Origin of the sequence: Vreelandella profundi (assembly GCF_019722725.1) — a bacterium.
GTDB lineage: Bacteria > Pseudomonadota > Gammaproteobacteria > Pseudomonadales > Halomonadaceae > Vreelandella > Vreelandella profundi.
In genome coordinates, this window is the sequence record NZ_CP077941.1 from 343456 (window position 1) to 400169 (window position 56714).

The window sequence follows — 56714 nt, forward strand, 5'->3', positions numbered from 1 at the left end:
AGGCAACGATCCGTAGCTGGTCTGAGAGGATGATCAGCCACATCGGGACTGAGACACGGCCCGAACTCCTACGGGAGGCAGCAGTGGGGAATATTGGACAATGGGGGCAACCCTGATCCAGCCATGCCGCGTGTGTGAAGAAGGCCTTAGGGTTGTAAAGCACTTTCAGCGAGGAAGAACGCCTAGTGGTTAATACCCATTAGGAAAGACATCACTCGCAGAAGAAGCACCGGCTAACTCCGTGCCAGCAGCCGCGGTAATACGGAGGGTGCAAGCGTTAATCGGAATTACTGGGCGTAAAGCGCGCGTAGGTGGCTTTATAAGCCGGTTGTGAAAGCCCCGGGCTCAACCTGGGAACGGCATCCGGAACTGTGAGGCTAGAGTACAGGAGAGGAAGGTAGAATTCCCGGTGTAGCGGTGAAATGCGTAGAGATCGGGAGGAATACCAGTGGCGAAGGCGGCCTTCTGGACTGATACTGACACTGAGGTGCGAAAGCGTGGGTAGCAAACAGGATTAGATACCCTGGTAGTCCACGCCGTAAACGATGTCGACCAGCCGTTGGGTGCCTAGAGCACTTTGTGGCGAAGTTAACGCGATAAGTCGACCGCCTGGGGAGTACGGCCGCAAGGTTAAAACTCAAATGAATTGACGGGGGCCCGCACAAGCGGTGGAGCATGTGGTTTAATTCGATGCAACGCGAAGAACCTTACCTACCCTTGACATCTATAGAAGATTGCAGAGATGCGATTGTGCCTTCGGGAACTATAAGACAGGTGCTGCATGGCTGTCGTCAGCTCGTGTTGTGAAATGTTGGGTTAAGTCCCGTAACGAGCGCAACCCTTGTCCTTATTTGCCAGCGAGTAATGTCGGGAACTCTAAGGAGACTGCCGGTGACAAACCGGAGGAAGGTGGGGACGACGTCAAGTCATCATGGCCCTTACGGGTAGGGCTACACACGTGCTACAATGGCCGGTACAAAGGGCTGCGAGCTCGCGAGAGTCAGCGAATCCCTTAAAGCCGGTCTCAGTCCGGATCGGAGTCTGCAACTCGACTCCGTGAAGTCGGAATCGCTAGTAATCGTGAATCAGAATGTCACGGTGAATACGTTCCCGGGCCTTGTACACACCGCCCGTCACACCATGGGAGTGGACTGCACCAGAAGTGGTTAGCCTAACGCAAGAGGGCGATCACCACGGTGTGGTTCATGACTGGGGTGAAGTCGTAACAAGGTAGCCGTAGGGGAACCTGCGGCTGGATCACCTCCTTAAACGATGCGTCACAGTCAGTAAGCGTCCACAATGAATTACCTGATCAGATCATAGAGCAAACGGTTTAAGCACGATCCCCTCTTGGGTCTGTAGCTCAGTTGGTTAGAGCGCACTCTCCGCTTTTAGTAAAAAGTAGTGTGAGGTTGGCTAGTTAGCCATGCCTTCGAGGTGATAGTAAACCGGGTCTGTAGCTCAGTTGGTTAGAGCGCACCCCTGATAAGGGTGAGGTCGGCAGTTCAAGTCTGCCCAGACCCACCAAATTTTATCCAATACGGCGTCATTTTATGACTCGCATGAAATGCCATGCTTCACCATAAAATGCCTTGTCTTGAATAAAATTACCCGGAAAGTTGGTTGCTAGATGGGGCCATAGCTCAGCTGGGAGAGCGCCTGCCTTGCACGCAGGAGGTCAGCGGTTCGATCCCGCTTGGCTCCACCATTATTTAGTATCTTAAGTTTTAACCTTAATACCGTTTGTAAATGTTTCGTGACCACTGATAAGTCGCTGTGCTGTTGTTTGTCGCACGTCGCTTTATCACTGTTTATTGAACAGTCGCTCTTTAACAATGTATATCATGCTGACAAGAACACACCGCAAGGTGGGTTCTTATATTGTGATACGTTTTATACGTATCCGGCAAATGAACGTTATCATTGCGAGATACCAGACTCCTTCGGGTTATAGGGTCAAGCAATGAAGCGCACACGGTGGATGCCTAGGCAGTCAGAGGCGATGAAAGACGTGGTAGCCTGCGATAAGGTTCGGTGAGGTGGCAACAACCTGTGACCCGGACATTTCTGAATGGGGAAACCCACTGACCATAAGGTCAGTATCTTACACTGAATACATAGGTGTAAGAGGCGAACCAGGGGAACTGAAACATCTAAGTACCCTGAGGAAAAGAAATCAACCGAGATTCCCCTAGTAGCGGCGAGCGAACGGGGACCAGCCCTTAAGCATGTGACTGATTAGACGAACAGATTGGGAAGTCTGGCCGTAGCAGGTGATAGCCCTGTAGTCGAAAATCTGATCATGTGAAATCGAGTAGGTCGGGGCACGAGAAACCTTGACTGAAGACGGGGGGACCATCCTCCAAGGCTAAATACTCCTGACTGACCGATAGTGAACCAGTACCGTGAGGGAAAGGCGAAAAGAACCCCGGATAGGGGAGTGAAATAGATCCTGAAACCGTGTGCGTACAAGCAGTAGGAGCAGACTTGTTCTGTGACTGCGTACCTTTTGTATAATGGGTCAGCGACTTATATTCAGTGGCGAGGTTAACCGTATAGGGGAGCCGTAGGGAAACCGAGTCTTAACTGGGCGACACAGTCGCTGGATATAGACCCGAAACCGAGCGATCTATCCATGAGCAGGGTGAAGGTTGAGTAACATCAACTGGAGGCCCGAACCAGGATCTGTTGAAAAAGATTTGGATGACTTGTGGATCGGAGTGAAAGGCTAATCAAGCTCGGAGATAGCTGGTTCTCCTCGAAAGCTATTTAGGTAGCGCCTCACGTATTACCGCCGGGGGTAGAGCACTGTTTCGGCTAGGGGGTCATCCCGACTTACCAACCCGAGGCAAACTCCGAATACCGGTGAGTACAGCGTGGGAGACACACGGCGGGTGCTAACGTCCGTCGTGAAAAGGGAAACAACCCAGACCGTCAGCTAAGGTCCCGAAATCCTGGTTAAGTGGGAAACGATGTGGGAAGGCTTAGACAGCTAGGAGGTTGGCTTAGAAGCAGCCATCCTTTAAAGAAAGCGTAATAGCTCACTAGTCGAGTCGGCCTGCGCGGAAGATGTAACGGGGCTAAACCAGGTACCGAAGCTACGGGTTCATTCTTCGGAATGAGCGGTAGAGGAGCGTCGTGTAAGCCAATGAAGGTGGATTGAGAAGTCTGCTGGAGGTATCACGAGTGCGAATGCTGACATGAGTAACGATAAAGGGAGTGAAAAACTCCCTCGCCGGAAGACCAAGGTTTTCTGTTCGATGCTAATCAGAGCAGAGTGAGTCGGCCCCTAAGGCGAGGCCGAAAGGCGTAGTCGATGGAAAACGGGCTAATATTCCCGTACCGGACATGGTTGCGATGGGGGGACGAAGAAGGCTAGGTGAGCCAGGCGTTGGTAGTCCTGGTGAAAGTGAGTAGGCCGAGATCTTAGGAAAATCCGGGATCTTAAAGCCGAGACACGAGATGAACTGACCACGGTCAGGAAGTCACTGATGCCACGCTTCCAGGAAAAGCCTCTAAGCTTCAGATCATGTGCGACCGTACCCCAAACCGACACAGGTGGTCAGGGTGAGAATCCCAAGGCGCTTGAGAGAACTCGGGTGAAGGAACTAGGCAAAATGGTGCCGTAACTTCGGGAGAAGGCACGCCGGCGTAGGGTGAAGAGACTTGCTCTCCTAGCCCGAACCGGTCGAAGATACCAGGTGGCTGCAACTGTTTATTAAAAACACAGCACTCTGCTAACTCGTAAGAGGACGTATAGGGTGTGACGCCTGCCCGGTGCCGGAAGGTTAAATGATGGTGTTAGCCGCAAGGCGAAGCTCTTGATTGAAGCCCCGGTAAACGGCGGCCGTAACTATAACGGTCCTAAGGTAGCGAAATTCCTTGTCGGGTAAGTTCCGACCTGCACGAATGGCGTAATGATGGCCACGCTGTCTCCACCCGAGACTCAGTGAAATTGAAATCGCCGTGAAGATGCGGTGTACCCGCGGCTAGACGGAAAGACCCCGTGAACCTTTACTATAGCTTCACACTGGACGCTGATGTTGCCTGTGTAGGATAGCTGGGAGGCTTTGAACTTCGGACGCCAGTTCGAAGGGAGCCAACCTTGAAATACCAGCCTGGCATCATTGGCGTTCTCACTCAGATCCGTTATCCGGATCGAGGACAGTGTGTGGTGGGTAGTTTGACTGGGGCGGTCTCCTCCTAAAGAGTAACGGAGGAGCACGAAGGTACCCTCAGCACGGTCGGACATCGTGCATTGAGTGCAAGAGCATAAGGGTGCTTGACTGCGAGACAGACACGTCGAGCAGGTGCGAAAGCAGGTTCTAGTGATCCGGTGGTTCTGTATGGAAGGGCCATCGCTCAACGGATAAAAGGTACTCCGGGGATAACAGGCTGATACCGCCCAAGAGTTCACATCGACGGCGGTGTTTGGCACCTCGATGTCGGCTCATCACATCCTGGGGCTGAAGTCGGTCCCAAGGGTATGGCTGTTCGCCATTTAAAGTGGTACGCGAGCTGGGTTTAGAACGTCGTGAGACAGTTCGGTCCCTATCTGCCGTGGGCGTTGGATGTTTGAGAAGGGCTGCTCCTAGTACGAGAGGACCGGAGTGGACGACCCTCTGGTGTTCCGGTTGTCACGCCAGTGGCATTGCCGGGTAGCTATGGTCGGACGGGATAACCGCTGAAAGCATCTAAGCGGGAAGCCCCCTTCAAGATGAGACATCCCTGAGGCCTAGAGCCTCCTGAAGGGCCCAGCGAGACCAGCTGGTTGATAGGCACGGTGTGGAAGCGCTGCAAGGCGTTGAGCTAACGTGTACTAATGGCCCGTGAGGCTTGACCCTATAACACCCAAGGGGTCTGGCTCAAAATGATAACGTGATGATGTTAACGCATCAAAAAAGCCGGATACGCAGCGTGTGGCTCAGCTAACTCACAAACAGTGAGACAGGCAGGCGGCACGTAAAAGATGAAACAGTCACAAACAGCATGATATACCGCCAGTTACGCCTGACGACCATAGCACGCGTGAACCACCTGATCCCTTGTCGAACTCAGAAGTGAAACCGCTTAGCGCCGATGGTAGTGTGGGGTCTCCCCATGCGAGAGTAGGTCATCGTCAGGCATTTATACGAAAAATCCCCCAGGGCGAAAGCCCCGGGGGATTTTTTTTGCGTCTTTTTTTGCGAGATATAGCAGCGGCTCTGCTGCTTATTGTTTAGAATGTGTTGTGACGTAAAATCTCAGGAGGAGACGCAGATGACGATGTCATTAGCCAAGAAGTTAGCGATCGCACTATTGATGACCTTTATGGCAGGCGGATTGGTCGCTTGTGATAATAAAGGGCCTGCTGAAAAAGCCGGTGAAAGCATTGACGAGAGCGCCGAAAGTGCCGGTGAGAGCATGGAAGAGTTAGGCGAGAATATGGAAGACGCTGCCGAAAACTAGGCCGAGAATTAGATACATGCATTAGCCAAAGCAGTCGCTGAAAAGCGGCTGCTTTGTTGTTTATATAATGTCGACTATGGTTCTAATAACGATAAATGGTTCTAACAACGATAACAGCTGAAAGGCAGGAGTCGACGTGCAGATACAGCGTGATAAAAGCTTGCTCTTAATGGTCGACTTTCAAGAGCGGCTGCTGCCTGTGATTGACGGAGGTGAAGAAGCCGTTAGCGAGGCGGCTTGGCTTGGTGAACTAGCTTGCTTGCTTGAGGTGCCGGTATGGCTAACCGAGCAATCGCCAAACAAGCTGGAAGGCACGTCGGCGTCACTGCTCGCCTGCCTGGGCAACAATTATCGGCTTTGGCAAAAACAGCATTTTGGTGCCATGGCTGAGAATGATTTTCGCCAAGCGCTCAACGCTACGGGAAAAACACAGATCGTCTTGTGTGGAACGGAAGCCCATATTTGCGTACTGCAAACAGGGTTAGGGCTATTAGAGGCAGGCTACGAGCTGTACTGGCTGAGCGATGCCTCGGCTAGCCGACGCCCTCAGGAAGCGGTGCTTGCCCGTGAGCGCGCCTGTCAGAGCGGGGCAGTCGCTGTGTCAGCCGATATGGTGGCCTATGAATGGCTGCACCGTTGCGACACGGCGCTATTTAAAGAGGCACATCAGCAGTTTTTAAAGCCCCGCTCAGCGCGCCCAGTCCGTTTTTTCTAGACCTGATTCTCTAGCGATCCGTTTCTTTACGGGTGAAAACGAACGAATCACCATGTGATGAAGCTGCATCGAAGCGATAGCCAGCGACGGTAAAGCCTTTAAGGCGGTCTGGATCGTTGATCTGCTCCTTAATCAGCCACGCGCTCATCAGTCCGCGCGCTTTTTTTGCATAAAAGCTAATGATCTTGAACGTACCGTTTTTCTCGTCTTTAAATACCGGCGTAATGATTCTTGCGTTGAGCTTTTTAGCAGCTATCGCTTTAAAGTATTCATTAGACGCGAGATTGACCAGCACGTTAGAGCCACTCTCAGCAATAGCTTCACTGAGAGCCGGTGTCAAAATAGGCTTCCAGTAGGCGTAAAGATCACTACCGGCGCTATTGGCTAGCTTAGTGCCCATTTCCAAGCGATAGGCTTGAATTAAATCCAATGGCCGTAGCAGGCCATATAAGCCGGAAAGTATGCGTAAGTGCGACTGCGCATAGCGATTGTCTGCTTCGCTGAAAGACTCTGCTTGTAGGCCGGTGTAGACGTCGCCTTGAAAAGCCTGCGCGGCAGGTTTGGCATTACTCAATGTAAAGGGGGGCTGCCATTCTTTAAAGCGCGCAGCGTTCAGCCCTGCCAGCTTATCGCTGATGCCCATTAGCTCGCTGATTTGCTGCGGCGAGTAATCGTGCAGAATGTCGATAAGCGGTTGGCTGTGAGATAAAAAACTGGGTTGAGTGACATCTTCTGTCGTTGACGGTGTTTCAAAGTCCAGCGTTTTCGCCGGAGAAATAACGCTCAGCATCGCGTACTCCTGGAATCATCATAAGTGAGTGCAGTATACCAAGCCTTGACGAAGGCTGAGGCTATAGACGCGATAGCTTGGTGCATAAGGGGATAGTGCAGTTTAAAGACTGCCCCTAGAAGCAGTCTTTAACATCTGTTTTTTAAAATCTTTTATGGGCAGGGATTCGACATTCTGCGGTGGATGCTTTCGATCGCCTCGAGTACTTCGTCATCAAGCTTTAGGCTTTCGCTGGCAAGATTGCTTTCCAGCTGGTTCATGGTGGTAGCACCAATAATATTGCTGGTTAAGAAGCTGCGGGAGTTAACAAACGCGAGCGCCATTTGTGCCGGATCCAAGTCATGCTGCTGGGCCAACGTCACGTAGGCCTGCGTCGCGGCTTCTGCTTCTGGCGAGGTATAGCGTTTGAAGCGTTCATAAAGCGTCAAGCGACCTTTCGAAGGCTGAGCACCGTTGAGGTATTTACCCGAGAGCACACCAAACCCTAGCGGCGAATAGGCAAGCAGGCCGACCTCTTCACGGTGAGCAATCTCAGCCAAGCCCACTTCAAAGGAGCGGTTGAGAAGGCTATACGGATTTTGAATCGAGGCGACACGCGGTAGGTCGAGCTGGTCGGCTAGCTGCAGTGACCGCATCACTCCCCATGGCGTTTCATTAGAGAGCCCAATGGCACGCACTTTACCCGCATCGACTAACTCTTTAAGCGCCGAAAGCGTCTCTTCGAGTGACGTCGCCTCTTCGTCGTCACTATGCACATAGCCCAATTTGCCAAAGAAGTTGGTTTGGCGGTCGGGCCAGTGAAGCTGGTAGAGGTCAACGTAATCTGTGTTTAGCCGCTCAAGGCTGCTATCGATGGCACGGTGGATATGATCGCGCGTCAGGCGAGGCCCGCCGCGAATATGTTCAATGCCTGGCCCAACGGCCTTGGTGGCAATAATGACATCGTCCCTTGAGCCACGCTGTTTTAGCCAGCTACCGACATACTGCTCGGTGAGGCCTTGAGTTTTGGCCATCGGAGGAACGGGATACATTTCAGCGGTATCAATGAAATTAATACCAAACGCCACGGCGCGATCAAGCTGTTCGTGAGCCTCGGCTTCGCTATTTTGCTCACCAAACGTCATCGTTCCTAGGCAGAGTCTACTGACCTTCATACCCGTTCTGCCAAGTGGGCGCGTTTGCATTTATATCTCCTTGCTAAGGTGGAATTGCGACAAGATAAGCAGCCATTACCAGAATAGTTCACGGCGTGTGTAGGGCATGTTAGCGAGGCGTTGCAAAAGCAGCAAATTAATGGGGTTGAGTCGTCGCTAAGGCAGGCGTATGCTTGCCAGCCCGTCGACCGGCTAAAGGCCGGTTTCTCGTGTGGTTGGCGTCAATTTTTGAGTGACTGCTAGCCCAAGGTTTCAACAGATAGGCAGGTTGGTTTGCCATGTTGCAGGCATCAATATTGTTTATTCAGCTAGAATTTAGACTTGCCGAAAGGCTGTCTCATAATCGCTGGCTGCTGCCGCGCTCGAAGCGTACGCAGCGCTTAACGATGCGTTTATTTAAACGCTGTGCAGACGCGGGGCATCCTGATGCGCTGTCTATGTATGGCCATATGTTGTTTCATCGTAGCCAAACCCCGCAAGACAAAGCGCGCGGAGCGCGTTACGTTTTGGAAGCCGCGCATGCTGGAGACCTAAGGTCACAGTACCAGGTCGCACAAATCCACGAACATGGCTGTGTTCAATACCCGCGTCGTGAAGACTACGCGGTTACTTGGTACGCACGTGCCGCTCAAGCCGGTCATTCGTTAGCCGCTGAGCGCCTTGCTCAAGCCTATCGCTTGGGTGAACTAGGATTGGCCGTTGACGGTGAGCAGGCGGCTTACTGGCAGCGTCAAGCTACTCCACAGCCGCTAGACGAAGTAGCCGCGGCCTGAAACCGCGACTGCTTTTTGATTGAGTGAGGAAGTTTGTGTCCGAGACGCTACCCACAGTGCTAGATATTGAAGCGTCCGGCTTTGGGCGTGGCAGCTATCCTATTGAAGTGGGTATCGCTCGCGGCGATGGAAGCTGTTGCGCCTTCCTGATTCAACCACTGGATGAGTGGACGCACTGGGACCCTAAGGCCGAACTGCTGCACGGTATTTCCCGTGCTCGTCTTATTCGGGAAGGCTATCCGGTTCGTCAAGTCGCGCAGTGGCTGAATGATGAGATGAGCGAATTGGGAATGGCCTACAGCGATAGCTGGGGCTACGACAATACGTGGCTCTCATTGCTCTTTCACCACGCAGGAATGCTGCCGCGTTTTCGTCTTGAAGCATTAAGAATTTTGCTTAGCGAAGACCAGCAGGCGCTGTGGAGCGACACCAAAGAAACGCTGATCGCCGAGCGCGGCATTCACCGCCATCGTGCAGGTGAGGATGCCCGCTTGCTGCAACTTACCTATCAGCATACCCGCCATCTCACCGAGCATGCGGGCCGCTAGCCACGTTCTTCTCCTTCCGCACTATATCTTCTTTTTCCGCCCTATAGCTGTTCTTCTAGTGCATCAAGCAATTCATTGGGCGTCGCTGCGTCTAGTAACATGTCGCGAGTCGCCGAGGCTAAAAAGCCATGGCCGACGGTGCTGTCTAAAAAGGTTAGCAGCGGTGAGTAAAACTCATCAACGTTGAGCAAGCCCATAGGTTTGGTATGTAGGCCGAGATAGCCCCACGTCCATGTTTCAAACAGCTCTTCAAATGTCCCAATGCCACCGGGTAAGGCAATAAAAGCATCGGCATTCGCCGCCATGGTGGCTTTGCGTTCGTGCATATTGCGCACTCTGATCAGTTCGCTTAAGCCAAAATGCGCCTGCTCGCGATCAACTAAGTGGTCGGGCATCACGCCAATGACGTCGCCGCCAGCCTCCAGAGCCGCATTAGCCAGCTCGCCCATTAGGCCAAGGCGCGCGCCGCCGTAAACCAGTGTGTGTCCACGTTCTGCCAGTGCACGGCCGAGCGCATTGGTTGCCTGGCGAAAGCCGGGGCTGTTGCCTTCACGGGAGCCAAGGTAAACGCAAATTCTAGCCATCCAGTTAACTCCTTACGCTAAAAATGAGCGGCTGCTAGGGCAGGTAGCGGTCGATCTGATGCTGCTGATCCATCCATTGCCCGATCACATTGTCACCGCATAAATGGTGGGCGTACTGAGTATGCAGGCAGCGCACCTGGTGCCAATTAGTAATACCACCAATGCCGCGCTCGGTCAGCACCTCGGTATAGCCTAGCTGTGCGACTTCTTCACGCTGAGCGTCGCTCATGTAGTCCCAGCGAGCGGTGACATAATCACGGTGGCTCTGTTGGTAAGCCTCAAGAAACTCGGGCTCTTCCTGAAGACGCTGCTCCAGCGCTTTGATAACACCAACGGCTTCAATGCGTGAAATCTCGACTTTAAGCACGTCTGAGCAAAGCCAGTACAGCGTTGGAAAAGGCTTACCATCGACAATGGGTTCCATACGCAGAACTAGAGGTGTGCCTTCACCGTCAGTGGCGGCAACGGCTTCGATACCACGCGGTGCGCGGCCAAGCTGCTGGGCAATAATGGCGAGCTGACGCTCGTCAGGAACTTGATTGGTGCGTATCACCATTGGGCTGGTCTCTCACAAATTTATTTGAGCGGCCAACAGCACGGAAAAAGCAGCGGTTGAGCTGTTCGGGTGACGCGACATAGCACCACGTCCGCTCACAGTATTCAGCGGCTCGTGCCATTAACACGTCATAAAGGCGGTTGAAGGGGGCATCATAATCGTAGGGGTCGGCACCGAACAAGCGGATATGCGGATAGTCGGCGAAGCGTTCCATAAAATAATGCTCAAGATCGGCCTCGACAGCGCGATGCTGGGCAACGTTGTCAGGATCTAGCCAGAGATTGTAACGGATTGCCATTATACGGGCTCCTGTTGCCCCAGCTGGCCGGGGCGGCGTCGATCAGGCAGGTTCGGGTGCATCCTGTAAATGCGCCGTCAGCGCTTCGCGCAGGCTGCCCTTGATCGGTACGGCGCATTTGGCCTGATGGTCATACTGCAGCATCACGGCGTGACCAAGGTTGGTGAGCTTGCCGTGCTGGCGGGCTTCCTGGGTCACTGTAAACGAGCTATTGCCTAGCCGAGTTAGGTAAGTGCGTATTTCGATATCGTGACCGTAAAACAGTTCAGCCCGATAGTCGACTTCCATGCGCGCCATGATCAAACGCCACTGCTTAGGGTTTAAATCGGGTGTGAAGAGTTTAAACAAGTCATTGCGGGCGAGTTCAAACCACGCGGGCAGCCGCGTGTTATTGATATGTCCTAGCGCGTCGGTGTCATAAAACGCGGGCTCAATGGTACGGGTGAACATGGAGTATCCTTATTGTTAGCAACAAAGTCCGTTCAGGATTAACCCAAGCAAGCGCTTGGTCAAGTGGAACGGCGCTGATACCACGCGGTTAACTGCATCCACCCCAGCAGCCAGAGCGTTGCCGCTGCGAATCCAGCCAATGTGCCCCACAAAAGCCCCAGCGAGCTATAAGTATAGGAAACGCATAGCGTGTAGCTTAGCAGTGAACCTAGCCCCATCGGGAAGTGCTTAATGACGGTGGCTACCGGTGCCATCCCATGGTTCAAATGTAGGATCAGCAGAAAGGGCAACATCGTGACAGGAAAAGCCGCTAGGGTGCCTGCCCAGGCGGGCGGTAGCCAATGCGCTAGCCGGGTTATTGTAAACACAATGACGGTTGCAAGGCAGGCGCGCGCGGCAAGCGCGGATAGCGAAAACGCACGGCTAGCGGGGCTTTTTACATCTGGGATCGCGCGAAACAGCGCACTAAATACGCCAATGGCGCACAGCGTGACTAGCGTGCCGCTGGTTCGCGTGAAATCAAACTGAGTGAGCAGGCTGCTGGCCGCGAACCATGCTATAAAGCCACCGGCCACGCCGCTCGCCATGCCTTTAATGCCGGGCTGACGTCCGCCTGCCACTAAGTAACCGGCGCCTAGCGCTATTGTTGCGGTAAAGCCCGCCAGCGTATGTATTGCGCTTTGGGTCGCAAACGCTGGGGAAATTTCTAAACCGATAAAAAACAGTGTCAAAGACGTTCCCAGCGGATAGCCGGCGAGCAGCCCGGCCGTGCGAGGGCTCGTACGCATCGCAATCGCACCCAGGCCCAATACCATACTGATTGAGAGGCCGAGTTTTGCTAGCTGCCAAGTGAGCGGAATTTCTAACATGCGGCGTTGCCCTTACGGTTATGGTATTGCTATTGTAATTTTAACTATTTGATTCGAAAGATATTGATGCTTAAGTGTCGTTATTTAGACTAAGCGCAGCCCTTGCTGGTCGCGCCACGCTGCCTCTAGTGCATGATGCAACGATGCTTTTAAATGCGTGGGGAGCGCCTCATGAGCGGCCTGAAGCGAGTCAAATGACCGGTTCCGAAGCCAGCAGTAAGCCCAGGCGCAGGCTTCGGCATCGCTATCTGGTGTCGGGCGAGCGGGCATTTGATTGAGCAAAAATACCGCCGTACGGGGTGCCCAAAGGGGGATGTCATCAGCGCTGGCCGTGCTCCATGAATCGAGCGTTGAGCCGCTAGGCGTAGTCTCAGGCTCGCCCAGCTTGGCTACCCGTGCCGTCTCGGCGAGAATCAGCGCCAAGCGGTCAGCATCCGCCTGGCCTAGTGCACGCCACTGGCGCAGAAGAGCGGGAAGCCCCGCGCGCATCTTGGTATAAAAGTCATCTTGCGGCATGCTCAGCACAACTCCTATTGAATGAGTGAGATTTTTTATGGCCTATGATTTTGCCACGCCTATTGACCGTCGCCATCCAGAAGGTGGCTGGGCATCACAGAAATGGCACCGTTACGGTGACGATATCTTACCTCTGTGGGTTGCCGATATGGACTTTTACTCGCCGCCAGCGGTCATTGATGCGCTGCAGGCGAGGGTGGCCCACGGTGTTTATGGCTATGGCGAGGTGCCGGCTACGTTAACAGAAACGCTGTGTCAGTGGAGTGTCCAGCACTATAACTGGCGCATTCAACCCGAATGGCAGCAGTGGTTGCCGGGCGTGGTGCCTGCACTGCATCTAGCAGCCTTAGCGCTGACTGAGCCTGGCGACGGCGTATTGACCGTTGCGCCTATCTACCCGCCGTTCTTGGCGGTGGCTGAGCGAACGGGGCGGCTTCCTCAGCAGGCTATGCTGGCTCAACCTTCAGCGCCGGGTGAGCCTTGGCAGCTCGATATCGCTGCCCTGGAGGCGGCGATTACGCCTAGAACACGCTTGTTGCTGTGGTGTCAGCCTCATAATCCTACCGGCCGTGTATGGCGGCATGAAGAGCTCGCAGCGCTGGCGGCGCTGGTAAAACGACACGACCTTTGGGTCGTGTCAGACGAGCTTCACTGTGACCTGCTATTAAACGAGGGAGCGCAGCATCGCCCGTTGGCCGCGGCATTTCCTGAGTTAGCGAAGCGCACCATTACGCTTTGGGCACCGTCTAAAACCTTTAATTTAGCCGGTTTAACTAGCGCCTGCGCGGTGATTCCCGATGCCACGCTGCGCAAGCGATTTGCCTCCGCAGCGAAAGGGCTACTTCCTGACGGCAATGTGCTCGGTCTGGTGGCGACTGAGGCCGCTTACCGTGATGGAGAGGCGTGGCGGCAGGAGTTGTTAAACGTATTGCGCGAGCATCGCGATACTCTACAAGCGCGCGTGGCGACTTGGCCGGGCGTTAATTGGCATGCGCCTGAGTCCACCTATTTAGCATGGCTGGATATGCGCGAGGCAGGGCTGGGTGAAGCGCCATATCAAGCGCTGCTGAACGAGGCGAGCGTGGCGCTCTCGGACGGAGCGGCCTTTGGTTGCCCCGGCTTTGTGCGGCTTAACTTTGGCACCACCGCTTCACAGTTGGAAGCAGCGTTGTCGCGTATGGACACGGTGCTGAAAAAGTGAGGCGTTAGATGCGAGGATTGATGCATCGCTAAGTGACGGAAAAGGGCGTGGGCTAACCGCCGCGCCCCTCATCCGAGAGAGCGCTCTACTAGCGCTGTTGCAACTCTGCACTCAGGCGATCATTCATGGCATACATATCATCACACAGCGCTTGAGAAGGCTGGTGGTTAGAGCCTGGCTGCATCATTTCAAGCTCGTCAGCGTGCTTATTGATTGTGCTATTAACATTCGCGTTCTGAAGAATTCTTTCCATTTCAGCCATTACATCGTCGTTTTGTGCGTCCGAGGACATTCTTTGCTCGGCAAACTGGGCCATCTGGATTTGGACTTCCTGATTGGCAGTCATTAAGGCTTCGGCTGAGCACTCTTGTGTTTGCGCGCTAGCAGCATGGCTGGCGAAGGCACCTAGGAGCACGAGTGTGGAGACAGTTTTTTTCACGAAACGATACATCCTATGATAATGAGCAAGCGCCCATGCTATAACAATTTTAGGTCGGTTGCTAAAGACATCTAAGAAGTTACCAGAACGTTATGCCCGTCTATTTACGCGGATTCGTTGGGCTTCGCTATAAGCAAGTGCCAAGCGTTGCTTGCATGCTGCCCAAGAGCGTGTTTGAGCTTGGCGAGCGGGGACAGGGCGCCCGGCAGCAGGCGGGCTGCTTCAATCCTGCATCTCAGCCAGCTGTTCCAGAATATGGGTGTAGTTTTCTACTCCCTGGGCGCCAGTCACTAGATGACGGCGATTGAAAATAACGGCCGGCACGCCTTGAATACCTTGCTCCTGCGAGATGCGCTGCGCATCGCGCACGTCTTTAGCGAAGCGTTGGCTTTCAAGCGTCGCCAGAGCTTCGCAATGATCCAGCCCAGTCTCTGCGGCTATGTCTGCCAGCACGTGGTTGTCAGAAAGATTGCGCTGATGGGTGAAGTGAGCCGTAAAGAGAGCCAGTTTCAGGTCGTGCATACGCTCTTGCTGGTCGGCCCAATGTAGAAGCTGATGTATGTTGAAGGTGTTGTACGTACGTATATCGTCACTGAAGCGGAACTCGAAACCAACCTCTGCACCCAGCGCTGTCATTTTGCGCCGACTCTCTTCGGATTCCTCGGCGCGGGTGCCATATTTCTCAGCGATGTGGTCGCGCAGATTTTGGCCCTCAGCCGGCATGTTTGGATTCAGCTCAAATGAGTGCCAATGAATCTCATGCGCTGTGCCGGTTGCTTTTAACGCCTCGGCCAGCTGCCGGTAGCCGATGATGCACCAGGGGCAAACAACATCCGACACGATATCTATTCGTAATGGTTTGTCTTGTTTGTTCATTCATGATTCCTCTTGCTGCGTGCTACCTGTTGTACCGTCTAAAAAGTCAGCTTTGTGGCAGTATTTCTAGAAATAACAGATAAGGAATGTGGGCAGTCAGGGCGGCCTAACGCTGACACCACCGCTTCTCAGCTGGAAGCGGCGTTGTTAATCATGGGTGCCAGTGGTTAAGAAAGTTTTAAAAGTTGCTTAATAGAGCATTGCAAAGAGTTTGCGGCGGTAGGCAACGGTCAGTGGATGGTCAGCGCCTAGCGCATCGAATGCCTGAAGGAGCGTTTTGCGCGCCGCATCATCGTTGTAGGCACGGTCTTGTTTCATCAGCGTAAGCAGCGCCTGTAGACCTTCATCATAGTGACCATCCGCTATTTGGCGCAGCGCTCGTTGATACTGCGCTTCGCTATCGGTGCGATCAGCAAGCGCGGTGATCTCTTCAGCCGAGAGTGCCTGCTCGCTAAACTCGATGCTGGCACGTACTCCGCGCGCAGGCGCGGCATCGCGCTCTTCAGGCGGCAGGTTATCCAGCACGTTCCGCGCTTCGTCACAGCGGTTTTCGGCGACCAGCACGCGCGCAAACGCTATTTGATAAGCGTAGTGTTCGGGATATTGGCCGATAAGGGTTTGATAAATCTCGCGCGCGCCAGCGGTATCGCCAGCTTTTAGCGCTTCTTCCGCCTGATCTTCTGGGCTGGGCGGGGCTTCACCGGAAGCAGGGAAGTAGCGATTTAACCACTCACGCACTTCTTTTTCAGGCAGCGCGGTTTGGAAGCCATCCACTAAGCCGCCCTGGCTGATTAGCTTCACATCAGGCACCGAGCGGACGCCTAGCTGGCCAGCAATTTCCGGGTTGGCGTCAATGTCGAGCTTGGCAAGTAAAAAGGCGCCTGCGTATTCAACCGCTAGCCTTTCCAGCACCGCGAGTAGCGTGCTGCATGCCTCGTTGGCAGGCGAGTAGCAGCCCATTAGCACCGGAACCTGCTTTGATGCTTCTAGGATCTGCTGAATATTGCCTGCATTCAGCTCAATAATGACATCTTCGGGGCGTACGTTTGCTTGCTCAGCGCCCGGGGCTGTCGTTGCGGCATTGCCAGGATCGGCAGTAAGCGGCTTGCCCGAGCGGGGATCAATAATTTGCATGGCTAGACTCAACCTTAAAAAAAGAAAATAGCTACCCATGATATGCAGGCGCAGCGGGGAATATTCAACCGGAATATTGGCTGCCAGTGAATATAGGGATGCCTAATCATGCTATAACAATGGGAAAGCTGATACGGTGTTCGTATCTAAGATTAGTTACAAGTAAAAATGCCCCGTCATTGAAGGAGCGCTGATGATGTTAGTGAAACCGCCTAGGCTGCGCCTGTACCTTTTCATCATTGTCGCTTGGGCTTTATGCACAAGTACGTCTTATGCTCAGGATGAGCAGTCGTATCGTCAGAATATCGAAGAGTGTTTAGCGTCTACTGACACATTTGGAGAGAAGATCGATTGTATCGGCCAGCCGGCGCATGAGTGCATGGCTAATCGTAGCGATGGCGATACGGCCGAGGCGATGACCGAATGCTACGAGGGCGTACTGCAGTCTTGGGATGCTCGTTTGAGTGAGGCCTATAGTGCAATGCAGGCCGAACAGTCCACGGAGCTTTTGCGCACCCAGTTACTTGATGCGCACCGCACTTGGCTGTCTTTTCGCGATGGCATGTGTAAATTCATTTCGGTTCAAGACCCCACCATCGCCAATCTTTCTGAGATGCAGTGCGTCACGCAGTTGACGGGCGAACAGGCGCTGCGCTTAGAGTCTATGTTGGAGTAGTGCATGCTTGAGTGAATTAAGCTTAGCTGCCAAAGATTGATCGTTGAGAGGGATGTCATTCAACTTAGATAGGCATAGATAGATAGCGAGTTTTCTGGAACCCAGAAACCAAAAAACCAACACCCGTAAAGGTATTGGTTTCTTCTATATTTGGTAGCGGGGACCGGATTTGAACCGATGACCTTCGGGTTATGAGCCCGACGAGCTACCAGACTGCTCCACCCCGCATCAACTTGTGGCGTATTCTACAGGCTTTTTGCGTGAAGTCAACAGGTGTATTAACACGTTCGGCTTATAGCGGTTCGCTGTGTACTACTGCAACATGAAGGGCGTATCGCGATGCTTCAAATAGTCACAATAAAAAGCTTACGCTGGTGCTTTGCTTGACCAACGGACGCATTAGAGTAATACAAGCGCAGCCGCGCTTATTCACAATGGCTTGTGGCGCGATGCTATGCCGTTAGGTTCAAGTCATTTGTCATATCAGGGAGGTATTCAATGGCCAATCAAGCCCCCGTCGCCTGGGTAACTGGTGGAACTGGTGGTATCGGTACGGCAATTTGCCGTTCGTTGGCAGAGGCGGGTTATCTGGTCGTCGCGGGTTACCGCAACCCCGATAAGGCCAAAACCTGGCTAGAAACGCAGCATGCTGACGGTTATAACAATATCGAGCTATCCGGCGTCGACCTTTCCGATCACAACGCCTGCATAGAAGGCGCCCGCGCTATCTATGAAACATACGGTCCTGTTAGCGTGCTCGTGAACTGCGCGGGCATTACGCGTGATGGCACCATGAAGAAAATGTCTTATGAGCAGTGGTACGAAGTACTCGATACCAACCTCAACAGCGTTTTTAATACCTGCCGCAGCGTTATTGAGATGATGTTGGAGCATGGCTATGGGCGAATTATTAATATTTCATCCATCAATGGCCGCAAGGGGCAGTTTGGCCAGGTCAACTATGCAGCCGCCAAAGCCGGGATGCATGGTTTAACCATGTCGTTGGCGCAGGAAACGGCGACTAAGGGCATTACCGTCAATACCGTATCGCCTGGCTACATCGCCACCGATATGATTATGAATATTCCAGAAAAAGTGCGTGAAGCCATCCGGGAAACGATTCCGGTGAAGCGCTATGGTACGCCGGAAGAGATTGGCCGCCTGGTAGCCTTCTTAGCCGATAAGGAGTCGGGGTTTATTACCGGTGCTAACATTGATATCAATGGCGGTCAGTTTATGGGCTAGTGGCTCGCTATTGGCTGATAGCAGCATGCGTATTTTGTTATCTAAGCATGCAAACGGGAGGCTTCGCAGCCTCCCGTTATTGTTTTACTGATGCCGCTAAGCTAGGTTTTCGCTAAGGCAGCGGCACTCTTGCCAGCCGGCTAAGCAGGCTATCAAACTCTTCCACTTCAGCGGCCCATAGCGCGGCAGGCATCGGCCCTAGCGCCAATAGCGATGCCAAAATGTCGGTGACGTTCTGATCACGGCTACGTTCTTGATTAAAGCCTTCATTTAAGCGCTCTACCTGAATGGCAAGGCGTAAAGGCTCATCGCTTTGACGCACGCTGCCCAATGCCAGCATTGAAAGATGTACCCTCAATCGAGCGAGCGAATCAGTCATCTTGCTGAGCTCCGCATCCGCTAGCGGTGCTTTAACGCTGAGACGCTGCTCATTGCGGGCTTGATGAGCGGCAATGAATTCCGCGGGAAGCGCAGCGCTGAGTATCGTTTGAGCATCAACATCGTTGGCAACGGCCTCGCTAAGATAGCGCTGGTCGGCAGCTAAGTGAGCATTCACTAACGGCATGATGGCGTGCCACTGCTGGACCGTGTCGGCGACGGCAAGGCGATTCAAACGCTCTCGCCGAGCACGGACTATTCCGCTCATACGGCGCTGCATGCCTTCGCTGCGTCGATTATGGGGCAGCGGTTCTAGCTGGCCGGCCTGCTTGAGGAAGGTGTCTAGAGTGGTCGCCTCGCTGGCGTCAATAGGTTGCCAGCTATCCATTTCATCAATCAGCATTTGCATATCATCCAGCTGTTTCAGCTGGCGTGCGGCCTGCTCGTTTTTATGCGCATCGCGCTGAGCAAAGAGCTGATCGCACTCGTGCCGAAAGCTTTTCCAAAGCGCTTGCTCTTCGCCCTTGGGCGCGCGGCCTAGTGCACGCCACTGGTGCTGAAGCTGTTTCGTTAGATGGATACGCTGTGCCAGCGGCTGGCTGTCGTCGCTGCGAAGCGCTACAACTTGGCTAATCAGCGCCTGCTTTTGTGACGCGATGGTCTCGGCGCGCTGGTCTATCAGCGTTTGCAGGCGATGACGAATGATGCCAAAACGACGCCCAATGGCCTCAGAGCCTTCGCGCGAGACGGGACTGTAATGGCGCCATTGATGGCGTGCTTTATCGCGAATCTGTCGAAGTATATCGGGGTCGGCATCTTCTGCGGGCTGTGCCAGCAGGCTTTCAAGCTGAGCGCAAAGGGCCTCACGGGCGTTCAGGTTGGCCTCGCGCTCTTCGCTCAATTGATCGCGCCACGGGGCTAGACGTTCATGAATGCTGTCTGACGCGGTGCGAAAGCGAGCTGACTGCTCGCGATTAGCCGCCGCGTCACCCAGGGATTTCCACTCTTTGACCAGCTGGCGATGGTGGCGGTCGAGCGCTTCTTCAGCCATGTGCAGGTCGCTGGCCAGTGCTTCAATGCTGGCGCATAGTTGCTCGCGTTTTGGTCCGGCGACAAATCCACGCCAATCGCGAAGCTCTGCAAGTCGGGCGGCGAGATGCTTTAAGCGTACTTTGAGCGGCTGAGCAGCGGCGCTTTCTAATGCTTCTATGCTGGGTTTAAGCCGCTGATGAAACCGGCTGGCGCTCTTAAAGGCTCCGCGCTCTAGCAACTGCTCAAATGTATCCAGCTCTGCCGCAAGGGTCTCTACTGTGGCCGTATCTTCAGTGGTCGGCTCTGCCGGGGCAGCATTTTCAGTGCTGAGAGCCGCCTGGGCGCGGCCCAGTAAGCTTGGCGGCGAAAATCTATCGGGCCACTGGCACTGAGCAACCAGCATTGCCAAATCCGAGTGATCGCCATTGGCCAGGGCAATTTCGATAGCAGGGCTGGTAGCGCTCCAGCGTTGCCATGCTTCTAAGCACTGGTCGTAGTGTTGAATAGCTATCGCATGGCGTTGGCGGAGGGCGTCGCTAGGCGGATGCATATCGGACAGCGTTTGCCAGCGTTGGCCTAAAAGCTGACGCTGTGCGCGCAGGCTGTCGATATCTTGGACGGTGATGGCGGTGGCATGGCGCAGGCCGTCAAGAGTCTCTTCAATGCCTTCAAGCAGCTGCTCGCGGGTGTTTTCGGCTTCTTCGCGGCGCTCGGCACTTTGCTGACGCGCCTGCTCTTGGGTTTCGTGGTCGTGCAGCGTCTTGCGGCCGTGGAGCAGGGCTTGATGAAAGCGTTGGTCCTGCTCAACGCTTGCGGGTTGAGTAAGTAGCTCCCACTGGCGTTGGAGGTGACGGAAACGGCCGCCGTAAAGAGGCTCCCAGGGCGCACGAGCATGCTGCTCAAGCTGACTAAGCAGCGTTTCTCGCTGCTGCTGTTCGGCTTCCAGCCACTGAGCGTCGCTGCGCAAGCGGTTGAGTCGCTCACGCGCTAAGCGAACCACTTGGCGATCACGGCGGGCTTCTTTCAGTAGCCGCTTCAGCCCTTCTTCGTCTTCAATGCGCTCGGCGGCCTGATGGCGCACGGCCGCCACGCCGTTATGGCATGCCTGATGAATTAAGTCGTTGTCATCAGTGAGCTTATCCAGTGCGCTCAAGCGCAGGCTGAGATTATCGCCTTGTAAGGCAACCGTGCTCAGAACTCGCGGTTCGTTGATCTGCTCAACGAGTGCTTGGCGCTGATGCAGATCGGTATGGCCCTCACGCCCACTTACCCGTTGGCAGACTGCAGTGAACCAGGCGTCTTCTTGCAAGTGCTGTGGATGCGCGTTGACGAGGCCCGCGCAGTCATCAAGGGCGAGCAGCGCGGCAAGTTGAATGTGGCTATCGCTATCTTGAGCGAGCGACTGTAGCGCTTGGCGCTGTTCGTTATGCTGTGGGTCGAGTCGCTGGAGAGCCTGGCGGCGAACCTCGGGGTCCGGGTGTTGCCACCGAGGGGCGAACAGGCGTCTTAACAGTCCGTGCATGGATCATCCTGCTGTATGAGGTGTATAGCGCTAAAAAAATCAGTCTTCTACGACAAGGCGGTTGCAGTCATCGGCGCTGTCGCTTAGCTTGGTCTTACTATGATCTGGTAAGCGACTATTTTCTACATCACAATGCGTGATAGTGCGCTACCTTTATCTAATCTAAACATGACATGGAGTTCGGCCATGAGCCTTAACGTGGATAGTGCCGCAGTGGCCTTTACCTTCAAAGGCGGCATGCTGCCGATGACCGTCATGGAGCTAAGCAGCGCCGACCCGGAACGTATCCGTCTGCAGTTGGCCGGCAAGCTATCGCAGGCTCCCGCATTCTTTCAGCATACACCGGTTGTGCTCAGCGTGGAAAAGCTGAATGAACCCCACTTAGCCCTTGAACGTATTTGCGCCGTGTGCCGGGATCACAAGCTTTTGCCTGTGGCCGTGCGTGGCGGAACCGAGCCCGTGCGCCAGTCGGCCTGGGCACTTGGACTGGGCTGGTTTCCCCCGATTGAAGAAGGCCGTGCACGTACGCTTGAAAGTGTCGATAGAACGCCAGTGCATGAAGTCACCGCTGAAGACGCGGCAAGCGAAAATGAGCAGCCAGATGCGCCTGCGCTGGGTACACGTCTTTTCCGTGGCACCGTTCGCTCGGGGCAGCAGGTCAGCGCTGCTGAGGGCGATCTGGTGGTGATTGGTGCCGTCAATGCCGGGGCGGAAGTGCTGGCCGCAGGCAGTATTCATGTATATGGCGCGCTGCGCGGTCGTGCTTTAGCGGGCATTCACGGCAATATGCAGGCGGGTATTTACTGTCGTGAGCTTGAAGCAGAGCTGCTGTCCGTGGCGGGTAATTACAAGCGCATGGAAGATATTGATTCACAGCTGCTGGGGCGGCCAGCAGAAGTTCACTTTACAAAAGAACAGCTTGAAATTAAGCCACTCGGTTAATGTGGTGTGACCGCGAGCTGGCGCTTTACGCCTAGCGACGCCGAAGACACTATCCGTTACAGTGTGGCAAGTTGATAACATTGACGTTCCCGTTATGCGTAGGGCGCCTGATTACTTGCGCTCACGAAAAATGACTTCAAGAAGGAAGTGACCTTTGGCCAAAATAATTGTAGTGACCTCTGGTAAAGGAGGGGTTGGTAAAACTACCAGTGCAGCAGCAATAGCCACAGGGCTTGCGCTGCGCGGTAAAAAAACCGTCGTCATCGATTTCGATGTGGGTCTGCGTAATCTGGACCTTATCATGGGCTGCGAACGCCGCGTGGTGTATGACTTAGTCAACGTCATTCAAGGCGAAGCAGGGCTGAATCAGGCGCTGATTCGCGATAAGCGCGTTGAAAATTTGTTTATTTTGCCGGCCTCACAAACCCGCGACAAAGATGCGTTAACCCAGGAAGGCGTTGCCGAAATTCTTGAGAAGCTGAAAGAAGATTTCGATTTCATTCTGTGTGATTCCCCCGCGGGTATTGAGCGCGGCGCGCAGCTGGCTATGTATTTTGCCGATGAAGCGGTTGTAGTGACTAACCCTGAAGTCTCGTCAGTGCGCGACTCAGACCGCATCTTAGGGCTGCTGGCCTCTAAAACGCGCCGCGCTGAGCAGGGTGAAGAACCTATTAAAGAGCACCTGTTGGTGACGCGCTACAATCCTGAACGAGTTACCTCTGGTGACATGCTGACACTGGACGATATTCGCGAAATTCTAGCGATTAATTTGCTGGGCTTAATTCCCGAGTCGGAAGCCGTGCTGCGCGCATCTAACCAGGGCGTGCCTGTCACGCACGATATCTCTAGCGATGCAGGGCAAGCTTACAGCGATACGGTATCGCGTTTGCTCGGTGAAGACATACCGCTGCGCTTTCATGAGGTGCAGCGCAAAAGTCTGCTGAGCCGCATGTTCGGGGGAGGTCGTCGATGAAATTACTGGAATTTTTAAAGCGTGAGCGCAGGAAATCCGCTTCGGTGGCAAAAGAGCGTTTGCAAATCATTGTCGCGCATCAGCGTGGCCAGCGCGGCCAGCCGGATTATATGCCGCTGCTTGAGCGCGAGCTGCTGGAAGTGATTCGTCGTTACGTTAAGGTAGACGACGACGCCATTCAGATTTCGTTGGACAGTGAAGACAACTGCTCCGTGTTGGAGCTGAACGTCACTTTGCCTAAGGGCTGAGGCCAGGCGCTGAGTCAAAGCGCTGAAGACGCGGCGAAAGGGGTGGCGGGTGTGCTAGGCTTGGGCTTTTCATTGCCCAGCGGAGTGTTTATTCATGGCGCCACCCAATGCTGCCCATGCCAGTTTTCTCTGGCATGACTATGAAACCTTCGGGGCTGACCCGCGACGCGACCGACCGGCTCAGTTCGCGGCGCTACGTACGGATGCCGAGTTAAATGAAATCGGTGAGCCGATAGAGCTTTACTGCAAGCCGGCCGATGACTATTTACCCCATCCCGCCGCCTGTTTGATCACCGGTATTACCCCCCAAAAAGCCCAGCGTCATGGTCTCCCTGAGGCTGCGTTTGCAGGCGAAATTCAGCGTCATATGAGCGAGCCTGGCACCTGCGTGGTGGGTTACAACAGCCTGCGGTTTGACGATGAAATTTCGCGGCATCTATTTTATCGCAACCTGCTTGATCCCTATTCTCGCGAGTGGCAAAACGGCAATTCCCGCTGGGATTTAATCGATATTGTGCGCGCTTTTTATGCCCTGCGCCCGGCCGGTATTGAGTGGCCGCTGCGCGAAGACGGCGCGCCTAGCTTTAAACTTGAGCACCTAACCGCGGCCAACGGCATTGCCCATGAGGGCGCCCATGACGCGGTGGCCGACGTGCGGGCGACGATTGCGCTGGCTCGTTTGCTTAGGGCGCGTAATGCAAAGCTGTTTGACTATCTGCTTGGTCTGCGCGGTAAGCGTGCGGTTGCCCACCAGCTTGACTTAGCTAACGCCAAGCCGCTGCTGCACATCTCGCGCCGCTATCCAGCAAGCCGCGGCTGTAGCGCATTGGTGATGCCGCTGGCCGAGCACCCCTCCAATCCGAACGGCGTGATTGTCTACGATTTAAGCGTTGATCCTGATGATTTGCTCAGCATGTCAGCACAACAGATTCGTGAGCGCGTGTTTGTTAGCCAGCAGGATTTGGCTGAAGGTGACGCGCGGATTCCCCTGAAAGTCATTCATATCAATCGCTGCCCGGTGGTTTTTCCTGCCAGCGCTTTAAAAGACGTTGAGGGGCCGCAGCAGGGCGAGTACGGCACCATCGTCACGCGCTTAGGACTCGATGTAGCCGCCTGCCGGCAGCACTGGAAAACACTGCGCGATGCCAGCGGCATAGCAGAAAAGGTCGCAGAGGTGTTTAGTGCAGGCTACGACGACGGCTCGCAGGATCCTGATCTGATGCTTTATTCGGGCAGCTTTTTCTCCGCCGCAGACCGTCAGCAGATGGAGCGTGCGCGCACAATGGAGCCCTGGGATCTAGTGGGCGAGCGCTTTGCGTTTCAAGATGCGCGCTTGGAAGAGATGCTGTTTCGCTTTCGAGCGCGCAGCTATCCAGACACGTTGGAAGGCGACGAGCGGGAGCAGTGGGAGGCGTTTCGCTGGATGCGCATCAATGACCCTGCTTTATCCGGCTTTACGCTGAAGGCGTTTGCGCGCGAAATTGCCCAATACAATCAGCAAACGCTCAGCGATCGTGAAAGGCAAATTCTAGAAGAGCTGGTGATGTTTGTAGAGGCTATGATGCCGGCTCAGGCGTTTGACGCCTGAGCCGGTGGTCGTTGATCCTCGCTAGCGCTTGAAGGTTAAGCGCTAAGGATTGCTCTGCTCATTGTGCCGCTTAGGCAGTGCTGAAAGCGCTGCTCTATAGGCTTCGATGTGGTTGCTGGGTTCATCGCCGGGATTAAAGCGTACGTCCAGAGTGTGCGCGCGCAGCGATGGCCAAAGCGCCTTTATATCGTCAAGGCTAACGTTCAGCACCAGGTCGGCTAACTGGTCGCGTCGATCAAAGCGTACGTCTTCCAATGCCGTTGCCTGCCAGTAGCGGTTGGCCATTCCTGAGAGGCTGGTATCTCGCTGGCGCAGCTGGGTGTTAATCGCCTGGCGGTGGGGGGCTAATTCTTCGTCGCTTAGCTGGTCAAGGCGCTGGCCAGCCTCTTCAAGAAAAGCATCCATACGCTCAGCGATGGTGTCGCTGTCAGTACCGGGAGATTGCACCATCATGGCGATACCCGGCGCATTGAGCAGGGGTGAATAGCCGGCGTTGACGATGTAGCCAAGCTGCTGTTCGGTGCGCAGCTGCTGGTAGAACGGCGTTTCCAACCACTGGGCGATAACCATCGTGGCTGCCTGTTCTTCTGGCGTTTGGTCACGGCCTTGTAAATAGCGCAGTACCAGCGACTCATCCCGCGAGCTGTCAGGATGCAGCACGTGAGGCTCGTCACTGACGGCCAGCGGCGTTAACGGGGCAATGTCGTCACGGGTCAGGCGAGGCTTTAGCCGGTCACGTATTAGCTGTGCCTGTTCTCGAGCTAGCGCTGCGTCGGTGTTGCCCACCGCCATTGCGTCGACATAAAGATCGCTTAAAAAGCGCTCGCGGAAATCTTCCAGGTGGTGACGATCAAAGCGCTGGCTGGCGGTGAGGAGCTGGGCGTTAGACCATTGCGGCGTTAGCAGCGCTTCGCCCAAGGTGCTGCTGGCTTGGCCGTAAAGAGACCCTTGAGGAGCGTTGCGCAACTCGCGCTGTAGCTGATAGCGCACGCGTTCGAAGGCGCTGTCGCTGATGTGAGCGTTCTCCAACTGGTCTAGCGCTTGCTCAATGAACGGCGTTTGACCATCCCGCCAGCCGGAGAAAGACAGCGTCATGCCGCGTGCGTGCGGGTAGGCGCTAAACGCCTGGCCCGCTAACCATGCAGGATAAAGCGATTCGTTTAGACTGTCGTTGAGCCAGCCGGCAAGCAGCTGGGTGAGAACGGCTTCTTCGGCCGAGTAGCTGGTGGTGGGGTTTTGTAGGCTGACTCGCCATTCAACGCTGGGCGTGTTGAAGCGCGCATCCTGCATGTGCCAAGCGCTGAACGAGGGCGTTTCTACGAGCGCACTAGGCTTTTCGTCTTGGCCTTCTAGCAGCGTCAAATCGCTGGCAATAAAGGGGTTGGGGTCGGGGAGGGCTAAGCCGCTAAGTGCTTGGCCCGCTGTGTCAGGTTCCTGCTCTTTCCACTGCGTATTGAACCACGGCGATACGGTCTCGCTTTCAATGTCCGGTGCGGAATAAAAGCGCAGCATGTTATCCGGCGTGAGCGCATCTAGATAAACCTGCTGACGCTCTGCATCCAGGCCGTCCATGCGATAAGCCGCATACTGCACGTCCTCGACGGGATACCGCGATAGGCTCATGGAAAGCTGAGTGGCCTCCTGCTGAGGGGCGCCGTGCTGCTGAAAGCGAAAGCCCTGCTCGTTCAGGCTTTTCTGTTCATCGTAGCGCCAAGCGTTAAGGCCGTCGTTGCGCAGCTGCTCAACCGCTGCAAACAGCGTGGCCTGAATATCATCCAAGCGCTCAGCGCCTGCTGGCGTCAGGCTGATGGAAACGGTGAACAGCGCCTCGTTACCGTCACCGCGGCCAACGCCGGCGGAAAGCCCATCGGCAAGCCCTGCATCTCTTAAGACGGCTAGTAGGCTGCCGTCACCCTCGTCGCCGAGCAGATGTGAGATCAACTGCGCCGGTTTGGTGCGGTAGTCGCCGGTTGGGTCAGGGACGGGAAAGTAAAAGCGTAGCTGGCGACGGTCTTGCAGCGACTGGCGCTCAATATAGCGGGGCAGGGTGTCTGCATCCACGAGCGGCGCATCAATGGTGGGCACGCTTAAGTCGTTGTCGGGAATGTCGGCGAAACGTTCGGCCACCCATTCTTCTAGCGTGTCCAGCGGCTGAGGCGCGACAATCGCGAGATTCATGACGTTGGCGTCGTAGTGCTGATGATAAAAGTCCATCACCCGTTCACGCAGCGTTGCTTCACCTTCAGGGGGGCTGGCGAGCGTTTCACGGCTTCCCACGGCGAAACCTGTCGTCGCATTATCAGAGTCGAGCAACTGATTAAGCACATCGTTTTCGCGCCGGGACTCATCGCGAATGCGCGCCATATACTCCGAGTGAACGATATTGCGCTCGCTGGCTAAATGATCTGCATTAAACAGCGGTGAAAGGAAGAATTCGCTAAAGCGGTCCAGTGCACCGGGTAGCGCCGATGGCTCAATGTCAAAGAAGTAGTTGGTGTCTTGCTGTGCGGTGAAGGCATTATGAGAGCCCGCGTTATCCGAAATGTAGCGCTGATAGCCGTCCGATTCTGGATAGGGTTCGGTGCCTAAAAACAGCATGTGCTCAAGGAAGTGGGCTAATCCCTTAAGGTCGTCAGGGTCTTGAGCGCTGCCCACGCGAACATTCATCGATGCGGCCGCTTTGTCTGCTTCTGGGTCGCTGACGATAAGCACGTTGAGGCCATTCTCAAGCGTTAAAACTCGATAGTCGCGGCTGTCATAAGGGCTAATGATCGGGGTGACAGTGTCTTTAACCGCGTCTTGAATCGCCTCTTTAGTCGCTTCAGTCGCCGTGGTGTCACTGTCATCGGCTAGCGCGAAAGGCGCTATGCCAAGGCTCACAAAAAAACTAAACAGCGCGCGCTGAGGCAGGGCGCGCCAGGGTATTAAACTAGAAAATCGCAACATTACAGCTCCTGAGGCACAGCCCAGCGCAGCATCGACCCGGTGGGATGGGCACAGGCCGGTGACTGATAGGCGGGATTATTGACATATTTAGATACCGGAAAAGCGCCTAACAGTTCCAATGGAGCCGGCGTTAGCAGTGAATTAAGCGTTTGTGAGTCGGTATCCGGGTTCAGCCATGCGGATAGCGCATGGCTTGGAATGACCACCGGCAAGCGGTCGGTCAGCGGCGATAAAAGAACATTGGCGGGCACGGTGATGAGCGCGGCCGAGTCGCTAAACGCCGTTAGCGTGGTGTGGTAGCGGCACCATAGCGCACCTAGCAGCAGCGGCGCCCGTGATACCTGGGTAGCCAAATAGGGCTGCTTGCTGCGCGGCTGATTTTTCCATAGATAGAAGCCGCTGACCGGGATGACGCAGCGGCGTGCGTTAAACGCATCGCGAAACATCGCCCGAGATTCAAGCGTTTCGGCTCGCGCGCAGTGAGGCGCGTGGTCTAGCACCTCGAGCCAGGGGGGCGTTAGTCCCCAGAAAAGCGACGATAGCCGATACTGGCCCTGCTCCGCACGAATCGCGGAGATGGGCTGTCGAGGCGCAAGGTTGGGTGATTCAATTAACGGCTCAGACGTGTCGAGCGTCGGCAATAAACGGGTCAGCGGTAAGTTTTGCACATGCAGTCGCCCCGTCATACCTATCTCCTTTAGCAAAATCGTCGTGGAAGTGTACCTGGATAGCGGGAGACTTCGCGTAATAAACCACGAAAGGGTGTGTTTTAGTGTCGAAAACAGTGTTCGATATAAGGTATCCTATATTACCCGCTGTTCCGACTAAAGTGCAGCGAGGCTTCCTTCTTGTTTGTTGTTGACCTTAAGAGATCGCCATGGCCCGTCCTAGACAGCATGCGCCCGATGCCCTCCATTCGCAGGTGATGAACGCTTGTGATGAGTGGTTGGCTGAGCAGCCAGTCCATGGTCTTTCACTGCGTGCTTTAGCGAGAAACGTCGGCTGTGCTCCCAGCACGCTGCTCAAGCTATATGGCAGCTTTAATAACTTATTGCAGCACGTGAATGTTGAATCGCTGGCCCGCTTACAGCACACCATTACTAGCCTTGCCGATGACGATCCGGAGCCATGGCTGCGCGCGTTGGCGCATTCCTACTGGCGGTTCGCTGAGCAGGATTGCTATCGCTGGCAGCTGCTTTTTGATTATCCGTTGGCGCAAGAGGGTGAGCTTGATCAGCGTCAAAGTGATTTGATTGAGGCGCTATTTACGCAGGTAGAAGCGTCGCTTAAATCTTATCAGCCTGCGCTGGATGATCTTGAAGCACGCCGGTTAGGGCGCACCCTGTGGGGCAGCGTGCACGGCCTTGTGCAGCTGGGCCTGAATGAGCGGTTGGGCTATTGGCAGGGCCAGCAGTTGAAAGTTGATGAGCTGTTGGATCAGCTGATGAGCACCATCTTGGCGGGTTTGCGCCATCGTGAGGCATCGTCGTGACGGGGTGGGTCAATGCGGCTCGTCAAGTGTTGCGCTGGCTTATCTTTGTCTCAATGCGGCTTTGTTATCGGCTGCAGGTGCACGGGCGTCAGCATATTCCCCGTCATGGAGCCGCGCTGGTGGTGTGTAACCACGTAAGCTTTATGGATGCCCTGGTGCTCGGTGGCGCCAGCCCTCGCCCGCTACGCTTTGTGATGGACCAGCCGATTTTTGATTCCCCGTGGCTCAAGTGGTGGTTTCAGCTAGTGGGGGCTATCCCTATCGAGTCTGAACGGCGCAGCCCAGGCGCTATACGACGGGCGTTGGATGATGTCAGCGAGGCGCTGCGTCAAGGCCAGATCGTCATGGTATTCCCCGAGGGGCGATTAACCCCCGATGGCGAAATTCACGCCTTCCGGCGTGGCTTAGAGACTATTTTGGCGCGGGACGACGTGCCGGTCATTCCCGCCGGGTTGGCAGGTCTTTGGGGGTCGTGGACCTCCCACCATGGTGGCAAGGCGCTTAAGAAATGCCCCAAACGTTTTCGTGCCCCGGTCAGCTTGCAATTTGGGCCAGCACTAAACCGTTTGGATGCTGACGACATGGCGCTAAGACGGTTTCTTGAAGCCCGCGTGAGAGCGCTAAAGGCCGCGGCCGATCAGGATCTTGCCAACCGCCGCTGACGGCGGCTCTGCTAACGAGCTAGCTTAGCCTTAGCCTAGCGGCGTGGCAGGCGTACGTTCTGCCAGCAGCGTGCTGAGGTGATGAGGTTTTCACGAATCTCTAAGATTTCCATACGCATATTGCCGATCTGTAGGCATGCCGGGCCTTCCGGAAATGCCTCAAGATGCTCAAGAATCAACCCGTTCAGCGTTTTGGGCCCATCGGTAGGCAGCTGCCAGCCGAGCATTTTGTTAATCTCCCGGATATTGGCGGTGCCTTCGATCACATGGCTGCCGTCGTCCTGCTGATGAATCTCTTCATCTTCGGACACGTCGGTGGTGAACTCGCCCACGATCTCTTCCAAAATATCTTCCAGCGTGACGAGACCGTCCACGTCACCATACTCATCGACGACGATGCCGATGCGCCGCTTCTGCTTTTGAAAGTTGAGCAGCTGCGTATGTAGCGGCGTTGATTCGGGAATAAAGTAGGGCTCGCGGGCTTCCTGAACGATAGACGCTTTGGTGACTTCGTCACGGGAGAGAAAGCGTGCCGCGTTGCGAAGGTGCAGCATGCCAATGATGTTGTTGATGTCACCCTTATACACGGGCAGTCGCGTGTGCTGGCTGGTGCGAATCTGAGTCAAGATATCTTCTAACGAATCATCCAGGTCGATACCCAGAACTTCATGGCGCGGCACCATAATATCGTTCACCGTGACGTTCTCCAGGTCGAGAATGGAGAGCAGCATCGCGCGATGGCGGTAAGGAATCAGCGTGCCTGCTTCATGAACGACGGTGCGCAGCTCGTCGCGTGTCAGGCTGTCGCCGCCGCTATCAACGCTTTTAACGCCAATGAGCCTGAGCAAGCCATTCGACATCACGTTGACCAGCCATACCAGCGGATAAAGCAGCTTTAGCAGCGGCTCTAGCGCGTAAGATGTGGGGTAAGCAATGCGTTCTGGCTTAATCGCAGCGTAGGTTTTGGGCGTGACTTCCGCAAAGATCAAAATGGTAATGGTCAACAGCGCGGTAGAAATGGCAGGCCCTGATACGTCGCCAAAAAAGTGAATGGCGATAATCGTGGCAATCGATGCGGCTAAGTTATTAACAAAGTTGTTGCCGATCAGAATAACGCCAATCAGGCGGTCTGGGCGGGTGAGCAGGCGCATGACCCGTTTGGCTCTGCGATCACCGCTGTTAGCCTGATGGCTCAGACGGTAGCGGTTGATCGACATCATGCCGGTTTCAGAGCTGGAAAAAAAAGCAGAAAGCACTATCAGTAAGGCTAGCAGGCCGAACAGTAACCCCAGGGGGAAGTCGTCGCTCAAGTCGAAAGGTCCTTTGTGGCGTATTAGGCTCGTTTTTAGAAGGTAGCGAGTAGTGTGTCAAGACAACCAAAGGCGCGTGTGCGCCTCGTTATCCATTAATCCGTTATCGATTGAGTACAATCTCAAGTACAAATTTGCTGCCAAAGTAAGCCAGTACCAGCAAGCCGTAGCCGCCTAGCGTCCAGCGCACGGCACGCATGCCGCGCCAGCCAAAGCGATAGCGCCCGATCAATAGCGTAGTGAAGATTATCCAGGCCAGTAGTGACAGCACCGTTTTATGCGCTAAGTGCTGGGCAAAGAAATTATCGAGAAAAATGAGGCCGCTAGCGATGGAAAGCGTCAGCAGGATAATGCCGGCCCACACCAGTTCGAACAGTACCCGCTCCATGGTCGTAAGCGGCGGCAATGACTGCACAATGCCACGTATATGATGATGGCGAAGCGCTTGATTCTGCAGGCCGACCAGTACCGCCTGGGCCGCGGCAATCGCCAGTACGGCAAACGCAAGTGCCGAGCTTGTTGCATGCAGCAAAATGCCGGGCGTAAGGCCGGTATGGCCACCTTGATTCGGTAGCCAAGTGGCTGCCAGCAGCGTAATGCCTGCCAGCGGGAACAGTGCAATGCCTGCATTTAGCACCGGTTTAAACAGGCTGGCTACGAGCAGTACATTTACCGCTACGGCCATCAGTAGCGTAGCGCTCGTGGAAAAGCCGGGCAGTAGACCAGGAGATTGCCCTACGAGTTTGACCACCACAGGGATGTGCAGTAACAGGCCCAGTACGGCGACTAGGCGCACCATGCCTTGGCGCGGCGGCACGCGCCGGAACAACGTCATGCCCTGCCAAATGGCAGCGGCGACATAGAGAATAAATGCCATGGTGGCGAAAGGGAGCGCCTGCATTGATGCTATCCGTGCGCCTTGCAGCGCGTTGCTTTAAAAAATTAAATGACGTTAGGAACGGTTGCGGCCAAAACATACTCCGCTACTATAACGAATCCAAGCCACATCGCACAGCCGTGCACGCGTATACGAAAATAGCGTGCCGGCGTTCATGATCGTCAATGCGCCCCATGGAGACTCAAGGCGTGAACGCGTATAATCGCGACACATCAGTCCAGGGCGTGCGCGCCGACGGCAGTGACGGAGGCAGAGAGGCCCCATGTTCCAGAATCTTAGTGAGCGTCTTTCCCAGACGCTAAAGTCGATCAAAGGCCAGGCTCGCCTGACCGACGACAATATTAAAGACACCCTACGCGAAGTGCGTCGCGCACTGCTTGAGGCCGACGTAGCGTTGCCGGTCATCAAGGAATTTATTGAACGCGTGCGCGAGCGGGCAGTTGGGCAGGAAGTGTCCAAAAGCCTGTCGCCCGGCCAGCAGTTCGTCAAGATCGTTCAGCAAGAGCTGGAAGCGATCATGGGCGAGGCGAACGACGGCTTCGTGCTTAAAGGCTCCCCCGCGGTTGTCTTAATGGCGGGCCTACAGGGGGCGGGTAAAACCACCTCTGTGGCTAAGCTGGCTCGCTATCTGCGTGAGCGCGAGAAGAAGAAAGTGCTGGTCGTGTCTGCTGACGTCTATCGTCCGGCGGCCATTGACCAGCTGGAAACGTTGGCGAAAGAGGTCGAGGTAGACTTCTTCCCCTCACGCTCCGACCAAAAACCGGTCGCGATTGCCGAAGCGGCGATCAAGCACGCTAAGATCCAGTTTCACGACGTAGTGCTGATTGATACCGCCGGCCGCCTGGCAATTGATGAAGCGATGATGGCGGAAATCCAGGCGCTGCATAAAGCAGTCTCGCCTCAGGAAACGCTGTTTGTGGTCGATGCCATGACCGGTCAGGATGCCGCCAATACGGCTAAGGCATTCAGCGAGGCGCTGCCGCTGACCGGGGTGATCCTGACCAAGGCTGACGGTGATGCTCGCGGTGGCGCGGCGCTTTCAGTGCGCCACATTACCGGCAAACCGATCAAGTTTATGGGTGTCGGTGAGAAAGTCGACGCCCTGGAGCCATTCCATCCCGATCGCGTAGCCTCGCGCATCCTCGGTATGGGCGACATGCTGTCGCTGATCGAGGAAGCCGAACGCACCGTCGATAAATCCAAAGCTGAGCAGTTGGCCAAAAAGGTCAAGAAAGGCGATGGCTTTGATCTGGAAGATTTTCGCGACCAGCTCCAGCAGCTTAAAAAGATGGGCGGCATGGGTGGCCTGCTAGGCAAGCTGCCCGGTATGGGGCAAATGGCGGAGATGGCACAAGGCCCAGGCCCTGAGAAAGAGATGGGCAAGCTTGAAGCGCTGATTAACTCCATGACGCCTAAAGAGCGCCGTAAGCCCGACCTGATCAACGGGTCGCGCAAGCGCCGTATTGCCGCCGGTGCCGGCCTGCAAGTGCCGGATCTTAATCGCCTGCTCAAGCAGCATAAGCAGATGCAGAAAATGATGAAAAAAGCCGGCCAGAAGGGCGGCATGCAGAAAATGATGCGCGGCATGTCAGGCATGATGGGCGGCGGTGGCCCGGGCGGGCCAGGTGGAATGGGTGGCCCCGGCGGTATGGGCGGTATGGGCGGTCCCGGTGGATTGCCGCGGCGCTAAAGTAGGCATCTGCTCGCTGGGTAAGGTTGACGGCCTTTGAGTTTTCTGGCTGTCAGGCTTTCCAAGCAGAGCGCATTTGCGTAGAATGCGGCCTCTTCATGCGCGGGTGTTGCGTAAAAGCGCGTAAAGCGTGGCAGCAGCGCCTCTCAATGAAGGCCTTTATATAGCATGTAGCACGACGAGTGTTCCGATAGCGCTAAGCGCTAGCAACACACTCTCGTAACCTCAACCGAAGGATAGTTATCGTATGGTTACCATTCGTTTGGCCCGTGGTGGCGCCAAGAAGCGTCCCTTTTACCACCTGACCGTTACTGACTCTCGTAACGCCCGCGACGGTCGTTTCATCGAGCGTATCGGCTTTTTCAACCCGGTAGCCCGTGGTCAGGAAGAGCGTCTGCGCGTTGACCTAGACCGCGTTGTTCACTGGCAGAGCCAAGGCGCCCAGCTTTCTGGTCGTGTTGCTGAGCTGGTTAAAGAAGCACGCAAACAGGCCTAAGCCTGCTTTGTGAGATTTGCTGTGTGAAGCTAGTTGAGTGCTAGGTAGCTGAGGTCGTCAATGACGCGTTCTGAACTGAATCAAGAGCTAAGCCAAACTGACGACACGCATGTGGTGCTAGGCAAGCTGACTAGCCCTTATGGGGTGAAAGGTTGGCTCAAGGTGTATTCCTACACTAGCCCGATGGACAGCATTCTCGAATACCCAGAATGGTGGGTGCGCCAAGGCGAAACGCTTAAGCGCATAAGCATTGTTCAGGGACGTCGGCAGGGTAAAGGCGTTGTGGTGCAACTGCAGGGCGTTGATGACCGTGATGCGGCTGAAGCATTAGCCCAAACGGATATTCTGATGCCTAAAGAAGCGCTGCCTGAGCTTTCTGGCGACGAATACTATTGGCATGAGCTTGAAGGCATGGCGGTCTTCACTCAGGCCGGCGAACGGCTAGGGCGGGTAAGCTACCTGTTTGAAACCGGCGCCAACGATGTCATGGTGGTTCGCGGTGATCAGGATGCGATCGATCTGCGTGAGCGGCTGCTGCCGTTTTTACCAGACGATGTCATTGTCAAAATCAGTCCCGACGAGGGCCGTATGGTCGTCAATTGGGATCCCGAATTTTGAGTAAGCTGAAAGAGCTGAGTGAGCTGAGTAAGCTAAACAATGATATGACGTCCGACTCAATTGAGCCGGTCACTGGTGAAAACTCAGTAACGCCTGCTATGTGGATTGGTGTGGTGTCTTTGTTTCCCGAGATGTTTGACGCGCTAACGCAGCAGGGCGTGGTCGGCAGAGCGGTAGATAAACAGCGTATCGCACTGGAATTTTGGAATCCGCGGGATTATGCCACTGACCGCCACCGCAGCGTTGATGACCGCCCCTATGGCGGTGGTCCTGGGATGTTGATGAAAGTCGATACCCTGCGCGCAGCGATTTTTGCAGCCCGCGAGCGGGCACAGCAAGCCACCGGCCAAGTGCCAACGGTGATCTATCTCTCGCCTCAGGGGCGTAAGCTAGATCAACAGGGCGTTCAAGCACTGGCTTGTGCTGGGCCTTTAGTGGTCGTAGCCGGGCGCTATGAAGGCATTGACGAGCGCGTGGTAGAAAGTGACATCGATGAAGAATGGTCGATTGGTGACTATGTGCTGAGCGGCGGTGAGCTGCCAGCGATGGTGCTGATTGACGCGGCGGCAAGGCTGATTCCCGGCGTGCTGGGCCATCAGGATTCCGCTGTCGAAGACTCGTTTAATGACGGTCTGTTAGACTGCCCGCACTACACCCGTCCAGAGCTTATTGACGGGCGCCAGGTTCCCGATGTGCTGTTAAGCGGTAATCATGCAGCCATCAAGCGCTGGCGGTTAAAGCAGTCGCTAGGCCGGACATGGCAGCGTCGTCCGGATATGTTAGAAGGGCGGCCGTTAGATGCCGAGCAGCGCAAGCTGCTGAATGAGTTTGTCGAGGAACACGCACTGTCCACTTTGTCAGCCAAGACTGATTAATCTTAGTTAACACGATTAATAATAGTTAGAACAAAGTAGGCCAGGGCGGCGGTGCAGGGCGAATAAGGCTGCAAGCCTGCGTACCTGCGTCACCCATAACGACTCCCGCGCAGCTTGTTTCGAGCGCCGGGATCACGGCTTCCGCCTCCCATGATTGAGCGGTCAAGCCATTACGTTATTCAGGAGTATGATGATGAGCAGTAAATGCAAAGTGATCCAGGCGATCGAATCTGAGCAAATGGGCAAAGAAATTCCTCCCTTTGCCCCCGGCGACACTATTGTCGTTCAGGTAAAAGTAAAAGAAGGCACTCGCGAGCGTCTTCAGGCGTTTGAAGGTGTGGTCATCGGTAAGCGTAACCGTGGCCTGAACTCCGCATTCACCGTGCGTAAAATTTCTCACGGTGTTGGCGTTGAGCGTACTTTCCAGACCTACAGCCCGCTGGTTGACTCACTTGAAGTCAAACGTCGCGGCGACGTGCGTCAAGCCAAACTGTACTACCTGCGCGAGCGCAGCGGTCGTTCAGCACGTATCAAGGAAAAGTTGGCTTAATCGCCACTGTTCCACAGGCGCTCGCTGTTTTCGGATATGCGTAGCGCCTGGATACCAAGACCCCGTCACCGCTTTGCGGGGCGGGGTTTTGTTTATAGGGCAGGTGCTTTAGCGTAGCTACGCTTAAAAGCGCCAGGAGATGGCTAACGTATGAGCGTTATTGATGCTTTTTTAGATGCTCTATGGCTAGAGCAAGGGGCTAGCGACCATACCTTAGCGGCCTATCGACGTGATTTAACCGCGTGGCAAAATCACTTGGACACTCACGGCGAAGCGCTGTTGGCACCGCCGCCTGAGCGGCTTAGAGAATGGCTTGCTAGCCGCCGTGAGCAAGGCTACCAGTTGCGCAGCACCGCCCGGCTACTGTCGACCTTGCGCAGCTTTTACCGCTGGGGCCGCCTGAATAATCAGGTGGCGAGCGATCCCCTGACGGATATTAAGCTGCCGCGTGTGATACCCGGCTTGCCCAACACGCTGGATGAGGACGAGGTAGAGCGGCTGCTGATGGCACCCGATACGGATACGCCGCTAGGGGTGCGCGATCGCGCCATGCTAGAGCTGCTTTACGCCTGTGGCCTGCGAGTGTCTGAACTGGTAGGGCTCACCGGTGACGCGGTCAATCTTCGCCAAGGGGTGGTGCGGGTACGCGGTAAGGGCGATAAAGACCGTCTGGTGCCCATGGGCGAAGAAGCCGCCGATTGGATCGCGCACTACATGCAGACCGCTAGGCTTGCGTTAATGAGTGACCCAACGCGCCCGGCGCTGTTTCCAGGGCGCGCCGATAAAGCCATGACTCGGCAAACGTTTTGGCACCGTATTAAAGTTCATGCGATAACGGCTGGGATAACCCGGCCGCTGTCACCGCATACGTTACGTCACGCATTTGCGACCCATTTATTGAATCATGGGGCCAATTTGAGAGTCGTACAGCTGCTGCTGGGTCATAGCGACTTGTCGACGACCCAAATTTATACCCATGTAGCCCAAGCGCGCTTGGAAAGCCTGCATGCAGAACATCACCCAAGAGGTTGAATTGATGATGCGTCAACGCCGTTTTTTAACACTGCCTTTACTGTCCCCTTTCTCAATGATGACGCTGCTGGTAGCGGGCAGCCTATTGCCCGCGGCTGCCCAAGCCGATGACGTGGCCGACCGTTTAGCCGGGTCACTGAGCGTTAATGGCCAGTCGATGCCTGTCGAAGCGGTTACCGAAACGCCCATGGATGGCATCTATCATGTGCGGCTGGAAAGCGGCGAATCCTTCTACTCGAACGCCGATGGTAGCTACTTTGTGCTTGGCGACCTGTATGAAAATGCGCCCAGCGGGCTGATTAACTTAACGGAACAGGCGCAAAACCAAGAGCGCGCCGATGCGTTAGCAGCCGTGCCGGAAAGCGAGCGGGTCATCTTCCGCGGTGCCGCAGAGCCTAAGGCGACCATCGTGGTGTTCACTGACCCGACCTGCCCTTACTGCGCGCGTTTGCACGACACCATTCCAGAGCTTAACGAGCGCGGTATCGCGGTTCACTACATGGCCTTTCCTCGCGCCGGTATGAATAGCGCCGCCGCCGCCACCCTGCAACAGGTGTGGTGTTCGGATAATCGCAGCGAGGCGATGACCCAGGCCAAAGAAGGTCAGAGCATCGCTGGCTCGGCAAGCTGCGACAATCCCGTCGCCGGGCAGTATGAGCTGGGGAAAGCTCTGGGCGTGCAGGGTACGCCCGCCATTATTTTACCTAATGGGCAGCTAGTGCCTGGATTTGTGCCCCCCGAGCGGCTCACCGCCATGTTAGGCTTAGACGACGAATAACGTCACCGACAGCAACGAATGCTGAGACTCCAAATTTAAGACCCGGCACTGACGGGTGCGAACTATGAAAGGGGAAGTATTTTGAAACCGGTAAGAGTAGGTATTTGTGGTTTAGGAACTGTCGGTGGCGGCACCTTTAACGTATTGACCCGCAATGCCGACGATATTGCGCGTCGTGCTGGCCGTCCTATTGTGATTGAACAGGTCGCTCACCGCAGCATTCACCCTGACTGCGATATTACCGGCATCAATGCCACCTCTGACGTGTTTGAAGTTGCCAAAAATCCTAATGTGGATGTCCTGGTGGAGCTGATTGGCGGCTACGATATGGCCCGCGAACTCGTGCTGACCGCCATTGCTAATGGCAAGCACGTGGTTACGGCCAATAAAGCGCTGATTGCCGTGCACGGTAATGAGATTTTCAAAGCCGCCCATGAAAAGGGCGTGATCGTGGCATTTGAAGCCGCTGTTGCCGGCGGCATTCCGGTGATTAAATCGCTGCGCGAAGGCTTAGGTGCCAACCGCATCGAATGGGTAGCCGGCATTATCAACGGCACCGGCAACTATATTCTTACCCATATGCGCGATGAGCGCCGTGCCTTTGAGGATGTGCTCGCTGAAGCACAAGCGTTGGGCTACGCCGAATCCGATCCCACCTTTGATGTGGAAGGCATCGACGCTGCGCACAAGCTGACGATTCTGGCTTCGATTGCTTACGGTGTGCCGCTCCAGTTTGAAAAAGCCTTCACCGAAGGTATTTCACGCATTACGGCAGAAGACATCGAACAAGCCGACAACCTGGGCTATGTGATCAAGCACCTGGGTATTTCCAAGCGCACCGACCATGGGCTAGAGCTGCGTGTTCATCCCACGCTGATTCCTAAAGAGCGCCTGCTGGCCAATGTGCACGGCGTTAAAAATGCCATTGCGATTATGGGCGATGCGGTTGGCCCAACGCTTTATTACGGAGCGGGCGCTGGCGCTGAACCGACTGCGTCTGCCGTAGTCGCCGATTTGCTGGACGTCGCTCGGGATATCTCCACCGATCACCACTACCGCGTGCCATATCTCGCGTTCAGCGGCATTGATGAAGATGTTACCCAGCTGCCCATCATGCCGATGGAAGATATCATTACGGCCTACTACCTGCGTCTGCTGGCGGTCGATCGTCCCGGCGTATTGGCGCGCGTGGCGACCATTCTGGCCGAGCAGGGCATCTCAATTGAGGCGCTGATTCAAAAAGAAGCCACCGAAGGCGAGCTGGTGCCGATCATTCTGCTGACGCATCGCACCAAAGAGAAACAGATGAACGAAGCCATTCGTGAAATTGAGTCGATGGCCGATATTGCTGGGCCGGTAACACGCATTCGCGTGGAAAGCCTGGACGAAGGGGAGTAAGCCAAGATGCGCTATATCAGCACGCGTGGGCAGGCGCCCGCGCTGTCTTTTGAAGAAGTCGTGCTCACCGGTATGGCCAGCGATGGCGGTCTGTATGTGCCAGAAACGCTGCCTGAGTTTTCCCGTGAAGAGCTTGCCGATATGGCCGGGCTCTCCTATGCCGAGATCGCTTTTCGGGTGATGAAGCCGTTTGTGAACGGTGAGATCGACGACGAGACGTTCCGCAACATCGTTACCGAAGCCTACGCAACGTTTAATCACGATGCGGTGGTGCCACTCAAGCAGCTTGATGCCAATCACTTTCTGCTTGAGCAGTTTCATGGCCCGACGCTCGCGTTTAAAGACGTAGCGCTGCAGCTATTGGGCCGCCTGCTGGATCACTTCCTGCAAAAACGCGGCGAGCGCGCGGTGATCATGGGAGCGACGTCTGGTGATACCGGCTCAGCGGCGATTGAAGGCTGCCGCCACTGTGACAACCTGGATATCTTTATTCTGCATCCGCACAACCGCGTGTCGGAAGTGCAGCGTCGTCAAATGACCTCGGTGCTGGCCAACAACGTCTTCAATATTGCCATTGAGGGCAATTTCGATGATGCCCAGGCGATGGTAAAAGCGAGCTTCGCCGATCAAACCTTCTTGAACGGGACCCGCTTAGTCGCGGTGAACTCAATCAACTGGGCGCGCATCATGGCGCAGATCGTTTACTACATCGCCTCGGGCGTTGCGCTAGGCGCGCCGCATCGCGAGGTGAGTTTCTGCGTACCGTCGGCTAACTTTGGCAACGTATTTGCAGGCTACATGGCCTACAAAATGGGGCTGCCGGTGAAGCAGTTCATCATTGCCACCAATGCCAACGATATTTTGCATCGCACCTTAGCGGCCAACGACTTCTCCAAAAAAGAGCTGGCGGCGACGCTAGCGCCTTCTATGGACATCGTGGTGTCGTCTAACTTTGAACGCCTGCTGTTTGACGCCTATGACCGCGATGGGCTAGCCGTGGCGGCGCTGCTTGAGCGTTTCCAGCAGGAGCCTACCGCTTTAGCGGATGCGCCGCTGGCCAAGCTGCGCGAGATGTTTGCAAGCTACAGCGTGGACGATACAACCATTCTGGAAGCGATTCGCGACGCCCATAAGCGTACGGGCGAAATGCTTGATCCGCATACCGCCACCGGCTATTGGGCCGCTGAGCGTGCCCGCGCGGACCAATCAACGCCGATGATTACGCTGGCGACTGCACACCCGGCCAAATTTGCCGAAGCCGTGGTGAAAGCGGGCTTCCTCGGCGTTCCGCTGCCGCCGCACATGGACGATTTGCTGGAGCGTGAAGAGCGTTACACCGTGCTGCCCGCCGAGCTTGCCGCCGTGCAGCAGTATGTCGCGGAACATCGCCGTTGAATCGCTAATGAACTCCTTGAATGAGTTGCCTCACGACACGCTGCCAGATAACGCCACCAGGCCGCGCTTGGAGCCTCGTCCTCTTGACGAGGCGCTCTACGCTCGCGCGCAAGCAGAGGGCCTAAGTGAGCTGCAGGCGCGCTTGCTGGCCTCACGATTGCCGGGTTATAGCGGTGAACTGCAGCCATTAATCGCGCCCAGCCTGCGGTATTTGGCGCATCCTAAGAAGCTTGCCGACGGCCGCCGTGCCGCCGAACGCATCGCCCAGGCGGTCGCCGAAGGCGAAACCATTGGCATTCTTACCGATTACGACGTCGACGGAATCACCTCGCACGTGGTGATTCGGCGCACGCTGGTTGAGCTATTTGGCGTGCCGGAAGGCAAACTGCACAGTTTGATTGGCCATCGTATTAACGACGGCTACGGTATTAGCCTGCCGCTGGTGGAGCGCACGCTCGCGCTCAAGCCCTTTCCAACGCTGGTGATCACCGCCGACTGCGGCAGTAGTGATGAGCCGCGTATCGCACGCCTAAAGGAAGCGGGTATCGACGTGGTGGTCAGCGACCACCACGCGCTGCCGGTGGAAGGCCCGCCCTCGTCGGCCTATGCCTGCGTGAACCCGACTCGCAGTGACTGCGACTACCCCGACAAAACCATCGCCGGCTGTATGGTGGCATGGCTATTAATGTCGCTTGCACGCGGCGTATTGATTGAATGGGGCGCACTGCCGGAATCGACGCCCAAGCTTTCGCCCTGGCTTTCCTACGTGGCGTTAGGCACGGTGGCGGACTGCGTCTCGCTGGGTGGCAGCCCCGCAAACCGCGCGGTGGTCAGCCAGGGCTTAACGCTGATTAATCGTATGGATGCGGCCTGCTGGCGGGCTATGGCTACGCGCTTAGGCGCTGACAGCGTGCCGTTTAATGCCGAGACGCTGGCGTTTCAGATGGGGCCACGTATTAACGCGCGTTCGCGGCTTGATGATCCCTACGCGGCGCTGCATTTTATGCTCGCTGAAAGTGATGCCGTTGCCAATCGTCAGCTCGACGTGCTGGATCAGGATAATCAGTCGCGCAAGGCCATTGAGGCGGATATGGCAGCTGAGGCGCGCACACTAGCGGTGAGTGCTCTGTCCGCTGACGAGCCTGCCGTCATAGTGTTGCTGGAAGATGGCCACCCTGGCGTGCAGGGCATCGTTGCCTCGCGATTAGTGCAGGCCTACGGGCGCCCTGCATTGGTGCTTACCCAGGCCGCGGCCCCCGGAATGCTCACCGGCTCCGGTCGCTCGATTGATGGGCTGCATCTGCGCGATGCGCTGCAGCGCACGTATGAACTTGTTCCTGAGGCGCTGCCGCGCTTTGGTGGCCATAGTGGCGCGGCGGGCGTCGGCGTACCACGCAGCCAGCTTGATGCTTTCAAGGCGGCTTTTTTGCAGGCGGTCAATGAGCAGCTGGGCGGGCGCACGCTTTATCCGCGCCTATGGACCGACGGTGAGCTTTCCACCGCGCAGCTTTCGCTGACGACGTTAAAAGAAATTGAAATGCTCGGCCCCTACGGGCGTGAGTTTGATCCGCCGCTGTTTGAAGGGCGCTTTATTGTCGAAGCGATGCGACCAGTAGGGGCCGATGGCTCGCATCTGATGCTGGAGCTTTCCACCGGCCCCGTAACCTGCAAAGCTATCTGGTTTCGTGCCTTGACGCCGGGCGAGCTGCCCGGGTTCAGCGTGGGGGACACGCTGCACTGCGCCTATAAGCTTAATCGCAATCGCTGGCGCGGCCGCGAATCCCTTCAATTAATGGTCGAGCACGCCAGCGCTATTTAAACCGTCCAACAAACTCGTAAACTCCCAACAACCTCCAAGTAAGGTCGCCCCTTATGCGCGTGGAAGATTTACCCAAAGACCAGCATCGCCCCTATGAAGATCTGATGGCGATGCTGCTGGGCACGTTTTTTGTCGCGCTGGGCGTTACCTTCTACACCCATGCGGTGCTTCTCACGGGTAGCACTGCGGGTCTGGCGCTGCTGCTGAGCTATATGACCAGCAGCGTCACCGGCTGGGGGTTTGGGGTGTATTTTTTCGCCATTAATCTGCCGTTTTATTACCTGGCCGTTAAGCGTATGGGCTGGAGTTTCACGCTGCGTACCTTTGCCGCCATTGGTCTGGTCTCGCTGTTTTCGGAACTCACCCAAGGCTGGGTGCAGTTTGCTAACGTGCCTTCGCTCTACGCGGCGTTAATGGGTGGTGCGCTGATGGGCATCGGTATGCTGATGCTGTTTCGCCACCGCACCAGCCTCGGTGGTATCAATATTTTGGCGCTTTACCTGCAGGATAAGCACGGCCTGCGCGCAGGCTATGTACAGCTGGCAATTGATGGAATCATTTTGCTGATTGCCTTGACTCAGCTACCGTTAGATCGCGTGGGTTACTCGGTGTTAGGAGCGTTAACGCTCAATCTGATTATCGCCCTGAACCATAAACCAGGGCGCTATGTTGGGGTCAGCTAAGCCAGAACCACCACACAATTAATGCAATCAGGCCTACGCCTGCGACGTTGATCAGTAAGCTCATGAGGCGTCCTCCTGGCTAGTGGGTTTCCACAGCCGCAGGCGGTTGGCGTTACTCACCACGGTGATGGACGAGAGCGACATAGCGGCACCTGCAATCATTGGCGAGAGCAAGGTGCCGGTGAGCGGGTAGAGCACCCCGGCGGCGATAGGAATACAGAGTAGGTTATAGCCAAACGCGCCCACCAGATTCTGCTTGATATTGCGCAGCGTTGCCCGGCTGATCTCAATGGCGGACGCGACCCCGTGCAGAGAGCCGCGCATCAGCGTTATGCCCGCACTCTCAATCGCTACATCGGTGCCCTGGCCAATGGCAAAGCCTACGTTCGCTCGTGCCAACGCGGGGGCATCATTAATGCCATCGCCCACCATGCCAACGATTTCGCCCGCCTGCTGGCGTCGCTCAATCTCGGCATGTTTGTCCTCAGGCAACAGGCCCGCTCTGTACTCGCTAATACCTACTTCCTGAGCAATCGCCTGGGCGGTGTGCTCGTTGTCGCCGGTGAGCATTACGATGGTCAGACCATCTTTTTGCAGACGTTTGATCGCGGCCACGGTGTCGTGGCGCAAAGGGTCGCTAATACCAAACAAGGCGGCCAGTTTGCCATCTACCGCTAGGTACACCAGCGTTCGCGCCCGGTCCTCCAGAGTGTGGGCTTGCTCCTCACTCGCGTGGAGATCCACCCCCGCTTCCGTCAGCAGGCGAGCATTGCCGAGGAGTAGCGCTTTGCCGTCGGATGTTTGCGCCTTCACGCCACCGCCGGTCACGCTATCAAAATGCTCAATCTCAGCGGTCGAAGCGTCATGTTCTGTGGCGTAATGCATCAGCGCCGTTGCCAGCGGATGTTCGGAGCCTTGCTCCAGCGCGAACACCCACCCCAATGCGGTGGATTGATCGGTGTCAAACATCTGCGCGTCGGTCACGCTCGGCTTGCCTTGAGTTAATGTGCCGGTCTTATCGACGACTAGCGTGGTGAGCTTGCTGGCGGTTTGTAGCGCTTCGCCGTTGCGCACCAATACCCCGTGTTCTGCCGCTTTACCGACGCCAATCATGGTCGAGATGGGCGTTGCCAGTCCCAGCGCGCAGGGGCAGGCAATGATTAGCACGGTGGTCGCCGTGACCAGCATATGGATGACCAGCGGTGCCGGCCCTAGGTTGAACCAGACCAGCGCCGTGAGTACGGCAATGATCATGACCGAAGGGACAAATACGCTGGAGACCTGATCGGCGAGCTCGCCAATCGGTGGGCGTGAGTTCTGGGCGCTTGCGACCTGTTCGGTAATCTGCCCAAGCCGAGTGTCGGTGCCTACCCGCGTGGCTTGATATACCAGCCCGCCACGGTCATTCACCGTACCAGCGCTGACGTCATCGCCAATGTGCTTAGCGACCGGCACCGGTTCGCCGGTAAGCATCGACTCATCAATGTGGCTTTGGCCCTCGGTCACCTGGCCGTCTACCGGTAGGCGCTCGCCGGGGCGTACTCGAACGTGGTCGCCAGAACGCACGGCATCAATCTCAATCTCCTGCTCGTGGCCGTCGCGGATGACCCGCGCAGTGCGGCTTTGCAGGTCGAGCAGACGCTTTAAAGCATTGCTAGTACGGCCTCGCGCGCGAAGCTCCATGGCATTGCCGAGTAAAATCAGCCCAATCACCATCGCGGAGGCTTCAAAATAAATACCCTGAGCCACCTCCGGTAGCCACGGTGCGAACAGTACCACCGCCATGGAGTACAGCCAGGCGGTGCCGGTGCCCATGGCAATCAGCGTATCCATATTGGCCTGATGATGCTTGATGCTCTTCCAGGCATTGACGAAAAAGTGACGCCCGGGAAAGACCATGACGCCTAGCGTGAGCAGACCAACGACTAACCAATAAAGACGCCCCATGCCCATCGGGTGAGGGTGAAAAAAGAACATGCTAAGCATGAGAGGGATGGCTAAGGCTAGCGACACAGCGCTGCCGCGCAGCCGCTGCCGATAGGTCTTGGCATCTTGCTCTGAGCGAGTGCGTTCGGCCTCAGCCATATCCACAATGGGGGCCGCACTGTAGCCCGCCGCTTCCACGGCGCTAATTAACGCCTGGGCAGTGGCGCTACCAAACACCTGAGCGGAGTGAGTGCCAAAATTGACGCTGGCGGTGTTGACACCTTCGGTGTGCTCAAGCGCTTTCTGAACGCTTTTTACGCAGCTGGCGCAGGTCATTCCGCTGATCGCTAAACGCTGTTCTTTGCCTGCTTCGCGGGTGCTTTCAGTGTGGTCAGCGGCGGTCGTCTCGTCAGGCTGTTGGGTCGTGGCGCTAAGGGGGCGCGCGTCCGGCGGATAGCCCGCAGCGGTGAGTTGTTGGTCCAGCGCTTCGTTGGTTAAGGTTGAAGAGACCTCCAGGCGTTGTTCCTCTGGCGTGCCAACGACGTCTGCCGCAGGGTCGATCTCTTGAATCGCTGCACGCATACGCTTAACGCAGCTTTGACAGCTCATGTCGGGTATATGGCGCGTTTTAAGAGCGCTACCATGGGAATCGCTCATGGTGTCTCCTCGGAAGCTGCATCGGGAAAGCTTTCAATCAAGCGGCACACGCTGTGTCCGTCAGGCGTGCCGTCGGGCATGTGTTGCCAGCTCACGAGGGCATGCTCCATACGCTCGGCCAGTGCTTCCAGCTCAGCAATGCGGGCGCGAATGTGAGGTAGGCGGCTGGCGAGCAGATCACGCACCAGCGGGCAGGGGGAGTCGCCCTGATCCGCGTGGGAAAGTATGTCGCGGATTTCAGCGACGCTAAAGCCCAGCTTGCGCGCCCGTTGAATAAAGCGCAGCCGTTCTAAGTCGGTATCTGAAAACAGCTGATAGCCGTTATCCGGGTGGCGCTGCGGGGCCAGCAGCTGCTCGCGGGCGTAATGGCGCACGGTTTCTGCGGTAACGCCTCCACGTTTGGCAAGCTCATTCACTTTCATGGCCGTCTCTCTCGCTTAAGCGAATCGTTGGATTTCATCATGCTTTTAAGTGTAGAACCTATGGGTTACCCATAGGTCAAGCTAGACTTAGTGAATGAGTGAAAATAACTAAAACACTGATTTAAAACGGTCGTACGACTAATGTATAAGCAAAAAATGAAATAAAACGCTCGTTTACTCTTGAACCTTTAGCGCAGTTGCGAGAAAACAGTCATGTGAAAAATAACGAAGTTGGATCGTCTGTATCCATCGGATCATCGGGAAGAGGTTCATCATGAATAATAAATTTAATAAGCTCACCCTGGCTGCTGCCATCACCGCCGCCTTTGCCAGCCAAGCCCACGCGGGCGGGTATCAAATCAACGAACAGAGTGTAAGCGGGCAGGGCTACGGCCATGCCGGGCGCAGCTCTAACATTAACGACGCCTCCATTGTTTATGGCAACCCGGCGGGTATGTCGTTTTTAGATCGTGCCCAAATTACCGTGGGTGGCACCTATTTAAATGTAAATACGGACCTTTCAAATGTGGAGGCTACCCGTAACATCGATTCCGGCGTTGCTCTGGGCGGCGCGCCTAATGGCAGTCAAATTCCCGTGGGCAGTATTCCCGGCGGCAACGATGGCGATATGGTGCCGGGTACTTTCATTCCCTTTGCCTTCTATGCACAGCCCGTTACTGATCAGCTAGCGTTTGGGTTTGGGGTGTACGCGCCGTTTGGCTCTAAAACTGAGTATGAAGATGACTTCCAAGGCCGCTATTTTGGTAATTACACCGAAGTGACGGTGGTGAGTGCTCAGCCGACGGTGTCTTATCGCTTTAACGATCAGTGGGCGGTAGGCGCTGGGGTTACCTACAACCGAGTGGAAGGCGAGCTGCGCCGTCAACTGCCCTCAAGCGCCGCCTTCGATGCTGCTGGCGATATCGATTCGCGCGTTGAGGGTGACGATGAGGCGTGGGGTTATAACTTAGGCGTTATCTATCGTCCGGTGACTGAAACAACGCTGGGTCTAACCTATCGCTCGAAAGTAGATTACAACTTGGAAGGCAGCTTTAGTGCGACCGACCCTATGGGCAACGTGTTGCGTGCTGATTCTGCAAGCCTCGACCTAACCACGCCTGAAACGGTTAACTTCTCGCTGACTCAGCAGATGACGGATCGCCTTAAGCTGATGTTTGGCGCCTCATGGGTGCGCTGGAGCCATTTTGATGAGATTTTGGTGAAAGGCAGCCAGGGCGACCAAATCACTCAAGAGCCGCAAAACTATTCGAACGCATGGGCATTTGCCACTGGCGGTGAATATCAGTTAACGCCTACGTTGGCGCTGCGTGTCGGGGTGACGCTCGACTTTACGCCGACCAATGATACAGACCGCAGCGTGCGTATTCCTTCGGATGATCGGCGTATCTTCTCGCTGGGAGCAGGTTGGAGCCCGACGCCTGATATGACGCTAGACTTTGCATACTCTTACCTCACCGAGCGCGGCACTTTTGTAGAGCAGGAACGTAATGATCTGCTAGCCAGTGCTGCCACGGGTGGCGCAGCCGTGGGTGGAGCGAACTATTCGGCCGACTACAAAAACGAAGCCCATGGTTTTGGCGCTCAGTTGACCTATCGCTTTTAAACATCTGCTAATGAGCTAGCATCGAAACCCGGCGCATGAACCGTGCGCCGGGTTTTTTATTGCCCTGACGCTGGCCATTGGATGCGGGGCGGGTCGGCTTTCGTTACACTATGTGCTTTTCTGATCGATACATCTCTGTACGATCCGAGCAGACCACGCTAGGGCAATCCCATGTTGGAAACCAACCCGATTCATAACCAGATCAAGGACCTGTCTGAGCGGACAGACGTTCTTAGGGGGTATCTTTGACTATGCCGAAAAGCAAGATCGGCTAGAAGAGGTCACCCGCGAACTGGAAGACCCCAATGTCTGGAACGATCCGGCCTATGCGCAGAAACTGGGCAAAGAGCGCGCCTCTCTTGAGGCCATTGTCGCCACCATTGATGATCTCGATCAGGGGCTAGGCGATAGCCGAGACCTGCTAGAGCTGGCTGAAATGGAGGACGATGAAGGCACGGTTGATGAAGTGCGTAAAGAGCTAGACAGCCTGCAGGCCGCGCTTGAAAAGCTTGAGTTTCGGCGCATGTTTTCCGGTGATATGGATCAAAATAACGCCTATCTGGATATTCAGTCGGGCTCTGGCGGCACCGAAGCGCAGGACTGGGCGAATATTTTGCTGCGCATGTATCTGCGCTGGGCGGAAAGCCACGGATTTAAAGCAGATATCAGTGAGATCTCTGCCGGTGAAGTGGCCGGTATTAAGTCGGCAACGGTACATATCCAGGGCGACTACGCGTTTGGCTGGCTGCGTACGGAAACCGGCGTGCATCGCTTAGTGCGCAAAAGCCCGTTCGACTCAGGCGGCCGCCGGCACACCTCCTTCGCATCGGTATTCCTATCCCCGGAAATTGACGATAGCTTCGAGGTTGAGATTAATCCCTCGGACCTGCGCGTTGACACTTACCGCTCTAGCGGTGCGGGTGGTCAGCACGTTAACACCACCGATTCCGCGGTACGGATTACCCACGAGCCAACCGGGATCGTAGTGGCCTGCCAAGGGCAGCGCAGCCAGCACGCTAACCGCGACTTTGCTATGAAGCAGCTGAAAGCGCGGCTGTGGGAACACGAAATGCAAAAGCGCAATGCGGCCAAGCAGGAAGCCGAGGATTCAAAAGCGGATATCGGCTGGGGCAGCCAAATTCGCTCGTACGTGCTTGACGATCAGCGCATCAAAGATTTGCGTACCAGCGTGCAGTCCAGCAACTGCGATAAGGTGCTCGACGGGGATATTGATCAGTTTATCGTCGCTAGCCTCAAGCAGGGTTTGTAATTTTTCACGGTTTGATTATCAACAGGGTGCCACATGGCTAACCAAGACGCGTCTGAGCAGCATGGCTCTGAAACACATGGCTCTGAACACCAGGAAAATCATCTGATCGCCGAGCGCCGGGCCAAGCTTGCCGCGCGTCGTGAACTGGCCGCCGAGCAGGGTAAGAGTGCGTTTCCGAATGATTTTCGCCGCGATAGTTTAACCGTCGAGCTGCAAAATAAGCTGGGCGACAAAGAAAAGGCTGACCTTGAGGCGCTGGATCATCACGCCTCGGTGGCAGGTCGCGTCATGCGCCAGCGCGGGCCGTTTATCGTTATTCAGGACGTGGCCGGGCAAATCCAGCTGTATGTGGATAAAAAAGGCCTGCCCGCTGATGTGCTAGACGATATTAAAAGCTGGGATATCGGTGACATCGTGGCCGCCCGCGGGCCCGTGCATAAGTCCGGTAAGGGCGATTTGTACGTCATGATGAAAGAGGCCCAGCTGCTGACGAAAAGCCTGCGTCCACTGCCGGATAAGTTTCACGGCTTGACCGATATGGAAGCCCGCTACCGCCAGCGCTATGTGGATCTGATTATGAATCCGCAGTCGCGTAAGGTGTTTGAAACCCGCGCGGCGGTGATCAGCTCCATGCGTCGCTTCTTTGAACAGCGCGGCTTTATGGAAGTAGAAACGCCCATGCTGCAGCCGATTCCCGGCGGTGCCGCAGCGCGTCCTTTCACCACGCACCACAACGCGCTGGATATCGACATGTATCTGCGTATTGCGCCTGAGCTTTATCTCAAGCGTTTAGTGGTGGGCGGCTTTGAAAAAGTCTTTGAGATTAACCGCAATTTCCGCAATGAAGGTCTATCGACGCGCCACAATCCAGAATTCACTATGGTGGAATTCTACTGGGCGTACGCGGATTATCGCGACCTGATCGATATGACCGAAGCGATGTTGCGCACGGCAGCCGAAGAGGTGCTGGGCAGCGCGGTGATTGACTATCAGGGCACTAGCTATGATTTCGGACAGCCGTTTGATCGTTTGACACTGCGACAGGCGATTCTGGATCACGGCGACGGCATTGCTGACAGCGATTTAGATTCACTAGAGGCTGCGCGGGCGGCGGCTGAGAAGCTCGGCATCAAGATCAAAGAGAGCTGGGGCCTGGGTAAGGTTCAAACAGAAATTTTTGAAGAAGTGGCTGAGCACAAACTCGACCGGCCGACGTTTATTATCGAATACCCGGCTGAAGTTAGCCCGCTGGCGCGGCGTAATGATGCCAATCCCTTCGTCACCGACCGTTTTGAGTTCTTTGTCGGTGGTCGGGAAATCGCCAACGGGTTCTCGGAGCTCAACGACGCCGAAGACCAGGCCGAGCGTTTCCGCGCTCAGTCGGCGGAAAAAGACGCAGGCGACTTGGAGGCGATGTATTACGACGCCGATTACATCCGCGCGTTGGAGTATGGCATGCCGCCTACGGCAGGCGAGGGCATTGGTATCGACCGTCTTGTCATGCTGTTTACCGACAGTCCCTCTATTCGTGACGTGTTGCTGTTCCCTGCAATGCGTCCTGAAGTGGACTAAACAAATTCTATAGCGGATGAAAAGTTGGTAAGGGCGCGTTATAGCGCCCATAATGGTCAACGTTTCGACGGCGAGGAGAATCCCATGAAACTGCTTAACCGCTCCGCATTGAGCGTCAGGCCGACCCAGCCCTTTGTGGACTGGATCAACGCGCTGGAACCCACCATGGGAGACGACGACCTGACCTTGGACGACGTCGAACGTGAAAGTACCATTTACCTGATCCCAGAGATGGATACACCGGAAGCGCTGGAAACGTTTGTGCGCGACCGCTATGTGGAAATTCTCAAAACGGAGCTGCGCGCTTGGGAAGAGGATGAGGGCCAGTGGCCGGAGAAGCTTGATTGGGCGCTGTTTCAAGAGTTTGTGCGCGTCGAGCACAGCTATCTAGCGATTGATCTAGATGACGAAACCGCGCTTGAAATATCAGAAGTGGATGACACGCTGCTGTTAGATAATGAGTAGGCGTAGCGTGCGAGCTGTATAGGCGCTGTTTAAAACGCGCTGTGCTAGGCCTAATCCTTGCTCGCCGACGTTTAAGGCAAGCCTAGCATTGGCGCACTTTGAAACCGGCTTAGGCCGGTTTCTTTGTTTCTAAGTGCTTGTTTTATAAGCGCTCTATTTCTAAGTACTCTATTTCTAAGTGTTTTGTTTCTAACTACTGTGTTTCCAAAGACTGTGTTTCCAAATATTTTGTCTCAAACTATTTTGTTGTTTTAGTCGTTTCGTTTAGGAACGCTCCTCTAGGAACTTCGCTATGCGATTGTTTGAAACCCGCCCCGGAGACGATGGCCTGCCAGGTCCCGAGCGCGCTCTGGCGGTGCTGGCGCTGGTAACTGGTACGTTAATGGCGGTGGTCGATACCACGATGATTAACCTGGCGCTGCCAACCATTGCCGCCGATTTAGATGTGCCCGCTTCGCGCGCGGTGTGGATTACCAATCTTTTTCAGGTCGTCTGCGCCGCGTTTCTGCTCGTCTTTGCGGGCATTAGTGAACTAGTCACCCGCCGCCGGCTGTATCTATTTGGGATAGGAATCTTTGTCGCGGCCTCGTTAGGGGCGGCGCTGTCGCGTAACTTGGAAACGCTGCTTGTCTTTCGTGCCTTCCAGGGGCTAGGCGCCGCGGCGACACTGTCGATAGGCCCATCGCTTTATCGGGCGATTTTCCCCTCGCGCCTGCTCGGCAGCGCGCTGGGCCTCAGCGCGTTAGTCGTTGCAGGTGGTTACGCCGCCGGGCCTACGCTGAGCGGGGTGATTTTATCTTTCGCCGACTGGCCTTGGCTGTTTGCCTTAAATGTTCCGCTGGGCGTGTGCTCTCTATGGCTAGCAAGCCGTGCGTTGCCCCGCGACAAACCGCGCCAAGGCAGCTTTGATGTGGCTGGTGCGCTGCTTTCCATGCTTATGCTGGCCAGCCTATTTATCGCCATGGACGCCATAGGCCACGCCGTGCCGATTTGGCAAAGCGGCGGCTGGGCGCTGCTGGCAGTGCTTGCTTGTTGGGGATTTATTATTCGTCAGCGCCGCGCACCTTATCCGCTCTTGCCGCTGAGCGTGTTTTCTGAGATGCGCTTTACGCTAGCGGTGTCGGCCTCTGGGCTAGCGTTTATTGGTCAAGGGCTGACGTTTGTAGCACTGTCTTTTTTCTACCAAGAGCAGATGGGATTTACGCCGCTGGAAACCGCCTGGCTATTCACACCTTGGCCGCTTGCCATCATGCTGGTAGGGCCGGTGGCAGGGCGCTTAGCGGACCGTATTAACCCCAGCGTGCTATCGAGCACGGGGCTAGGGCTATTAATTATTGGCCTGATTGCGCTGGCGTTAGTGGACGAATCAACCGGTGTGGCGGGCAGTCTGTGGCGCACCGCGCTCTGTGGAATAGGGTTTGGGCTGTTCCAGCCGCCCAATAATCGCGAAATGATGGGTAGCCTGCCGTTAGAGCGCAGCTCGAATGTGTCTGGCGTAATGAGCACGACGCGCACCGTCGGCCAGTCATTGGGCGTGGCGATAGTGGGTGCTGCGCTGGCGCTGGGTTGGCCGGTTCAGGTAACGCTATGGCTAGGGGCCGCAACGACGCTGCTGGCATTGCTGGCAAGCGTTGCGCGCATGCCGCTGGCGCGCCGCGCATTGCACGCCCGTCGGGCATCGTCGGCGGGTCACTAAGCGCGTACAATAAAATGATTTCTGATCTCAAGGAGAAATGACATGACGCTGCAGACACACATTGAGCAGAAGTTAACGGCATTAGCGCCTGACGTGCTGCAGGTTGAGAACGAAAGCCACATGCACAACGTGCCCGCTAACTCTGAAACTCATTTCAAGGTGACGCTTGTTAGCGAGCTTTTCAGCGGCATGATGCCGGTGAAGCGCCACCAGCAGATCTATGCGCTGTTGGCCGACGAGCTTTCTGGGCCGGTTCACGCCCTGGCACTGCATCTTTATACCGCCAGCGAGTGGCAGGCCCGGGGCGGCGAACGCCCCAACTCACCGAACTGCCATGGCGGCGAAAAGTGACACAGGAAGTTATTCGGCGGCATTACCTTGATGCTATGGGCATCACGGCCTGGGCCGCTAAATATCAGCTACCCCATGCACTGCCCACCGAGGCCTGTGAGTGGGAGGAGTCTGCGCCCGCGCCGACGCCGCCTCGTGAGCGCCTACAGGCGTTGTTGGATGATGCCCCAGCGCCAAGGCGAGCGGCGCCCGAGCTATCAGCGCCCAGCGATGTGACCGCTTCGCCCTCCGCGCTTCGCGCTTTGCTGGGCAACGATCAATCCGAGCAAGCCAAGCACGCTAGCGAGCCACTGGTTCAAGCAGCGTCGCCGCATTCTCAGCCAGATCAGGCGGTTGCCGCGCCTGATCTGGCGCCCGCCAAGCCGCTCGCTTTTTCACTGTCCTGCCTGTGTATTGACGGGCGCTGGCTGGTGCTGAATGCAGGTGAAATGACCGCGCTAGAGCAGCAGCTATTGATCAATCTGCTCTGTGCGGCGGGTATTCAAACCGGCGCGGCGCCAAGTATCACGCACTTTACATGGCCGCAGATGGCCAATGCCTTTGCCGTAGAAGACCCGCTGGATGAAGCCCGTGAAGGCTTGGCGGCCTTTGTTGCCGGGCGCGTCAATCGGCAGGGATGGCAATTAGAACGCCTACTATGGTGGGGAGAACTAGACGCTGATCAAGGCACATTAGATCGCGTCTTAAACGTGACCGGTGGGCAGAGCCATACGCTTTCGCTGCCGGTATGGCAGGGGCCAGCGCTTGCCTCACTGCTCGACAATGCGAGCAATAAGCGGGATCTTTGGCCTGCGCTTCAGCTATTGGGCCAGCAATGGGCGTCGGTGAACTTCACGGATACTTCTCAGGCGGCTGATGATCACTGAACTGGCGAGCGACGATTTAACGTTGCTCATCGCGCTGGAGAATCTGGCGCGAAGCGGTACCAGTGCTTCACAGCTGCAGGACGCGCTGAGCTGTCAGAAAACCAGTGTGCTGGGCTTGTGGCATCAGACGGCGTTAGTCGGCTATGCCATTGTGGTGCAACTGCCGTTTGACGCGGAGCTACAGGCGATAGGCGTATTGCCGACGTGTCGCCAGCAGGGCGCGGGGGGCGCGCTAATGGACGCCGTTTTAAAGACAGCTCAAGAGTGGTTGAGTGAGCGGCTGTTGTTAGAGGTGCGCGCCGATAATCTTAGCGCTATCCGGCTTTATCAGCGCAGCGGGTTTAGCGAAGACGGGCGTCGAAAGGAATATTATCCAGCTCGCCCAGCGGTTGAGGGTGCCGCCGGGCGTGAGGACGCGCTATTGATGTCTCGAATGCTGTAGTCGAGTACTTTAGCCGCGTGCCAGTGCGCTGCTTAAGATGCGCTGGCGTTATCCTGGCTGTCGAATTTGCTTAACAGGCTGTTGAGGCGACGCTCCCACTCTTCGCGCTCTTCTTTGAACTTGGCGTTTTCACCGCGCAGCTCTTCATTTTCCATCTTCATCATTTCTAGGGCGTCAACGGTATCGGTGACTTTCTGTTCAAGCTGATTAAATAGTTCCAGGCTCATGCATGTCTCCATAGAGTAAAAACGAGAACCAAAAAAAGTAACTAACAAAAAATAAGTACCCAGAAACAAGCGCCGTGCTTGCTAATAGGGACGAATGAGGCGAGCGTAACGCCGCTGTGGCGTGGCGGCAAGCGCTGTTTACGGCAATTGACGTTGGTAAAGCCGTGCGGTGCTTTCGCCGGCCTGAGTTTCGCGGTGTAACTGCCAATTTACAGGCACGTCCGGCGCCAGCGACGTCTCGGTTTCGAGATAAATCATTGCCTCACTGGCCAGCCAGCCACCGTTTTCTAGCGCGTGGCAGCACGCTGCGGCTAACTGCTGGTGAAAGGGCGGGTCTAGAAATACCAGCGAATACGGCTTTGCCGCTCGCGTTAGATACGCCTGCACATCGTTAATATGCACTGCGCTTGCGGTAATATTAAGCAGGGTAAGATTCGCCGACAGCTGCGCAGAGACGCGCGGGTCGCGCTCGACAAAGTCGACACACGCAGCGCCGCGTGACAGCGCTTCAATACCCAGTGCACCGGTGCCTGCGAACAGATCCAACACCGCTTGGCCGTAAAGCTCTTGGCCTAGCCAGTTGAACAACGTTTCACGCACGCGGTCTGGGGTTGGGCGCAGGCCAGGGCTGTCTAACACCGGTAGCTGGCGGCGGCGAAATTCTCCGCCAATAATGCGCAGTTTGCCCACCTGCTGAGCAGGCGCGCGACGAGAAGCGGATGAGCGTGAGGAGCGTTGTCGTGTCATGAAGCGGATTGTAGCGGGCTAGTTATCCAAAGTCTTGGGTTACGGTGTTAGCATAACCTCAATGTTCACTATTTATGTCGGGTAGCACTCATGTTTGGTTTTTTTAAGCGTAAAAATAAGCAAGATCCACAGCAGGCGCCTCAAGAGGAAGAGCAGCGGTTAAAAGAGCAGACCCAAGAGCAGGCTGATGAGGTGGAAATTGAGCCCGCACTTCCTCCTGAGCCTGTTGAAGAGGCCCCACAAGCGCCGGATACTTTGCCAGAGCCGACGCCCGCGCCAGAGCCCGCGCCAGAGCCCGCGCCAGAGCCCGCGCCAGAGCCCGCGCCAGAGCCAGAGCCAGAGCCAGAGCCAGAGCCAGAGCCAGAGCCAGAGCCAGAGCCAGAGCCAGAGCCAGAGCCCGCGCCCGCGCCCGCGCCAATCTCGCCCCCTGCTGTTTTGCAGGAAAAGCCAGGAGCGGAGAAAAGCGACAAAAAGGGCTGGTTTGCGCGGATTAAATCAGGCCTAGGCAAAACCCGCGCCAATTTGACCGACGGCATCGCCGATTTGTTTTTAGGTAAAAAGCAGATTGATGACGAGCTGTTAGAAGACTTAGAAACGCAGCTGTTGCTAGCTGATGTCGGCATTGAAGCAACGACGGAGATTATTGGGCGCCTGGAGGCGCGCGTCTCGCGCAAAGAGCTCAACAATCCCGAAGCACTCTATCGTGGTTTGCAAGAAGAGCTGACCACTATGCTGGAGCCGGTCGCCAAACCTCTTGTGATTGAAAAACGCTCACGCGATCAAGAGGGCAATGGGCCGTTTGTTATTTTAGTCGTCGGCGTCAACGGCGTGGGTAAAACGACCACCATCGGT

Annotated in this window: 53 protein-coding genes, 3 tRNA genes and 3 rRNA genes (2 of these 59 only partly in view); 38 read left to right on the plus strand and 21 right to left on the minus strand. The window is 55.7% G+C overall.

Translation table 11 applies throughout. From position 1 onward, the window contains the following. The 7 genes from KUO20_RS01610 to KUO20_RS01640 form a co-directional block, all read left to right on the plus strand. Positions 1–1268 (plus strand): 16S ribosomal RNA (locus KUO20_RS01610) (it extends 267 nt beyond the left edge of the window). Positions 1269–1450: 182 nt separating this feature from the next. After that, positions 1451–1527, plus strand: a tRNA-Ile gene (locus KUO20_RS01615). 105 nt (positions 1528–1632) lie between these two features. Then, a tRNA-Ala gene (locus tag KUO20_RS01620) sits at positions 1633–1708 on the plus strand. A 246-nt stretch (positions 1709–1954) separates the two neighbouring features. Then, positions 1955–4844: ribosomal RNA gene (locus KUO20_RS01625) — 23S ribosomal RNA — on the plus strand. Between the two features lie 165 nt (positions 4845–5009). After that, positions 5010–5125: ribosomal RNA gene (gene rrf / locus KUO20_RS01630) — 5S ribosomal RNA — on the plus strand. Together the 16S, 23S and 5S rRNA genes with 2 tRNA genes alongside form the textbook arrangement of a ribosomal RNA operon. A gap of 134 nt (positions 5126–5259) precedes the next feature. Beyond that, entirely contained in the window at positions 5260–5448 is a 189-nt protein-coding gene (locus KUO20_RS01635; protein WP_235041182.1) for a hypothetical protein, read from the plus strand. Positions 5449–5584: 136 nt separating this feature from the next. Next, positions 5585–6163 carry an isochorismatase family protein gene (locus tag KUO20_RS01640; protein ID WP_235041183.1) on the plus strand — a complete coding sequence of 193 codons (579 nt, stop codon included), beginning with the start codon at positions 5585–5587 and terminating at the stop codon, positions 6161–6163. A gap of 10 nt (positions 6164–6173) precedes the next feature. Here the strand turns inward: KUO20_RS01640 and yaaA are convergent, their stop codons facing one another. Both yaaA and KUO20_RS01650 read right to left on the minus strand, forming a co-directional pair. Continuing rightward, positions 6174–6953 carry a peroxide stress protein YaaA gene (gene yaaA, locus KUO20_RS01645; protein WP_235041184.1) on the minus strand — a complete coding sequence of 260 codons (780 nt, stop codon included), beginning with the start codon at positions 6951–6953 and terminating at the stop codon, positions 6174–6176. Between the two features lie 152 nt (positions 6954–7105). Continuing rightward, positions 7106–8137, minus strand: coding sequence for an NADP(H)-dependent aldo-keto reductase (locus KUO20_RS01650; RefSeq protein ID WP_235041185.1), 1032 nt, complete (start codon positions 8135–8137; stop codon positions 7106–7108). A 248-nt stretch (positions 8138–8385) separates the two neighbouring features. Here KUO20_RS01650 and KUO20_RS01655 point away from each other — a divergent pair, with 248 nt between their 5' ends. Then, positions 8386–8880: a tetratricopeptide repeat protein gene (locus KUO20_RS01655; protein WP_235041186.1), complete on the plus strand. Its 495-nt coding sequence runs from the start codon at positions 8386–8388 to the stop codon at positions 8878–8880. A 35-nt stretch (positions 8881–8915) separates the two neighbouring features. Continuing rightward, positions 8916–9428, plus strand: coding sequence for a hypothetical protein (locus KUO20_RS01660; RefSeq protein WP_235041187.1), 513 nt, complete (start codon positions 8916–8918; stop codon positions 9426–9428). Positions 9429–9469: 41 nt separating this feature from the next. Here KUO20_RS01660 and KUO20_RS01665 read toward each other — a convergent pair whose 3' ends face one another. The 6 genes from KUO20_RS01665 to KUO20_RS01690 form a co-directional block, all read right to left on the minus strand. Next, a complete protein-coding gene (locus tag KUO20_RS01665; protein WP_235041188.1) occupies positions 9470–10012 on the minus strand; it encodes an LOG family protein in 543 nt (180 codons plus the stop codon). 34 nt (positions 10013–10046) lie between these two features. Continuing rightward, positions 10047–10568, minus strand: a complete 522-nt coding sequence (locus KUO20_RS01670; protein WP_235041189.1) for a DUF501 domain-containing protein — start codon at positions 10566–10568, stop codon at positions 10047–10049. Then, positions 10540–10866, minus strand: coding sequence for a hypothetical protein (locus KUO20_RS01675; protein ID WP_235041190.1), 327 nt, complete (start codon positions 10864–10866; stop codon positions 10540–10542). The genes KUO20_RS01670 and KUO20_RS01675 overlap by 29 nt, the downstream gene beginning before the upstream one ends. Positions 10867–10908: 42 nt before the next feature. After that, complete coding sequence (locus KUO20_RS01680) at positions 10909–11316, minus strand: acyl-CoA thioesterase (protein ID WP_235041191.1); 408 nt, start codon at positions 11314–11316, stop codon at positions 10909–10911. Positions 11317–11375: 59 nt separating this feature from the next. Continuing rightward, positions 11376–12185, minus strand: a complete 810-nt coding sequence (locus tag KUO20_RS01685; protein WP_235041192.1) for a hypothetical protein — start codon at positions 12183–12185, stop codon at positions 11376–11378. Positions 12186–12269: 84 nt separating this feature from the next. After that, on the minus strand, positions 12270–12701 hold the full coding sequence (locus KUO20_RS01690) for a hypothetical protein (RefSeq protein ID WP_235041193.1): 432 nt from the start codon (positions 12699–12701) through the stop codon (positions 12270–12272). Between the two features lie 37 nt (positions 12702–12738). On the opposite strand from KUO20_RS01690, the gene KUO20_RS01695 reads away from it, so the two are divergent. After that, complete coding sequence (locus KUO20_RS01695; RefSeq protein ID WP_235041194.1) at positions 12739–13902, plus strand: MalY/PatB family protein; 1164 nt, start codon at positions 12739–12741, stop codon at positions 13900–13902. 88 nt (positions 13903–13990) lie between these two features. Here KUO20_RS01695 and KUO20_RS01700 read toward each other — a convergent pair whose 3' ends face one another. The 3 genes from KUO20_RS01700 to KUO20_RS01710 all read right to left on the minus strand — a co-directional run bounded on the left by KUO20_RS01700 (position 13991) and on the right by KUO20_RS01710 (position 16351). Beyond that, positions 13991–14341 (minus strand): hypothetical protein, encoded by a 351-nt coding sequence (locus KUO20_RS01700; RefSeq protein ID WP_235041195.1) that lies wholly within the window; start codon positions 14339–14341, stop codon positions 13991–13993. 222 nt (positions 14342–14563) lie between these two features. Next, on the minus strand, positions 14564–15217 hold the full coding sequence (locus KUO20_RS01705; RefSeq protein ID WP_235041196.1) for a DsbA family oxidoreductase: 654 nt from the start codon (positions 15215–15217) through the stop codon (positions 14564–14566). A gap of 189 nt (positions 15218–15406) precedes the next feature. Then, positions 15407–16351: a co-chaperone YbbN gene (locus tag KUO20_RS01710; protein ID WP_235041197.1), complete on the minus strand. Its 945-nt coding sequence runs from the start codon at positions 16349–16351 to the stop codon at positions 15407–15409. Between the two features lie 193 nt (positions 16352–16544). Between KUO20_RS01710 and KUO20_RS01715 the strand changes: the two genes are divergently transcribed. Then, the gene (locus tag KUO20_RS01715; protein WP_235041198.1) at positions 16545–17027 is read left to right on the plus strand and encodes a lysozyme inhibitor LprI family protein; all 483 of its coding nucleotides are present in this window, start codon (positions 16545–16547) and stop codon (positions 17025–17027) included. A gap of 151 nt (positions 17028–17178) precedes the next feature. Here KUO20_RS01715 and KUO20_RS01720 read toward each other — a convergent pair. Continuing rightward, positions 17179–17255, minus strand: a tRNA-Met gene (locus tag KUO20_RS01720). A gap of 270 nt (positions 17256–17525) precedes the next feature. Between KUO20_RS01720 and phbB the strand changes: the two genes are divergently transcribed. Further along, complete coding sequence (gene phbB, locus KUO20_RS01725) at positions 17526–18272, plus strand: acetoacetyl-CoA reductase (protein WP_235041199.1); 747 nt, start codon at positions 17526–17528, stop codon at positions 18270–18272. A 112-nt stretch (positions 18273–18384) separates the two neighbouring features. On the opposite strand, the gene KUO20_RS01730 is transcribed toward phbB, so the two are convergent. Beyond that, positions 18385–21204 (minus strand): DUF349 domain-containing protein, encoded by a 2820-nt coding sequence (locus KUO20_RS01730; RefSeq protein WP_235041200.1) that lies wholly within the window; start codon positions 21202–21204, stop codon positions 18385–18387. Between the two features lie 186 nt (positions 21205–21390). Here KUO20_RS01730 and minC point away from each other — a divergent pair, with 186 nt between their 5' ends. From minC to sbcB, 4 genes are all read left to right on the plus strand, one after another. Beyond that, the gene (minC, locus tag KUO20_RS01735; RefSeq protein WP_235041201.1) at positions 21391–22146 is read left to right on the plus strand and encodes a septum site-determining protein MinC; all 756 of its coding nucleotides are present in this window, start codon (positions 21391–21393) and stop codon (positions 22144–22146) included. A 154-nt stretch (positions 22147–22300) separates the two neighbouring features. After that, positions 22301–23119, plus strand: a complete 819-nt coding sequence (gene minD, locus KUO20_RS01740; RefSeq protein WP_235041202.1) for a septum site-determining protein MinD — start codon at positions 22301–22303, stop codon at positions 23117–23119. Beyond that, positions 23116–23367 (plus strand): cell division topological specificity factor MinE, encoded by a 252-nt coding sequence (minE, locus tag KUO20_RS01745; RefSeq protein WP_096276083.1) that lies wholly within the window; start codon positions 23116–23118, stop codon positions 23365–23367. Before minD ends, minE begins: the two co-directional genes overlap by 4 nt. 94 nt (positions 23368–23461) lie before the next feature. Further along, complete coding sequence (gene sbcB / locus KUO20_RS01750; RefSeq protein WP_235041203.1) at positions 23462–24955, plus strand: exodeoxyribonuclease I; 1494 nt, start codon at positions 23462–23464, stop codon at positions 24953–24955. 42 nt (positions 24956–24997) lie between these two features. Here the strand turns inward: sbcB and KUO20_RS01755 are convergent, their stop codons facing one another. Beyond that, positions 24998–27901: an insulinase family protein gene (locus KUO20_RS01755; RefSeq protein WP_235041204.1), complete on the minus strand. Its 2904-nt coding sequence runs from the start codon at positions 27899–27901 to the stop codon at positions 24998–25000. Then, the gene (locus tag KUO20_RS01760; protein WP_235041205.1) at positions 27901–28587 is read right to left on the minus strand and encodes an SOS response-associated peptidase; all 687 of its coding nucleotides are present in this window, start codon (positions 28585–28587) and stop codon (positions 27901–27903) included. Before KUO20_RS01760 ends, KUO20_RS01755 begins: the two co-directional genes overlap by 1 nt. Positions 28588–28778: 191 nt before the next feature. On the opposite strand from KUO20_RS01760, the gene KUO20_RS01765 reads away from it, so the two are divergent. Together KUO20_RS01765 and KUO20_RS01770 are read left to right on the plus strand one after the other, a co-directional pair. Then, a complete protein-coding gene (locus KUO20_RS01765) occupies positions 28779–29393 on the plus strand; it encodes a TetR/AcrR family transcriptional regulator (protein WP_235041206.1) in 615 nt (204 codons plus the stop codon). After that, the gene (locus KUO20_RS01770) at positions 29390–30055 is read left to right on the plus strand and encodes a 1-acyl-sn-glycerol-3-phosphate acyltransferase (protein ID WP_235041207.1); all 666 of its coding nucleotides are present in this window, start codon (positions 29390–29392) and stop codon (positions 30053–30055) included. Before KUO20_RS01765 ends, KUO20_RS01770 begins: the two co-directional genes overlap by 4 nt. 35 nt (positions 30056–30090) lie before the next feature. On the opposite strand, the gene KUO20_RS01775 is transcribed toward KUO20_RS01770, so the two are convergent. Together KUO20_RS01775 and KUO20_RS01780 are read right to left on the minus strand one after the other, a co-directional pair. Next, on the minus strand, positions 30091–31365 hold the full coding sequence (locus KUO20_RS01775; protein ID WP_235041208.1) for an HlyC/CorC family transporter: 1275 nt from the start codon (positions 31363–31365) through the stop codon (positions 30091–30093). A gap of 103 nt (positions 31366–31468) precedes the next feature. Then, positions 31469–32266 carry a cytochrome C assembly family protein gene (locus KUO20_RS01780; protein ID WP_235041209.1) on the minus strand — a complete coding sequence of 266 codons (798 nt, stop codon included), beginning with the start codon at positions 32264–32266 and terminating at the stop codon, positions 31469–31471. A 259-nt stretch (positions 32267–32525) separates the two neighbouring features. Here KUO20_RS01780 and ffh point away from each other — a divergent pair, with 259 nt between their 5' ends. From ffh to KUO20_RS01835, 11 genes are all read left to right on the plus strand, one after another. After that, entirely contained in the window at positions 32526–33953 is a 1428-nt protein-coding gene (gene ffh / locus KUO20_RS01785; protein WP_235041210.1) for a signal recognition particle protein, read from the plus strand. Between the two features lie 247 nt (positions 33954–34200). Next, the gene (gene rpsP / locus KUO20_RS01790; RefSeq protein WP_007111767.1) at positions 34201–34449 is read left to right on the plus strand and encodes a 30S ribosomal protein S16; all 249 of its coding nucleotides are present in this window, start codon (positions 34201–34203) and stop codon (positions 34447–34449) included. 60 nt (positions 34450–34509) lie between these two features. After that, positions 34510–35067, plus strand: coding sequence for a ribosome maturation factor RimM (gene rimM / locus KUO20_RS01795; RefSeq protein ID WP_235041211.1), 558 nt, complete (start codon positions 34510–34512; stop codon positions 35065–35067). Between the two features lie 98 nt (positions 35068–35165). After that, positions 35166–35942, plus strand: coding sequence for a tRNA (guanosine(37)-N1)-methyltransferase TrmD (gene trmD, locus KUO20_RS01800; protein ID WP_235042398.1), 777 nt, complete (start codon positions 35166–35168; stop codon positions 35940–35942). 193 nt (positions 35943–36135) lie between these two features. Beyond that, on the plus strand, positions 36136–36492 hold the full coding sequence (gene rplS, locus KUO20_RS01805; protein WP_096276061.1) for a 50S ribosomal protein L19: 357 nt from the start codon (positions 36136–36138) through the stop codon (positions 36490–36492). 150 nt (positions 36493–36642) lie between these two features. Next, positions 36643–37524, plus strand: a complete 882-nt coding sequence (gene xerD, locus KUO20_RS01810) for a site-specific tyrosine recombinase XerD (protein ID WP_235041212.1) — start codon at positions 36643–36645, stop codon at positions 37522–37524. Beyond that, positions 37499–38302 carry a DsbC family protein gene (locus KUO20_RS01815; protein WP_235041213.1) on the plus strand — a complete coding sequence of 268 codons (804 nt, stop codon included), beginning with the start codon at positions 37499–37501 and terminating at the stop codon, positions 38300–38302. The genes xerD and KUO20_RS01815 overlap by 26 nt, the downstream gene beginning before the upstream one ends. Positions 38303–38383: 81 nt before the next feature. Then, positions 38384–39700 (plus strand): homoserine dehydrogenase, encoded by a 1317-nt coding sequence (locus KUO20_RS01820; RefSeq protein WP_235041214.1) that lies wholly within the window; start codon positions 38384–38386, stop codon positions 39698–39700. Between the two features lie 6 nt (positions 39701–39706). After that, the gene (thrC, locus tag KUO20_RS01825; protein ID WP_235041215.1) at positions 39707–41095 is read left to right on the plus strand and encodes a threonine synthase; all 1389 of its coding nucleotides are present in this window, start codon (positions 39707–39709) and stop codon (positions 41093–41095) included. Between the two features lie 7 nt (positions 41096–41102). After that, a complete protein-coding gene (locus tag KUO20_RS01830) occupies positions 41103–42914 on the plus strand; it encodes a single-stranded-DNA-specific exonuclease RecJ (RefSeq protein ID WP_235041216.1) in 1812 nt (603 codons plus the stop codon). Positions 42915–42967: 53 nt separating this feature from the next. Continuing rightward, a complete protein-coding gene (locus KUO20_RS01835) occupies positions 42968–43597 on the plus strand; it encodes a YitT family protein (RefSeq protein WP_235041217.1) in 630 nt (209 codons plus the stop codon). 60 nt (positions 43598–43657) lie between these two features. Here KUO20_RS01835 and KUO20_RS01840 read toward each other — a convergent pair whose 3' ends face one another. Beyond that, positions 43658–46180: a heavy metal translocating P-type ATPase gene (locus KUO20_RS01840; RefSeq protein ID WP_235041218.1), complete on the minus strand. Its 2523-nt coding sequence runs from the start codon at positions 46178–46180 to the stop codon at positions 43658–43660. Further along, positions 46177–46602: a MerR family transcriptional regulator gene (locus KUO20_RS01845; protein ID WP_235041219.1), complete on the minus strand. Its 426-nt coding sequence runs from the start codon at positions 46600–46602 to the stop codon at positions 46177–46179. The genes KUO20_RS01840 and KUO20_RS01845 overlap by 4 nt, the downstream gene beginning before the upstream one ends. Before the next feature lie 274 nt (positions 46603–46876). On the opposite strand from KUO20_RS01845, the gene KUO20_RS01850 reads away from it, so the two are divergent. The 8 genes from KUO20_RS01850 (at position 46877) to KUO20_RS01885 (ending at position 54888) form a co-directional block, all read left to right on the plus strand. Continuing rightward, positions 46877–48226 (plus strand): OmpP1/FadL family transporter, encoded by a 1350-nt coding sequence (locus KUO20_RS01850; protein ID WP_235041220.1) that lies wholly within the window; start codon positions 46877–46879, stop codon positions 48224–48226. Between the two features lie 171 nt (positions 48227–48397). Continuing rightward, a protein-coding gene (gene prfB, locus KUO20_RS01855) for a peptide chain release factor 2 (protein ID WP_096276043.1) occupies positions 48398–49496 on the plus strand; the annotation gives its coding sequence in 2 pieces (ribosomal slippage) (positions 48398–48472 and positions 48474–49496; 1098 coding nt in all). Between the two features lie 33 nt (positions 49497–49529). Then, positions 49530–51068 carry a lysine--tRNA ligase gene (gene lysS / locus KUO20_RS01860; RefSeq protein WP_235041221.1) on the plus strand — a complete coding sequence of 513 codons (1539 nt, stop codon included), beginning with the start codon at positions 49530–49532 and terminating at the stop codon, positions 51066–51068. 84 nt (positions 51069–51152) lie between these two features. Next, on the plus strand, positions 51153–51533 hold the full coding sequence (locus tag KUO20_RS01865; protein ID WP_235041222.1) for a hypothetical protein: 381 nt from the start codon (positions 51153–51155) through the stop codon (positions 51531–51533). 292 nt (positions 51534–51825) lie between these two features. Then, positions 51826–53229: an MFS transporter gene (locus KUO20_RS01870; RefSeq protein WP_235041223.1), complete on the plus strand. Its 1404-nt coding sequence runs from the start codon at positions 51826–51828 to the stop codon at positions 53227–53229. Between the two features lie 42 nt (positions 53230–53271). After that, positions 53272–53580 carry a BolA family protein gene (locus KUO20_RS01875; RefSeq protein WP_235041224.1) on the plus strand — a complete coding sequence of 103 codons (309 nt, stop codon included), beginning with the start codon at positions 53272–53274 and terminating at the stop codon, positions 53578–53580. Then, entirely contained in the window at positions 53577–54446 is an 870-nt protein-coding gene (locus KUO20_RS01880) for a hypothetical protein (RefSeq protein ID WP_235041225.1), read from the plus strand. The genes KUO20_RS01875 and KUO20_RS01880 overlap by 4 nt, the downstream gene beginning before the upstream one ends. Further along, the gene (locus KUO20_RS01885; protein ID WP_235041226.1) at positions 54436–54888 is read left to right on the plus strand and encodes a GNAT family N-acetyltransferase; all 453 of its coding nucleotides are present in this window, start codon (positions 54436–54438) and stop codon (positions 54886–54888) included. The genes KUO20_RS01880 and KUO20_RS01885 overlap by 11 nt, the downstream gene beginning before the upstream one ends. Before the next feature lie 32 nt (positions 54889–54920). Here KUO20_RS01885 and zapB read toward each other — a convergent pair whose 3' ends face one another. Continuing rightward, positions 54921–55115, minus strand: a complete 195-nt coding sequence (zapB, locus tag KUO20_RS01890) for a cell division protein ZapB (RefSeq protein ID WP_235041227.1) — start codon at positions 55113–55115, stop codon at positions 54921–54923. A 138-nt stretch (positions 55116–55253) separates the two neighbouring features. Next, positions 55254–55862: a 16S rRNA (guanine(966)-N(2))-methyltransferase RsmD gene (gene rsmD, locus KUO20_RS01895; protein ID WP_235041228.1), complete on the minus strand. Its 609-nt coding sequence runs from the start codon at positions 55860–55862 to the stop codon at positions 55254–55256. Positions 55863–55952: 90 nt separating this feature from the next. Between rsmD and ftsY the strand changes: the two genes are divergently transcribed. Further along, positions 55953–56714: the 5' portion of a signal recognition particle-docking protein FtsY gene (ftsY, locus tag KUO20_RS01900; RefSeq protein ID WP_235041229.1), read on the plus strand. The gene runs 576 nt beyond the window's last position; only the first 762 of its 1338 coding nucleotides appear in the window; it begins with the start codon at positions 55953–55955; its stop codon lies beyond the right edge, outside the window.

Bases quoted from the DNA above. Each gene is read 5' to 3' on its own strand.
- KUO20_RS01760 (WP_235041205.1), bottom strand. From the start codon at position 28,587: ATGACGGGGCGACTGCATGTGCAAAACTTACCGCTGACCCGTTTATTG.
- zapB (WP_235041227.1), bottom strand. From the start codon at position 55,115: ATGAGCCTGGAACTATTTAATCAGCTTGAACAGAAAGTCACCGATACC.
- minE (WP_096276083.1), top strand. From the start codon at position 23,116: ATGAAATTACTGGAATTTTTAAAGCGTGAGCGCAGGAAATCCGCTTCG.
- KUO20_RS01670 (WP_235041189.1), bottom strand. From the start codon at position 10,568: ATGGTGATACGCACCAATCAAGTTCCTGACGAGCGTCAGCTCGCCATT.
- xerD (WP_235041212.1), top strand. From the start codon at position 36,643: ATGAGCGTTATTGATGCTTTTTTAGATGCTCTATGGCTAGAGCAAGGG.
- rpsP (WP_007111767.1), top strand. From the start codon at position 34,201: ATGGTTACCATTCGTTTGGCCCGTGGTGGCGCCAAGAAGCGTCCCTTT.
- KUO20_RS01765 (WP_235041206.1), top strand. From the start codon at position 28,779: ATGGCCCGTCCTAGACAGCATGCGCCCGATGCCCTCCATTCGCAGGTG.
- KUO20_RS01835 (WP_235041217.1), top strand. From the start codon at position 42,968: ATGCGCGTGGAAGATTTACCCAAAGACCAGCATCGCCCCTATGAAGAT.
- KUO20_RS01840 (WP_235041218.1), bottom strand. From the start codon at position 46,180: ATGAGCGATTCCCATGGTAGCGCTCTTAAAACGCGCCATATACCCGAC.
- KUO20_RS01865 (WP_235041222.1), top strand. From the start codon at position 51,153: ATGAAACTGCTTAACCGCTCCGCATTGAGCGTCAGGCCGACCCAGCCC.
- lysS (WP_235041221.1), top strand. From the start codon at position 49,530: ATGGCTAACCAAGACGCGTCTGAGCAGCATGGCTCTGAAACACATGGC.
- KUO20_RS01710 (WP_235041197.1), bottom strand. From the start codon at position 16,351: ATGCAAATTATTGATCCCCGCTCGGGCAAGCCGCTTACTGCCGATCCT.
- ffh (WP_235041210.1), top strand. From the start codon at position 32,526: ATGTTCCAGAATCTTAGTGAGCGTCTTTCCCAGACGCTAAAGTCGATC.
- sbcB (WP_235041203.1), top strand. From the start codon at position 23,462: ATGGCGCCACCCAATGCTGCCCATGCCAGTTTTCTCTGGCATGACTAT.
- KUO20_RS01875 (WP_235041224.1), top strand. From the start codon at position 53,272: ATGACGCTGCAGACACACATTGAGCAGAAGTTAACGGCATTAGCGCCT.
- KUO20_RS01830 (WP_235041216.1), top strand. From the start codon at position 41,103: ATGAACTCCTTGAATGAGTTGCCTCACGACACGCTGCCAGATAACGCC.
- KUO20_RS01705 (WP_235041196.1), bottom strand. From the start codon at position 15,217: ATGAACAAACAAGACAAACCATTACGAATAGATATCGTGTCGGATGTT.
- rsmD (WP_235041228.1), bottom strand. From the start codon at position 55,862: ATGACACGACAACGCTCCTCACGCTCATCCGCTTCTCGTCGCGCGCCT.
- KUO20_RS01715 (WP_235041198.1), top strand. From the start codon at position 16,545: ATGATGTTAGTGAAACCGCCTAGGCTGCGCCTGTACCTTTTCATCATT.
- KUO20_RS01680 (WP_235041191.1), bottom strand. From the start codon at position 11,316: ATGTTCACCCGTACCATTGAGCCCGCGTTTTATGACACCGACGCGCTA.
- KUO20_RS01755 (WP_235041204.1), bottom strand. From the start codon at position 27,901: ATGTTGCGATTTTCTAGTTTAATACCCTGGCGCGCCCTGCCTCAGCGC.
- thrC (WP_235041215.1), top strand. From the start codon at position 39,707: ATGCGCTATATCAGCACGCGTGGGCAGGCGCCCGCGCTGTCTTTTGAA.
- KUO20_RS01675 (WP_235041190.1), bottom strand. From the start codon at position 10,866: ATGGCAATCCGTTACAATCTCTGGCTAGATCCTGACAACGTTGCCCAG.
- KUO20_RS01635 (WP_235041182.1), top strand. From the start codon at position 5,260: ATGACGATGTCATTAGCCAAGAAGTTAGCGATCGCACTATTGATGACC.
- KUO20_RS01730 (WP_235041200.1), bottom strand. From the start codon at position 21,204: ATGCACGGACTGTTAAGACGCCTGTTCGCCCCTCGGTGGCAACACCCG.
- phbB (WP_235041199.1), top strand. From the start codon at position 17,526: ATGGCCAATCAAGCCCCCGTCGCCTGGGTAACTGGTGGAACTGGTGGT.
- KUO20_RS01845 (WP_235041219.1), bottom strand. From the start codon at position 46,602: ATGAAAGTGAATGAGCTTGCCAAACGTGGAGGCGTTACCGCAGAAACC.
- KUO20_RS01885 (WP_235041226.1), top strand. From the start codon at position 54,436: ATGATCACTGAACTGGCGAGCGACGATTTAACGTTGCTCATCGCGCTG.
- KUO20_RS01655 (WP_235041186.1), top strand. From the start codon at position 8,386: ATGTTGCAGGCATCAATATTGTTTATTCAGCTAGAATTTAGACTTGCC.
- rplS (WP_096276061.1), top strand. From the start codon at position 36,136: ATGAGCAGTAAATGCAAAGTGATCCAGGCGATCGAATCTGAGCAAATG.
- KUO20_RS01870 (WP_235041223.1), top strand. From the start codon at position 51,826: ATGCGATTGTTTGAAACCCGCCCCGGAGACGATGGCCTGCCAGGTCCC.
- rimM (WP_235041211.1), top strand. From the start codon at position 34,510: ATGACGCGTTCTGAACTGAATCAAGAGCTAAGCCAAACTGACGACACG.
- trmD (WP_235042398.1), top strand. From the start codon at position 35,166: ATGTGGATTGGTGTGGTGTCTTTGTTTCCCGAGATGTTTGACGCGCTA.
- KUO20_RS01665 (WP_235041188.1), bottom strand. From the start codon at position 10,012: ATGGCTAGAATTTGCGTTTACCTTGGCTCCCGTGAAGGCAACAGCCCC.
- KUO20_RS01815 (WP_235041213.1), top strand. From the start codon at position 37,499: ATGCAGAACATCACCCAAGAGGTTGAATTGATGATGCGTCAACGCCGT.
- KUO20_RS01690 (WP_235041193.1), bottom strand. From the start codon at position 12,701: ATGCCGCAAGATGACTTTTATACCAAGATGCGCGCGGGGCTTCCCGCT.
- KUO20_RS01695 (WP_235041194.1), top strand. From the start codon at position 12,739: ATGGCCTATGATTTTGCCACGCCTATTGACCGTCGCCATCCAGAAGGT.
- KUO20_RS01850 (WP_235041220.1), top strand. From the start codon at position 46,877: ATGAATAATAAATTTAATAAGCTCACCCTGGCTGCTGCCATCACCGCC.
- KUO20_RS01650 (WP_235041185.1), bottom strand. From the start codon at position 8,137: ATGCAAACGCGCCCACTTGGCAGAACGGGTATGAAGGTCAGTAGACTC.
- yaaA (WP_235041184.1), bottom strand. From the start codon at position 6,953: ATGCTGAGCGTTATTTCTCCGGCGAAAACGCTGGACTTTGAAACACCG.
- KUO20_RS01685 (WP_235041192.1), bottom strand. From the start codon at position 12,185: ATGTTAGAAATTCCGCTCACTTGGCAGCTAGCAAAACTCGGCCTCTCA.
- minC (WP_235041201.1), top strand. From the start codon at position 21,391: ATGAGCCTTAACGTGGATAGTGCCGCAGTGGCCTTTACCTTCAAAGGC.
- KUO20_RS01780 (WP_235041209.1), bottom strand. From the start codon at position 32,266: ATGCAGGCGCTCCCTTTCGCCACCATGGCATTTATTCTCTATGTCGCC.